Raw genomic sequence first — 57,671 nt, 5'->3', positions numbered from 1 at the left:
AAAATCCACGATGGTTGCGTTACGATCCAGATGAAGACAAGTCTCGACACGCAGCAGCAGATCCAGATTGTTGTGAAGAGATGGAACAAAAATATGGTTGGAAACTAATTGAGGTTGAGAAAATTGACGGCCAATTTTTCAAAGTTGATTGTGTTTTTAAAGGTCAAACGGAGTTTCCAGACTGGTACAAAGAACTAGAAAGCAAGGAGGATGAAGATGCGTAAATGGATTGTCTTTAGAGCAGACAAGCGCCAACCTGGTTGGGAAAAACGCAAGCTTGAACACACCCAATGCCTAACCAAGATTTTAGCCGAACACTTTGACTCTTCTAATGACGAAATTCCTGAAGTTGGCTATCGTCCCCCAGAGTTTGTTCGCGTAGAAGCAGAACACGATCCAGATAGACACGGTTATAGCACTCATTACCGCACCAGCGATTGGGAAGTGGCGCGGGTTGAGACTTATACTCCCGATATTCCGATCGGTGAATTTGATATAGTAGTAATCTGCTATTGCCAATATTCGCCCATTGATGCTCCCCTCAAACCCATGCCAGAACGTCAAGTTTCTCTTGATTCCTTTAGAGGCGACAAAGAAGCTTATCAACGTTGGTTAGACTCTCAAAAAAGCAAGGAATACACGGAAGTTTAGGAGTTCCAGCAGAGGAAACGGTAGTGCCGTTTCCTCTATATCATAAGGAGTGAAACCGGAATTGATATTACTATGGTAATTCTCCAAACTGATCTCGATAACGCTCTAACAAAGCTTCGAGTTCAGCAGCCCGTTGCCGTTCCGCTTGCAAAGCTGAAGCCAATTCATCGGGAATCAATAATTTCTCCCCATTATCTTCGCGATAAAACCCAATCAGTTTTCCTTCTATTTCTAACCGCAGTTGCAATACCTCGCTGCGATTGTCTCTGATTAATTCATACCCATCTTCCCCCAATCGATACCCGCGCAATTGTTCCCGAATCCATTCACCTCTAGGGTCAAACAACCAATATTCCTCAACTTCTATCCCCTCATACAAGTCTTTTTTATTGATTATATCTTCCGACTTTGTGCCCGGTGATGTCATTTCAAAAATTACCTTCGGCACTTGTCCTTCTTCCCAGATTTTGTAATTATCTCTGCCACCTGGTTCTACATCAAAAATCACCATCACATCAGGTGCTACCCGCAGTTTTGGGAATCCTTGAGCGTAGTATAAAAATTGGTTTGCTAAAACAGTAGCTCGACGGTCTGCGAGGTATTGTTTTAAGACTTCTAAAGTGGTTAAAATTGCGTAAAGATGGTCGTAAGTTTCTGCCTTTCTGCCACTGGTTCTCCATCAGCGCTAGGGTATATGATTTCAGAAGTTTTGAGGGTGGTAACGACTGCTGTCATGGTCGTGCTTCCTGTGAGTTGTATACATATTATAAACTTTTTTGCTGTAATTAAGTAGGTTAATTTAATTAATATCAAATCCGGTAGCATCGGAATGATTATTAGCCGAAATTAGGAGAAGGCAGTGCCGTGTCCCTACCCAAAATATTGTAGGGACACGGCACTGCCGTCTCCTCTATATCATAGGTCGTGTAACCGGAATTGATATAACCTAAAATGCGATCTTTCTTAGAAGAACCCTGACTTCTTTAAGAAGTCGGGGTTCTGGGAGTTCTGTTTTTTAGTTTGGTCTATTTAATACCTCTTATCCTATGACAATTCTCCTTATTCATTCACAATTCCTGCTTCAAACACCTGTTGAGCAGTCAAGTTTAACTCGGGGAAAGCACCGGATTCAATTCTATCGTCTCCCCGGAATTGCGCCAACTCGTATTCCCCGTCAACTAATTGATATACCGAAAGCGTCGGTTGTTTGGGATTGCCTATGTAGCGTCTTCCACCCAATCCCAAATAATCCACAATCCAGTATTCAAAAATGCCCATTTCTTCATAATCTCGCAGTTTGGTAAGATAATCAGTCTGCCAGTTGGTGCTGACTACTTCTACTGCCAAACGTACTGATGAACCCATTGTGATAATCGATTCTGCTGCCCAACGTGGCTCATTTATCACTTGCTGGCGATCGAGAACTATGACATCTGGCTCATATCCTGATTCGTCGCGATCGGGTTTAAGGACACATTCTTTGGGAAGGAAATAGGGCAATCGGGTATTGCGACATATAACGCCAACTTCTATATTGAGAAAGCCAGATATTTCTGAATGTTGGCCAGTTCCTTTGGGCATTTCAATAATTACTCCATTGTGCAGTTCGTAGTGATGTTCTGAATTTTCAGGATACCAGGCAATGAATTCGTCAAATGTTACTAATTTTGTTAAGGCTTGAATCATGTCGATTGCTCCTTTATTCTAATTATATTTAATTTTAGTTGACTCTAACTATTTTTGTAGGGGCGATGCCCCGCCCCTATACTATTTATTCTACGGCAAGGGAGCATCTCAGTTTTGCATTTAATAGTGCTGTCCCCGCTCGCGTATTATACGATACGCGAGCTCTTGAAGTGCTCGCACTATAAGAAAAAAATGCTTTTTACAAAAGTGAGATGCACCCTACGGCAATTTTCCAAACTGCTCTCGATAACGCGCTAGCAAAGATTCGAGTTCAGCAGCCCGCTGACTTTCCGATTGTGCACGTTGACTCTCCACTTCTGCGTGTTGCCGTTCCGCCTCAGCCCGTTGCCGTTCCGCTTTTAAAGCTGAAGCCAATTCATCAGGAGTTAATAATTTTTCTCCATTATCTTCCCGATAAAACCCAATCAGTTTTCCTTCTATTTCTAAACGCAGTTGCAATACTTCGCAACGACTATCTGTAATTATTTGATAACCCTCTACCCCCAGTCGATATCCGCGCAATTTTTCAGGAATCCATTCACCTTTTGGGTCAAATAACCAGTATTCCTGAACTTCTAATCTTTCATACAAATCTTTTTTAATCACTTTATCTTCCGACTGCGTGCTTGGTGATGTCATTTCAAAAATCACCTTCGGCACTTGTCCTTCTTCCCAGATTTTGTAATTATCTCTGCCACCTGGTTCTACATCAAAAATTACCATCACATCAGGTGTTAAGCGGACTTTTGGGAAACCTTGAGCGTAGTATAAAAATTGGTTTGCTAAAACAGTAGCTCGACGGTCTGCGAGGTTTTCTGCCACTGGTTCTCCATCAGCGCTAGGGTATATGATTTCAGAAGTTTTGAGGGTGGTAACGACTGCTGTCATGGTCGTGCTTCCTGTGAGTTGTAGCTCTATTATAAACTTTTCTGGTGTTAAGCTGGCGCGCATCTAATTTTAACAATCATGTTTCTGGAAACAACGAGTGGGGCGATGCTCCTACCTAGCCCCAAAAAATTAAATTTTAAGGCCGCAACAGCTTACCAATTCTTCAATGATGTCACATACGCTCAATATTTTTGACTAATAATTGAGTTCGATCGCCCTTTTGAATTCCTTAACTGCCTCAACATGACTCGGCATATTAACACACCTGACAAGTAAATCAATATCGAGTTCTGGGAGCAATTGAGAACTCGCAATCTGTTCGTATCCTTCCTTTCCCAGAGCATACAGAGACAGTCGGCTGTTTTCCCAAAACCAGACTTCAGAAATTTGCAGGCGTTTGTAAGCCTCTAGCTTATCAATTCCGCCGCTAGTTACGACTACTTCGATCGCTAAATCTGGACGTTCTCTATCAGCACCCAATTCGTAAGATTTGTCTGCTTCACACTTCACTCGTTCCGATTCATTTTCTAAAGTCAACGAACCCGTTGGAGTGAAATCGATTCCTGCTTTCAGCAAATATGTTTCCAGTAAAGCACCAATTCGTTCTTTCCCTATTTCGTGTTTTCTTCCAGGCATTCTCTGAATCTCCAGTATCCCATCTAAAAATGACAGCCGAACTCCGGGAATATCCAGCATCGGTTCTAAGGTTTTGAATTGTTCCCAGCTTAACCCTGGAAATAGTAACGGCCGATCTAATTTTTCTTCTAATGTTGTTGCAGTCATGGCGCTCCTTTATTCCTAATGTAAAATCTCAAATCGATCGACCTTCAAATGGCATCAGGATCTATACCCTGACTTATCAAGTATGCCATTAGGCGATCGGCACGCTGGCGTTCCTCATCGGCCCGCTGTTGTTCCTGTTCCACCCGTTCCGCACCCCACAGCAACAAATTGCCATTCTCATCCCACCAGCGCAACCAATAACCCGTTCTCTGAGATTTTTTTCCTGACCAAACCCCCAGAAATAAACCCATTGATTCTATCCAAAATCGACTATTAGCATCTGGTTCTTGCTTTGTGTACTGTCCTGAAACCAAAAGGTATACTTCTAATTCTCCCGATTTAGGATCGAAGATTGCATAAACTGGAACTTGCAAAATTTGCTCGTAAAACCGCCACTTGCCGTAAGGATATTTTGATATTGTCGAATATTCACTGCCCTTAGTATCCGATAAAAATTCCATCACTACTGCTGGAACTTATCCCTCAGCAGTGCGCGTATAACTGCGGCGGACTTCTCCTAGTTCTGCTGGTAATACCGAGGGAACGTAGACCCAATCTGGGGCTTTTACTATTGTTTTGTCGTTGACTTTGGCGCACAGTCCAAAGTTGGAAGCTATTAGCATTGAAGCTATGATAAATCCTGCAAGTTCCAAGGCTTCTCGCAGGGCGGCTGCTAAAAGTGGTTGGTCGATGTTTTCAACTGGATCGTCCGGTAATTTAAAATCGTCTGGCAATTTTTCCCAAGTTATATTGTACTTGGTTTGCGTTGCGGGCGGTTTTGATAATGTTTGCGTCATTGCTTTTCCTTGTTTCGATTGAAAGAGTTTTTTTAATAAGATTTGCACAACTTTAATCTCGGGGTGCGCGCTGCCAACCTTACTAACTGAAACCTCTATAATGCGTACCTTCCTAACTGTAGGGCGCGCCACGCACCTTACCGACGGTTATTCAATGATACCAGATTTCAAGGAGTATTTTCGGGAGCAACTGGTTCTGCTGATTTTGCAGTTTGAGAAGGAATAACAGGCAATTTTTCTTTTTTGTTAAAACTGGGCAATCCCGGCTTAACAGATTGATTTACTGCCGTTGTACTCGCATTTACTTTCTCTGAAATAGGAGCTAATGTTTGAGCAACTTTAACTTGCTGCCGCAGTTGTTCTGTCGAGCCCAACAAGCCTCCCAATCCGTTAAATAACCTGCGAATGTTGTTGCGGAAAGCCGGGTCTCCCGTCAGTTCATCTACGTCGGAAGTGATTTTCTGCACGTTCTGAAATGTAGCTCGTGCAGAATCTAGGGTTTGTTGCAATAATAGCAAAGTGGCGGGATTGTTTACCTGGTTGGATAAATCTCGCAAAGTAGCCGAAGCTTGGGCCGCATTCGCTGATAAAACTTCTAAATTAGTTAGCAATTGTCCTTGGTTGATGCGATTAATTGTTGGACTCAAACTGCTGACGGCTACCCGCAATTCTTGGCTGCTTTGATTGATGTTATTCAGGGTTGAGACTAAACTGGCGCGGTTGGTTGTTACTAATGAATTGACTTCGTTAGCTGTTAAGGTGATTCTATTGGCTGCTTGAGTTACTGAATTGGCAGAATTTATTGCAGCGGCTGATACGGCTTTTGTGGAAGTGTCCGCTGTGACTGCTACTTTAGAAACATCTGCGGCGACTCCTGATATTTCTCCTTTGAGCGATTGATTTAAGCTGCTGGCTTCTCCTTTTAAGGATTGATTTAAACTGGTTACTTCTCCTTTTAAAGATTGAGTCAAACTGTTGGCTTCTCCCTTTAATGATTGATTTAAAGTTGTTAATTCGGTTTTTACTGATTGACTTAAGTTGCCAATGTCTCCTGTTACGGATTTATTCAAGGTTTTGATTTCGGCTTTGGCTGTTTGAGTTAAACTTGATAAATCTTGAGTGAGTTTAGCTGCACCTTTTGCTGTACTGGCTGTATTCTCTGCAATTGATTTAATATTGTTGAACAGCGCGGGGTCGGTGTATAAATTAGATAGGCGGACTGTGGAGCGAATTAGTTCGTCGAGACTGACTCCAGCTTGACCTTTTAAGCGGGAATTTTTGCAGATTATTTCAGGGGGACAGTCGGCGCTAAAGGGATTGGCGGTAAGTAAGGAGTCTGGCAAAATTGAGTTGGGGGTAATGTCGATCGACGATTCGCCAATTAAACCCGATTTATTTGCTTCAATCGCCACATCCCGGGGCATGACTAAAGTACCGGGGGCTATCTCCATTGTCACCTCTACGCCGTTGGCGCTGGCTTTGATGGCGGTAATTTTACCGACGGCGACGCCGCGATACCTGACGGGCGTGCCTATTTGCATTCCCTGGGCGCTGGCAAATTCTACGGCGAATTTGTAGCTGCGGTTGCCTAGTTGTACGCCCTGCAACCAGAGCACTAAGCCGCCAAATAAACCGATTCCTACTAAAATCAAGAATCCGACAGAACCTTCTCTTACAGTTCGCGATCGCATATTGCCTCCTTTGGCAATTGGCAGTTGGCAGTTGGCAGTTGGCAGTTGATAGTTGATAGTTGATGGTTGGCAGTTGTTAATTTTTATCTGATGTGTTGCCTATAGATTTTAGATAGGCGTTTAGTCGGGGTGACAGTTCGTCAATAATTGGCTTGAGTGTTTCTACTTGTGTAGTTGTTAGTAGTTGCCTAGTATAAGCCCGTCTCAACCAGTGCTTTGTTTCATATAAAGAACCTCTGGCAATCTTGATAAATCTCCGATGATCCTGATAGCTGCCTCGACCATCTCCTTCAGCAATATTAGCACCAATACTATCAGCAGCTCGAATAATTTGCTTGCCGACCGTATCTTTAGCTAGTGCGTCCCATTTTATAACAATATTCCAAATTTCATCAGCTAATTTTTCTGATAATTTATAAACATCTAATTTTTGAAAATTTGTTTGTGACATATCCCATCTCCCAATAATACAAACAATTAACCACTGCCAACCGCTTTCCTAACAACCGCCCACTGTCAACTAACAACTGCCCACTGTCAACTAACAACTAACAACTGCCCACTGTCAACTAACAACTGCCAACTGTCAACTAACAACTGCCCACTGCCAACTGCCAACTGCCAACTGCCAACTGCCCACTGCCAACTGCCCACTGCCAACTGCCCACTGCCCACTGACAATTGACTATCCAATCACTTGAATTGGGCCGGTAACGCTGCCACTAAAAAATTGTTTAATTAACAAATTATCTGTCGATGCAATGTCGCTGACAGTTCCCTCCCACTGCACTTTGCCTTGATAGAGAAACACGATGCGATCGGCAGTCCGGCGAATGGTACTGTCTTGGTGAGTGACGATCGCATAAGTGCTACAAACTCCCTGAGCTCTCTGCAAATCCCGAATTAAATCTTCAATTACCGTCGAAGCGATCGGATCTAAACCCGCCGTCGGTTCGTCATACAGCAAAACCTCCGGATTGTCCCTCGCATTATCGGGATTTGCCATGATGGCGCGGGCAAAACTTACCCGCTTCCGCATTCCCCCAGACAACTGCGCTGGATAGCGTTCGCCAATTCCCCGCAAACCCACCATCTCTAACTTCTCCTCCACCAATTCCCGAATCCGGCGGCGCGGCAGCTTAGAATGCTGGTACAGTAAAAAACCGACATTCTCCTCTACCGTAAGCGAATCAAACAAAGCAGCTTGCTGAAACACCATCCCAATCCCGATCGGATCTGCCACGTCGTCCACCCATCCCATCCGTCGCTGTCCCTGAACGAAAACCTCGCCCGCATCCGGGGCCAACAAACCCGCAATTATCCGCAAAATCGTAGATTTCCCCGTCCCGGAAGGGCCAATAATTGCCAGGGCCTCTCCCCGATATATCCTCAGATCCACTCGATCGAGGATCGGGTTATCCCCGAAGGACTTACTTACCCCCTTGAGTTCGATTAGCGGCTCAGCCATAAGATGCGATCGATTATTATGTTGTCAGTCATCAGTCATCAGTCTAGCTAATGACTAATGACTAATGATTAATGACTAATGACTTAAATTGACTGCCAGAATCAAAACTCTCTTGTATTGTAAATTTGTCAGCTTGAGCTATTCCAATACCATTAAGACTAATTAACCATGTCAATTAGTTCATTTCCTAAAGCCCTGCGAGTCTTTGCCAAAGCTAAGCAGGTTTTTGTCCAATCCAGAAATCCTTACCCTTCTTCTTTGCGGAACGGGCGAGTTCACCAGTGGTTTAAGTGGTTGGCCCCCGGACTGTTGGTGAAACGGTGGCTGCTGATCAGTGCTAGCGGTGTGGTACTTGCCACTTTGGGTTTAGCGATTTGGACTGGGATGACTCCGATCTTTTTGCTGTTGCAATTGTTGAGAAATTTTTTGACTTGGATTGCGGAAGTTATTCCCAATTACGTGTCGGGCCCGATCGTGATTGCAGGCGGAATTTTGTTAATTCTGTGGGGTCAAACTCGCAGTTTGAACTCGATTACCCAAGTGCTGATGCCGGAAGGGAATGAGGAATTGGTCGATCGACTCCTCAACCACCGCCGCTTGCACCGCGGCCCGAAAATTGTCGCCATTGGAGGGGGTACAGGCCTTTCTCATTTGCTTAGGGGATTGAAAGATTACAGTGCCAAAATTACTGCGATCGTCACGGTCGCCGATGATGGCGGGTCTTCCGGGCGACTGCGACGGGAAATTGGAGTATTGCCGCCGGGAGATATTCGCAATTGTTTGGCCGCTTTGGCCGATGAGGAAAAGTTATTAACTGAGTTATTTCAATATCGCTTTCAAGCCGGTGACGGTTTGGTTGGTCACAGTTTTGGGAATTTGTTTTTGACTGCGATGAGCGATATTGCTGGAGATTTGGAACAGGCGATCGCCGCCAGTTCTAAAGTTTTAGCTGTGAGGGGGGAGGTGCTGCCGGCTACTCTGAGCGACGTTTCTTTGTGGGCAGAACTGTCTGATGGCCGAAGAATTGAGGGGGAGTCCAGCATCACCAAAGCTAACGGAAAAATCGTCAAAATTGGCTGCAATCCGGCTAATCCTCCGGCTTTGCCCAGGGCCGTCGAAGCGCTGCGGGAAGCGGATTTTATTATTATTGGGCCGGGGAGTCTTTATACGAGTGTGATTCCGAATTTGTTGGTGAAGGAAATTGCTGATGCGATCGCCAATAGTGAAGTTCCGCGCATTTATGTGTGCAATATTATGACTCAGCCGGGAGAAACAGACGGATACAGCGTTGCCGATCACATTCGGGCGATCGATCGGGCTTGCGGCCGCCCCCTATTCGATGCTGTAGTAGTTCAAGGAAAAGTCCCATCTGCAAAATCTTTGATCCGCTATTCTCAGGAGAATTCCTATCCGGTTGTGCTCGATAGAGAAGCCATAACGCAACTGGGGCGGCGAATTGTCATCGCCAATGTCATGGATGAAGATAAAAATACCGGTTTAATTCGCCACAATTCCCAAAGATTGGCGGGGATGTTGCTGCGTTGGTACGGGCGAGCCCAGAATATTTAAGCTGATTAAGGGGGAGATGGGGAGATGGGGAGATGGGGAGATGGGGAGATGGGGAGCATCTCATTTTTGCAAAAAGCATTTTTTTTACAGTGCTGTCCCCGCTCGCGTGCTTTGTATAGCACGCGAGCGGGGACAGCACTCTTAAAGCAAAACTGAGATACACCCCAACCGATAATGACTAATGACTGCTGTTCGCGAGCGGGGACGCTCGCACTTCTGACTAATGACAACTGACTAATGACTAATGACAACTGACAACTGACTACTGACTACTGACTGAAATGAAAACTTTGCTTGCAGATTTTGAGGCTACGCGCCAGTTTGGTATTGCGTTAGGTCGATCGCTCCCACCAGGCACTGTAATCTTGTTACAAGGAGACTTAGGCGCCGGCAAAACCACCTTGGTTCAAGGTATCGCCGAAGGTTTGGGAATCTCCGAATCTGTGGAAAGTCCTACTTTCACCCTGATTAACGAGTATTTTGCAGGGCGGATTCCGCTGTATCATCTAGACTTGTATCGACTCGAACCCGAAGAAGCGGAGGCTTTGCACTTAGAGAGTTATTGGGACGGATTAGAAAGGGATTTGGGGATTGTGGCGATCGAATGGGCCGAAAGATTGCAGTACAAACCCGAAAAATATTTGCAAATTTCTTTGAGTTATCTCGATAACGGGCGCCAAATTGAATTGATGGGGACTGGCGAGTTATTGGATTGGGAATGGGAAAATTGAGGAAGTGCGATTCACGCTCGGGATAGCCACAGCGCGTACTTACTGCGGCGGGCGGTTGACTCGAATCAATTTGCCCCTCAAAGTTTCTTCACCAGCAATAGCATCATTAATGCGTGTTGCCAATATTTCTACATTCCGATTTTTAGTGCAGACAATAATACCTGCATGGTCTGGCTTTCGGTTGTGCAGTCCGATAAAATCAAACCGATTTAATGTCAAAATAGCGCGATCGTTACTCACAGCAAATTCTAGCACTTCAGGATCGGGAATGCCCAGATTTGCTTTTCCTGCTTCCTGAACTGTAAGCACATTGTGACCAAAAGCCCGCAGCAATTCCACAACTGGCAAAGGAAATTGTTCGTCTGCATATAATAATGCCATAAGTTATGCTTCCTCATTTTTGCTGATTGCTTGTTCAATTTCCTCTATATGTGAATCAGCATAAGTCCAAACATTGACCAAATCAGCAGCACTTAGATGGGGATAAAATTGGAGAAGTTCGGAATCGCTTGAACCTTCATTGCGAAAACCAACAAGCAGCCACACTGGAATGCGAGTTTTGGCAATACAAGCATCGCCGCCGCACACTTCGGGAGTCTTGGTAATTCCCGGCCAGCTATTGCTTAAACTTTGGGTTAACAGCCGTATTGCTTCAGATTTCTCGGTCGGAGTTAAGGCAAGAAGTTGTGTTTCTAGTTCTTGGAGCATAGGTAATATCGCCTCGATCGTAAGGGAATATACTCTGATAATTTTAGCACAACTTTTGCTGTAATGTTTTAGGTATGTAGTTGCGCTTCAGCGCTGAAGCGCAACTACATACCTTTGTTTATATAAATTGACTACTCAACGTCAAATGTCAAGGCTTTACCCCTGACATTTGTATCTAATTTACCGTTCTCAAAAACAACTTTTCCTCCCACAACTGTCACCACGGGCCATCCAGTTAAATTCCAACCCTCAAAGGAACTCCAGCCGCACTTGCTCGCCATTTCTGCTCCGATCACCGGGCGGTAGTTGTCCAAATCAACTAAGACTAAATCGGCGTCAAAACCCGGAGCGATCGCCCCTTTGTTCGGAATCTTATAAGCCTTCGCAACAGCCGCAGACATCCAATTAGCAACTTGTGCAACTGTACACCTTCCCTCGACTGCTTGCGTCAACATCAAAGGCAAAGAAGTTTCAACTCCGGGCATTCCCGATGGGCTATTTGGATATTCTTGAGCTTTTTCTTCTAACGTGTGCGGCGCGTGATCGGTGGCGATAAAATCAATTACGCCATCGAGTAAAGCTTGCCAAAGTATTTCGTTATCGCGGGTGTCCCGCAACGGCGGATTCATCTGGGCTAAACTGCCAATCTTCTCATAGGCGCTGGTATTTAACAGTAAATGCTGCGGCGTTACTTCTGCTGTTACCCAACTCGGTTTTTCTTGTCGCAAAAACTCGGCTTCGTCGCCAGTTGAAAGATGCAGAATGTGCAGTCGGCGCTGATATTTTTTAGAAAGTTTTACGGCTAGCTGAGTTGCTAACAAGGCTGCTTGATTGTCTTGAATTTGCGAGTGTACAGCTAAATCGGTACTGCCGGCAAATTCCTGACGACGCTGATTAATTCTAGTTTGATCTTCGGCGTGTACTGCAATTAATCGATCGCCCTTTGCGAAAACTCGCTCTAAATTTTCCTCTCCATCCATCAACAACTGTCCGTGCATCGAACCCATAAACACCTTAATCCCCGGAGTCGGATTCGCATCCAACAAATCCGGTAAATTCTCCGGCGTCGCCCCAATAAAAAAGCCGTAATTGACCAAACACTTGTCAGCAGCGCGCCTTAGCTTGTCATCTAAGGCCGCTTGGGTTGTGGTTAGGGGGCGGGTATTCGGCATTTCCAAAAACGATGTCACGCCGCCCTTAGCGCACGCACAGCTAGCCGTAAACAAATCTTCCTTGTGTTCCAAACCCGGTTCGCGGAAGTGTACCTGCGGGTCAATTACTCCGGGTAAGAGAGTTAAGCCGATCGCATTTATTTCGCGATCGCCGGACATGGCAATCTCCGGAGCAACCCGAACAATTTTGCCATCGCTAATTTGCACGTCCCCTACCAAAAATTCGCCGTCAGGTAACAGAATGCGAGCGCGACGGATTAACAAACTTGATGTGGTCGGCATAAGCTATAATTAAATAGGTAATGTACGTAGAAGCCCAGACAAATTTTATCCTCAAAAGAGTTAGAAAAATACTAATAAATATAACTAGCTTTCAGGAAAATTGTAATTTTTACGATCGACCTCGGCGCACTTTACTCAACCAGATAGTACAAAAACTCACGTCTGGGGCGCAGATTTTGCAGATTTCCTCAAAAAACCCCGAAATAAGTTTATAATTTGTATCCAGCCCAGTGACTTAAATACTTATGACTCGTCTAGACAAGTCAGCCGACCCAAAACCCCCGCAAGATACCGAAAATCCTTGGATAGAAGGAATTAAGACGATCGGCTTAGCAGCATTCTTAGCCTTTGGTATCCGCACCCTGGTTGCTGAAGCTCGCTACATTCCCACCGGCTCGATGCTCCCAACCTTGCAAATTAACGATCGATTAATTATAGACAAGGTGAGCTATCGACTTCAAGACCCGCAGCGAGGAGATATTATCGTGTTTATGCCTCCCGATCCGGCGAGTTTGTGCACGGGACAGCCGCCGCCGATCAAAGATGCCTACATCAAGCGAGTGATCGGACTTCCGGGCGATACTGTGGAAGTCAAAGATGGAAAAGTTTATATCAACAAGCAGCCGCTACAGGAAAAATATATTGAAGAAATTCCGCAGTATCCCTACGGGCCTGTAGTTGTATCTCAAAATTCTTACTTGGTACTCGGGGACAACCGCAACGCAAGCTGTGACAGCCATTATTGGGGCTTTGTACCCAGACAAAATATCATCGGTAGGGCGATCGTCCGTTTTTGGCCTCTCAACCGCACAGGCTCGATCGACCCCACACCGATTTATCCCGCTAAAAAATAGCTACCATTCAAATCCTCGGCGGTTGGAAACCGCGTCTATACAAACGATTCAAATCCTCGGCGGTTGGAAACCGCGTCTATACAAACGATTCAAATCCTCGGCGGTTGGAAACCGCGTCTATACAAACAATGTCCGCCTCCGCGGACTAAGAAATATGGAATTTCAGAGCAATGTGCGATGGCTTATGCCCCGCTACGCTACGACTCTTCAACCCGCGGAGGCGGGTTTTGTTGGTATAGACGCGGTTTCAACCGCCGGGTTTGTGGGTTGATCGGTGATATCAATTCCCGTTGCATCAGTATTGTTCAAACCGTCAACTGTCAACTGTCAATTGTCAACTGTCAACTGTCAACTGAATGACGTTTCGCGATCGAGAACTTTCACAACCTTGTTATACATATCCTCAGCTTCTTGTGGCGAATTGCCAATACTCGTCAATCCCAATTTGCCAAACTCCGACAAACAACCCATTAAATGAAACACGCTCCCCGTCTCAGTACCAGTGTCAAAATGCAGTTGATTGTCAGCAATAATATCCATCAAATCATTCGGCAACAATCCCCGATACCGCTCCTTTTTCAAATTATCCGAAGCCACATAATATTTCGGACGCCCCTGCTGGCTGTAAAATAATCCCGTAGTTCGCTCGTACCGACCGTTTGTTAACAGCTTCAAAGCCATAAACGGATGAGTTGTACCTCCTTTACGCAAGTTAATTTCTATTGCTTGAATATCCCATTTCCCGTCCGATTGCTTGACAGCAACATAATCCACTCCAAATCGCTCCAAAGCACCTTTTGCTGCTAAATTTTTTCCCACTTTCCATCCCAATTCTTGCAACGCCAGCCGATAGGATTCATCCGCCGGAAATCGGCAACCCAAGAAAATTTGACCGTCTGGGCCGCCTAAAATCTGGTCGTGGGTTGACAGAATTTCAACTTCGCCACTGGGGACAATTCGACCTTGAACGCTGGGCGATCGCTTTTCTTCTCCTTCGATAAATGCTTCCGCAATTGCCCCTAATTCGGGAATGCGGCTGCTGAAATTTTTCCAGGTTTCGCCTGTTGATTGAAAGCGCAAATTGTGGAAGCAATCGCCAATTGCTTTAACTCTTTCTTGAGGTGCTTTACCTGCGATCGGCTTCAAATCTAAAATTGCATTTCCTTCCCCCGAAAAACCTTCATTTAACTTAATTACCATCCGCTGCAAATCCGGCTGTCTTTCCCACAACGCAGCCGCAGCTTGGGCCAAATCTTCTGCATTCCAAACCAACTCGGAACCGTCAGGATAAGGTACGCCAGCTTCTTGAAAAATTTGCCTGCTGCCGCTTTTTGTTCCCCAATAAAGCAAATCCGGATCGCTAGCCCACAAAGGAATTCCCAATTTAACAGATAACTCGCGCTCTAAGGGCGTCGAGTTGTAACAAACCATATAAGATTTTGTCGGGCGTACTGCTTGGCGAATTCGCTCCATCAAGCGAGGACGTTCTAAAATTTTCTGGGTGAGGGATTTCGCCGATGCATCGTAAGCCGAGAACAGCAAAAGGCGATCGCGCGCGTGAGAAAATGGAATACCTGGGAGCAATTGCAGGTAATAATCTATAATCATGGGGTGCAGCGGCTCCGAGGTGATGTAAATTAAGCGCGTGCGAGGATTTCGCAGGCGAATCAATGAAAATAAATGCCGCTCTTCGTAGTGGTAAGCACCCTCAACTTTCAGAATTTCTTGCTGATCTAAGCTGAGAGAAGGAATGACGATAATATCACAATCTCCGCTGTCAAATTCTTCTATCTCTCGCCAACGTTCGCGTAATTCTGTCTGAAGATTGCGAAATTTTTGCGAGTATTCGGAAGATGAATTGTTTGACTCTTGCATGGCGTTTTCTCCTAATTATTCAAATAATTATTGCTAATGATGTAGGGTGCGTCAGCCCAAATAGTTGAGACAACTCAACTGGCACTCTTATAGGGGTTAATTTTTAGCTACGTTGTTGCGCTTGGGCGCTTACATATATAAAGAGCGCTGAAGCGCAACTACGTACCTTTGAGCGCTGAAGCGCAACTACGTACCAAGATGGCGCTGAAGCGCAACTACGTACCAAGATGGCGCTGAAGCGCAACTACGTACCAAGATGGCGCTGAAGCGCAACTACGTACCTTTATTTAAATTGACAAAATTCTCAAATAGTGACTTAAGGTGCGTCAGTTCAAATATTTGAGGCAAATCAAACAGTTTTTTTCAGCGCACCCTACCGGGAACTAAGAAGTTCGCCGCACTCGAAAAAGTTTGGCGTATGCCAATATCGGCTCTAGGCGGCGTTGATTTTGCTTGAGTGCCGATCGCAATTTTTCCGAAGGGCGGAACACCAGAGGAGCCGAATATTTGTTCAGCATCTCGATATCGGGCGACTGACTCAACAGCATAAGTCGTACATCTTTGTCGAGCAAATAACTTAGGGAGAGCAAATCTCCCATGTTAGTAAAGTCATTACCGCGATCGCTAATTACAATTGTATCTTTAATCGAGCGATTAGCCATCGCCTCTTTGTTAATATTTCTCGCAACTTCAGCATTAAAATAGCTCAAGTCTTTGCTCCACCAAGTATCAGCAACACCGCTGACTGTACAGGATGCTATGCTTGCTGTAAATACCCCGGCTAAAACGACTTGCCAAAACCGCTGCTGAGTTTTCACATTATTGGCCAGCAAGCAAGCAACTGCTAGCTGCACCCCCGGAAAGCAGGAAATCAGATACCGACTGACGGCGGAGCGTTTGCCACCTAGAATTATATCCGGTAAAACTAGCATCAAAAACGGGACGAAAATTGATGTTATAATAAACATCAAAGTTGAAATATTTGTGCGGCGGCAGATGTTGTAAACGGCTGCTGCAATTAACAGCAAAAATGGCAATCTTAGCAGATAAGTCCAGATATTGTCAAAGCCGAAGTCGAAGTCAAAAAATAAGGCTGTAAAGCTGAGCGTCCACAATTTTGCCAGGTACAGCCAACCAGGAGATATTCGCGTCCAATCTGTCGTTGCTGAGGCTCGTTCCAGGTTGGTCGCCAGCACGTAAATCCACGGCAGATACAAGATTAAAGCTGCTGTTACTGCTAAGAAAAATTGCGAATTAGTTAAGTGACCTCGCAATTTTCTTTTTTTGACAAACAGCCAGCAAGCAATTATAAAAACTCCATGTCCGACAAGTGTTAACGTGAAGAAAGGGTGAGTGTAGCAACCGATCGCGATCGCGATCGAGTAATACGCCCAATTTTGCCACCCCCGCAACCGCAATGCTCTCAGCAGCAGCCAACTGCTGCCAATCACCGTTGCAGTCAGCAAACTGTACTGCCTTGCTGTCTGAGCAAACAAGATGTCAAAGGGAGATAAAGCCAACAGTGTTGTTGCTACTAAGGCTGCCAAATTTGAAGCGAAAAGTTCCTGGGCTAAAGCGTACATCAAAGGCAGCGACAGCAAACTCAATATTGCTGGCAAACTGCGGGATGCTGCAAGAGAACTGCCAAATTGCTGCATCCACAAACGAGCCATCAAAAAGTACAAAGGCGGATGCTGCGGGTCTTCTAGTGCTAAGGAACGTATTGTGTCTGCTGCTGTACTCCCCGGTTTGATCCGCTGATATTTCTGCAATTCTGGTGCGGGAATAATGCGGTTTTGAAATAGTTCGTCGTCGATTTCTTGCCTGGTGAAACCAGCGGCGCGGATTGATGTGTAAGCTTCGTCGTGCCAGTAAAGTTTGCGATCGATCTCGAAGAACCGAAATCCGATACCTAGTAAAATGCCGATCGCCAATAACCAGATCAGCAACCGCGAATTTTGAGGATTTTTGGGATTAACAGATGTGTCTTGATGTGTTGTAGATGCCATGCTTGTCCTAATTGTAGCGATCGTCCCAGATGCGTACCGATCGACTCCGGGGACGATCGCACCACTACGCTCAGAAACCGGGTTTTTTACCGGGTTCGCCTGCTGCAACCTGTGTATTGCTGTGGAAAAACCCGGTTTCTCTCCACCCCCGTTTGGGCCCTGTAAAAGATCGATCGATACCTGTACAGATCCCAACCGACCATTATTCTACCTTCTGCCGAAAGCCTTCTACCTTCCAAGCAAGAGCCACCTTCAACAGTTGACAGTTGATAGTTGACAGTTGACAGTTGACCGAAGGAGAGCGACCTCTACCCTTAAATCCGAGGATTGGAGTAATGAATAGTCTGATTTTAATTTCTCTCTCGAAGGCGGGCGGGCTTTCAACCAATTCTTTCTGGTGAGGGCGCGATCGGGCCCAACCACCGCAAAATCAAGAATTCTAAACCAAATCCCCCCAGAACCTCCAGACCCCAAAAATAACTGCTAACATACGTGTTGTACAGTTAATCAACAAGCTCCGCAAGGGGTCTACCCGCGTACCGAAAATGGCAAAAAAAGAAGCTTCTACAAAAACTACTGAAAACACAGAAAAGCAAAAAGCCCTAACTTCCGTACTGTCCCAAATCGAGCGCAGCTTTGGCAAAGGAGCGATCGTCCGATTGGGAGACTCCACTCGCATGAGGGTAGAAACCATCCCCACCGGAGCTCTGACACTGGACATTGCTTTGGGCGGCGGTTTGCCAAAAGGCCGAGTAATTGAAATTTACGGCCCGGAAAGTTCCGGTAAAACTACTCTAGCGCTCCACGCGATCGCCGAAGTCCAAAAAACCGGCGGCATCGCAGCCTTCGTAGATGCCGAGCACGCCCTCGATCCCACCTACGCCTCAGCATTAGGCGTCGATATTGAAAATCTCTTAGTTTCCCAGCCGGATACCGGCGAAATGGCCCTAGAAATTGTCGATCAACTCGTGCGATCCGTCGCCGTCGATATCGTAGTCATTGACTCCGTAGCCGCCCTCGTCCCCCGCGCCGAAATCGAAGGCGACATGGGCGACTCCCACATGGGTTTGCAAGCCCGCTTGATGAGTCAAGCACTGCGGAAAATCACCGGCAACATCGGTAAATCCGGCTGTACCGTGATTTTCCTCAACCAATTGCGGCAGAAAATCGGCATAACTTACGGCAACCCCGAAACCACAACCGGCGGTAACGCCCTCAAATTTTACGCCAGCGTGCGGCTCGACATTCGCCGCATTCAAAGCTTGAAAAAAGGTACCGAAGAATACGGCAACCGCACAAAAGTTAAAGTTGCTAAAAATAAAGTTGCTCCGCCTTTCCGCATTGCCGAATTTGACATTGTATTTGGTAAAGGCATTTCTACCTTAGGCTGTCTGACTGACTTGGCAGACGAGATGGGAGTAATCCTGAAAAAAGGTTCTTGGTATAGTTACAACGGCGAGAACATCGCTCAAGGACGAGACAAAGTGATTCAACACATGGAGAAAAATATCGATTTCAAAAATGAGATCGAGCGGCTAGTACGGGAAAAACTTGATACTGGGGCAGTGGTTTCTGCTAATTCTGTCGCTCCTGTGGATGTCGATGCTGATGATGTCGATGCTGATGATGATGAGGTTGTTGATAATGATGACATTCAAGATGTAGGAGACATGGAAGAAATTTAAATTTTGTCGCGATCGGTCATTAGTTCTGTCCGCGAAGAGCGTATTGTATAATACGCTCTTCGCGGACACCACTAAAATCAAAAATGCTTGTTACAAAAATGAGATGCTCTCAAATTAAATGGGTGCATCTCATTTTTGCATCAATACTAGCTCGCTTCGAGTGCGTAGGCGCAAGCCGGGACGTAGCCATCGCCCGGGGAAATTTCTGTCACCGAGAGCTATTGAGGTGGGTCGCTACTCGAAAAGTCGATTTTAATTCAGTTTAATGGCGACACACCCTACGAATAATATTGCTACAGGGCAAGCTGTCAAATGTTTACTTCACCCTGCTTCTGGTCTCTTCACCTTGATTCACTTGGTAGCACTCGCATCACTGCGTTTACACGCTTCAGCTTCTGACTCATTGCAGGTGCAAATACTTAGGAGCAGAATAGATTCATATACGTAAGTAAAGGAGTTCCAATCACCGCTAAATACTGTGGAGTTTACGGTTACTTCCCTCTGGGTCAAGCTGCGGTAACTAACACTAGCCAGATTTTGACAACTGACAGATTTCACCTCTGAGGCTGTTTGTAAAGAAATGTAAAAGCTCCTGAAAGTTAATTGCTGTTACAGAATGTAGGATTTCTGAGCTGAACTGTAAAAAAAAGTTGTCTTGATTCATCGCAAAAATGAACTGGACAAACATGAATTTCATTTTTCAGGAACTTAAATTCTTATCCCAGGAGAATCAATCATGACTGACGGTCAATTAGGAGTTATATTAAAGATGGCTCAAACAATTAATCCTCAAATTGAGAGCGATCGACATTTTGAAATAGACTTGGAAAAATTGCGTCAACTGCCAGCAGGAACATTAGGGTGCGAAGTGGCGCGATTTCTAGACGAACAAGGGTTTGAGCCGATCGCATCTGGAGACTGGATTCAACGAAACCACGACGTTTAACCGGTTCTCACTGGTCTTTCACCTTCTGCCGAAGATGAATTTGTACTTCAAGCGTTTACTCGCGCTCAAGTATTTCGCCCTTCCTGTGCGATTTTAGTGTTAGTTGGATTGCTAAGTGGCAAATGCCCGATCGGACAAATTATCAAAGGTTTAAAACATGGAAAATTAGCCGAGCGGCTAATTGACTGGGACGTTGCATCTGATTGGGAAACTCCCTTATCTGAAGTCCGAGAGAAACTGGGGATTCTACCATTAATTGATTAATTTTTTAACTCGTCACTGCACTGCAAAACTATGCAAAGCACAATTTACAAACCGGTAATCAGCCTGAGCCCGCGAGAAAGAGCGATCGCCCAATTAGTAGCGCAAGGTCTGCCCAACAAATGTATTGCCAAAAATTTAAATATCAGTCACTGGACGGTTGCTACTTACGTGAGGCGGATTTTTATCAAACTCGGTGTTTGTTCTAGAACTGCGATGATTGCACTGTTGATGCAAGAAAATATGCTCTGGGACTCATGAGTCGATTTAAGATTTTAGATTTTACGTTGACTCACCTTGATGAATCAGGGAACTTGAACTATGGTCTAAAATTTGGGAATCGATTTTGACCCTCGTGTCGGGCATTTATACCTGTTTTTGAGGCGGAATAAGTTAGATATAGCGGTTCTTAGAAAGATGCGGTACGTAGTTGGGCTTCAGCCCTCTTAGTTTAATGGTTATAGAAGCTGTCAACAGTTGACAGTTGACAGTTGACAGTTGACAGTTGACAGTTTGAGAGCGACCTTTACCCTTAAGTCCGAGGATTGGAGTAATGAATAGTCTGATTTTAATTTCTCCCTCAAAGACTTGGGGCTTTCAACCAATTCTTTCTGGTCAATCATACCTCATCTCTTTGAGAAAGGCTATAGTAGGGTGCGTCAGCCTGATTTAATTCTCTGGTAACTCAGAAATTCTCTACTGACAAGCGAATTTCTTGATGGTACCCGCCACATGATTCCCAAATCGAAAATCGAAAATCCTCTCTTCCCCCGAATTTATCCGTGGGGTCGCCTCTAAAATCTAAAATCTAAAATCTAAAATCTAAAATCGATTGACGCACCCTACAGACATACTCGGAGAAAAATAAAAACCCAGTTTCCGTGTGAAACCGGGTTTTTATTTGCAATATTTAAAACCTTTTATGCCAAAGCCAAAGAACGAGAAGAATTTCTCAAAAAATTCAGCAATTCTCGATTCACCGTTTGCGGCGCTTCCTGCTGAATCCAGTGACCACAATTAGGGATTAATTTTAACTTAAACGGAGCGCTAATTAACCGATCCAAACCTTCTACAAGTGTGTGGCTCAAAAACGCATCTTCTTCTCCCCAAAGCACCAAAGTAGGCACTGTCACAGGATCTAACTTCTGCCCCCAATGCCAAAGACGCTGCGGGTGAAACATCTGCTGGTAATAATTCATCGCCGCCGCTAACACTCCTGGCTTTTCTAAAGCGGTTTGATAAATCTGAGTTTCCTCAGCGCTAAAAGCTCCTTTGCGAACAGCTTGTCCTTGCAAGATATTTTGCACAAAATCTTTCAAATTTTGCCGGATCAACCATTCGGGGATACCGGGAACTTGAAATGCCAAAATGTGCCAACTGCGGCGGAGTTGGTCTAAATTGCTTGCCATTTCCTGCACGAATCGCTGCGGGTGCGGAGCGTTTAAAATTGCCAAGCGGTTGAGTTTTTCGGGGAATTTTTGAGCTAAATGCCACGCGATCGCACCACCGCAATCGTGACCGACAATGTGCGCTTTTGTATAGCCCAGCCGATCGATCAAACCGCGAATATCAGCACTCAGCGTATCCAAATCATAACCGCTTTCCGGCTTGTCCGAATCGTTGTAGCCCCGCAAATCCGGCACCACAACCTTAAAATGACGCGCTAAGGCAGGAATTTGATGGCGCCAAGAGTACCAAAACTCAGGAAACCCGTGCAGGAGGATCACGAGCTCGCCTTCTCCTTGGGAAACGCAGTGCAAGCGGATGTTGTTGGTTTCGACAAAGATGTGTTGCTGTTCGGAATCTAAAGACTTCATAGTTGGAAAGTTAGACTTATTTTCGGGCTGTACAGAACTCGCCGACTGATAGCAGGTTCAAACAGCCCAATGGTTTTAATTCTTCTGTTTTTATTCTAGCTGCTTTTCGATCCCCGCCGCTGCAATCTCATTAAACTTAAAACTTGTAGAGTTTTTCGCCGAATAGCAAGGGTTTGAAGCCCTTACTCAGGTCGGCAGATTGTGATAAGAACGGAGTTTAAATCTATGTTCTTATCACTTCGCACTCAACTGTCAACTGTCAACTGTCAACTGTTTAACGTCTTGTTTTTTAGGTGTAACTACTTAGATAAACTTTCTCACCTTAAATCTGTGGTTTTAACAGCGGCGCAGGCGGTTTAATAATAGCACAATTTCGTCCGTTGCCGATCGCATTTTTGAAGCAGACAGATCGGATTGATTGATGATAATACTAAACACCAGCGGCTCGTAATTGGGAACTTCGATATATCCCGACAGCGCCGAAACTCCGCTCAAAGTTCCAGTTTTTGCTTGCAAAATTACGCGGTTTGGTGTAGAGTTTATGCGATTTTTCAAAGTACCGCTATCGCCAGCCACGGGCAGTGATGCGCGGTAGATAGATCCAGTAGGTGAATTCGCCATCAATCTCAAAGTTTGCACCAAGGCTTCTGGACTAATTAAATTGTGGCGGGAAAGTCCGGAACCGTCGGCTAATATGTAGCTGTTTGGATTTACACCTAATTGAGTTAAAGCTATTTTTAACTCCTTCAAACCAATTTCACCTGTATCCTCTTGTGGCACAGGCATCTTGCCTGTGACTGCTTGTGAAACAGGCATGGAGCCTGTGACTTTTCCCAACAATCTCAATAAAACTTCTGCATAAAGATTGTTGCTTTCCCGATTAGTTTCTTTCACCAATTCGGCCAGCGGTGGCGATTCAACAAACGCTAATTCCTGATTTAAATTGCGAGGAACAGGGGCAACCAAAGCTTGTTTGACAGGGATTCCCTCAGCCACTAAAACTTGCTGAAAATGCTGTAAAAAATTATTAGCGGGATTGACAACTGCGACATAAGCTGATTCAGATTCCGCACCAACTTTCAACTGCCCGCCAACTCGAATGACAGGCCGATCGAACTCCCTGCCAACTTCAATAAACTCCGATTCGTTTTGAGAGACTGTGACTGAATTGTTCAGAATTTGCCACTGATTGGCTAACTTTGGTTCGGCAAAAGTGACTTTCAGAGGTTGCCCGATCGCCTGTGGGGACAAAACAAGCTCGATCGCGTTTTGATTGAAAATTAAACTGTTAACCGGCGCGCCATAGCCAGCTTGGGCGTCTTCCCATTCCCAATTCGGATTGACTGCACTGCCTTGAAAATAGCTGTCATCGCCAATCAACTCATTTATGCGATCGACTCCACGACGTTTCAACTGCTGTGCCAAGTCCTTCAACTGAGCCTCTGCAAGGCTCGGATCGCCCCTACCGGCAACATACAAACTCCCATTTGCGCCGCTGTAAACCGATGTCTTAATCCGAAAATCGGCACCGAGTTTCTGCAAAGCAGCCGCTGTGGTTAGCAGCTTGACATTGGATGCTGGAATAAAATATTTGGTGGCGTCACGGCTGTAGAGAGTCGCCGCAGATGATAGCGGTTGAATCAAAATGCCCCAGCGCGATCGGCTAAATTCAGCACGATTGGCGATCGCATCTACCTTCGCCCCCAATTCCCCAGGACAAATATCCCCAGCCACCGCAGACGTTTGAGCGACTACCGCCGACGTGCGCCCCAAAATTAGGACTAACAAACTAACCGCAATTCCTTTAATTCTCAAAGCATCACTTCCATCACAATAGACTTCTTAGAAAAGTCCTTTAAATCAAATTTTCGGACGGGCAAGAAGCCCGTCCCACCAAAAAAATCTTTTCTTGTGGAACGGGCATCTTGCCCGTTCCAGGTATTTTTGCAAGAGGTGCGATCGCCATTCAAAATACTTTTTATCAAAATCGTATTTCTCTCTAAAAAATGGCGAAGCATGACCGCATATAAGTTATTAGTTATCATCTCATATTGACTGCGGTCATGCTTCGCCCCTACGGATATATTCGCTTGCATTGAGATGCACCCGAAAAATATCTGCGTTCATCTGCGCTTATCTGCTTTAAATCTGCGGTTAACCACCAATCAAAGACTTAAGAGAAAAGTCCAAATTAGATGCAAACATATCTTATAAAAATCACCGAGTCAAGACTAATAATAATAACGCATATGAATTCTCGGATTGAACAGCGCCTCTACAGGTTTTCCGCCTTTGAGGTGCTGTTCCACGATCGACTCTACATCACTCGGTTTAACTCGACAATACCAAATTTGGTCTGGGGTGACTCGCACAGTCGGGCCCGTGTTGCACTGTCCCTGACAGCTAGAAGCTTCAACTTTTACTCCTGCGACTGGTTGGGCTTCAAAGGCAGCTAGCACTGCTGCTGAACCATGTCTCAGGCAAGATTGATACTGGCAAACTAATACACAGCGCGTTTCTGGTTGGGTATCTGCTTCTGCGGCGGTAGATTCTGGCATCGCTAAGAATTTATAGAAGAAGGAAGAGGGAAGAAGGAAGAGGGAAGAAGGAAGGGGGAAGAAGGAAGAGGGAATCTTCGGTAGGGATTTTGGAAATTAAGAACTTCCTCATCGTCGGGCACGGTTGGGATATCTGCTGTTTAACATATTTTAACAATGTTGTCAGGTCGATCGCCCGCGCGCTTGACTGACAAACGGCAGAATTCGTGAGTGCGATCGCAAAAACCTTGATAAATTCTGGCATTCAAACTATTTGAGTCCTTCTAGCTTGTCACGAATCCCTTCTCCCCGGCTGCTTTTCTTCAGTCTGTGTCACGCTTTCCCTATATGATCGGATGTAGAGCAACAACTAAATCAACCGCCAATCATGCCCAAAACAGTAGCCGATGTGATGAGTCGCGATCCGATTTTGGCGCGCCCCGAAACGCCCTTAAACGAAGCGATTAAAATTTTAGCCGATCGCCGTATTAGCGGCCTTCCCGTTGTAGATGAGAATGGTTTATTGGTAGGAGTCATCTCCGAAACCGACTTGATGTGGCGGGAAACCGGCGTTACTCCGCCCGCTTACATCATGGTACTCGACAGCGTGATTTATCTAGAAAATCCCTCGCGTTACGAGCGAGAACTCCACAAGGCTTTAGGGCAAACAGTAGGAGAAGCGATGAGTCAAGAACCCGTTACCATCGAACCAGACAAATCTGTCCAAGCAGCAGCCAAACTAATGCACGATCGCAGCATCCACCGATTGCCGGTAGTCGATAGTGCTGGCAAAGTAATCGGCATCCTCACTAGGGGAGATATTATCCGATGGATGGCGGCCCAGTCTTAATTAACTGTTTCAGTTGAAGGATTGTATCAGACAATGAGCCGATCGCTCCTTCAATCTCTAAGCTTTTGGCAATCACCAATTACCAATTACCAATTACCAATTACCAATTACCAATTTTAAAATCGCATGAGTATTACCCCTGAATCTGTCGAACAATTGCTAAATTCCGAGGATTTTGGCGAAAGGTTGCGGGCTGTCAACCAACTGCGGCAGCTAGAACCAGCGATCGCCTATAATTTGATTCAAATTGCGATCGGCGACAAAAACGTCCGCGTTAGATACGCAGCCGTCAGCCAAATGTCAACCCTCGGCGAGCAAAATCTGCCGAACGCTTTAGAGGTACTGCTTCACAGCTTGCGAAACGATCCCGAACCCGACGTGCAAGCAGCCGCAGCCGATGCTTTGGGCGCCTTGAAATTAACCGCTGCTTTAGAAGATTTGCAGCAAGTTTACAGCAGTACATCTGAATGGTTGGTGCAACTCAGCATCGTCGCAGCTTTGGGAGAAATGGGCGATCCAAAAGCATTTCCGATGTTAGAAAATGCCCTGGGTTCTGAAAACGAATTGATCCAAACTATTGCCATCAGTGCATTAGGAGAATTAGGGGATAAACGGGCCCTGCCGCTGCTGCTTCCCTACGCTTCCAATGCAGATTGGCAGATTCGTTATAGAGTCGCCCAAGCTTTGGGGCGGTTGGGCGGTGTCGAAGCAGATGCAGCTTTGGAAATTCTTGCCAAAGATGAGGTTGAGCAAGTGTCTCAGGAGGCTAAAGTCGGACAAGATAATATTTTGAAATTGTGAGTTTTGAGCGGTGAATTTTGAATTAATTGAGAATTTTTTGTGAGGATTCTACTAAAAAATTAGTTGGCGCGCGATCGCTAACAAGAGTGAAACCCGGTTTCTTCGTAGATTTTTCGTAACTAAACGCAAAACTCGAAGAAACCGGGTTTCTAGCCCCCAGCCCGCGAACTGGGCGCGCAATATGAACCTTAGTGACGCTCCTACATCAACCGCAAGCGGTATATTGTAGGCATCTGAGTCCTGTTAAGGATATCGAGATCTTCCTTCCCGCGGACTCCAATGGTTTCCCTTTACGGCGTTTTATAGTGAGGAACACGTCCCGCCCCACTTGTCACCTGAATTTTTTGGACTTAGACCCAGATTGTTATTCTTTGATCCAAGATCTAAGTATTTTACCACGACTATTGAACTTTTGTTCATCTCGTCATCCACCCGCCCACTGCTCAAAGCTGCGCTTTGAGATTATGGACAGGTGGAATCGGAGTCTCACACGCCTCTCATCCCACACTAACCTTCGATCGGTATAGTGTGGGGATTCCCGTCTGTTAAGCTAATCAGGAAAAATCTCAAATCTCAAGCTCTATCTCAGATTCCGCACAGGGCGGTTTTATTGTCGTCAGACAAGTTAGGTACGTAGTTGCGCTTAAGCGCTCTTTCCTAATATTATAAAGAGCGCTTAAGCGCAACTACGTACCTCGATCCAGATGCGAGCCGATCTTTGAGCGATACTTAGGGCATGGGGCATACCTCACTTTTTTTGAGAACCGCTATAAATTGTATTGTTGTACGTATATTAACGGTTAAACCTTAAAAAGCAAGTATAATAAATGACTTTAAAAATAATGTTGTGGGTAATTGTTCTGCGTGACGCGCTCGTGGCTGCGGAATCTCGGTTGTATTGATTCCACGGGCGATCGCACTCTTGGCTTTTTTCAACCAGAGTCCGGATATTGACATCCGCAGTTGAAGAATAGGTATAATAACAATAGATACAACAGTGGCAGGGATTAAGACAATTGTTGAAGCCTGCCCAGCCTGCGATCGGGGAAATTATCGTTAAGACGGTAAGCCATCTACCAGCTCAGCCCAGTCTTAAACATTTTTATCATCCCCATGCTTGAACAACTACAAAATTCCGATTCTCAGTCTGCGGACATTTTAACAGGAGAGCGATCGGCTTCTCAACTGTCACAACCCGCACCAGCCACAACCAATCTAAACTTTATTTATAAAGTTTTAGAACTTACGAACATAGAGCGCAGCAAATTGAGTTTGTCCCCCCTAACCTTAAATACTCAGTTGTTGAATGCGGCGCAAAATCACACCCAAAACATGGCAGTGCAAGACTTTTTCGATCACACCGGAAAAGATGGTTCGTCAATGGGAAATCGGATTACTGCAACGGGCTATAAATTCAGCTCGGCAGCAGAAAATATCGCTGCGGGATCGTCTACACCCGACCAAGTTGTATCATCATGGATGAACAGCAGCGGCCACCGAGCTAACATTCTTAATCCGAATCTGAAAGAGATTGGCATTGGTTACTATTTCCTAGCCAACGATACTGGCAGCGTCAATTACAATCACTATTGGACGCAAGTTTTTGCTACTTCCCTTGATGGTAGTGTCAATCCCGCACCACCTCCCACACCAACTCCAACTCCAACTCCCACACCAACTCCCGTACCAACTCCAACTCCAACTCCTACACCCAGCACATTAGTCTCCATTACTTCCCCAATACCCAATGCTACAGGGGACGGCACCCCGACGACAGCACCCAAGAATATAGCCAGCGGTGGCAATTATTTCCTATCAGATGCTGCTGATACTCAAATACCTGCCAGCGCTGTGGGATTGCAAATTTTTGCCCTTTCCGGGAAAGACAATCTCACTGGAGGAGCAGGCGCTGATACGATTAATGGAATGCAAGGCGCGGATACAATTAACGGCGCAGGTGGTAATGACATCTTATCCGGCGGTAAAGATTCGGATTTAATTGATGGCGGTGCTGGTAATGATTTTATCAGCGGCAACAATGATAACGATCGACTGATCGGAGGAGATGGCAACGATACTCTCCGGGGCGGCAAGGAAAATGATATCTTGATTGGCGGTAACGGCGATGATTTGCTGGGGGGCGATCGCGGGCAAGACATTCTGACCGGCGGTGCTGGTAATGATACGTTTATTCTGGCGGGTGGTTTGTCTGTTTCGGCTACCTTAGTTGGTGCCGATGTGATTACCGATTTTGTCGCCGGGGATAAGATTGGTTTAACCGACGGGATCGGATTTGCCAACTTGACTTTTGAAGCTGTGAGTTTGAAGTTGGATGGAGGTGCAATCAGCGCTTCTACGGCGATTAAGTCGGGGGCTAATTATTTGGGTATCGTGCAGGGTGTAAGTCAAAGTCAGCTTACATCTTCTGTTTTTGTGAGTGCAATTTAGGAAGTAGATCGGGCAGTTGAAACCGCGTCTATACAAACTAAACCCGCCTTCGCGGGTTGAAGATTACTCGTTACCAGGTACAGCGACAAGAACGAGTTAATCTTCTTTCTTCAGTCCGCGGAGGCGGACTTCGTGTGTGTAGACGCGGTTTCAACCGCCGAGTCTTCTCGTATTCTTCTTTCTTCAGTCCGCGGAGGCGGACTTCGTGTCTGTAGACGCGGTTTCAACCGCCGAGTATTCTTCTCGTATTCACGTAAAATCTACAATTGTATTGATGCTACAGCCGATCGCAAATTGCCTTGAAATTCGCCTAACAACAGGTGCGTCGCTTTGAGATTTTCGGTATGCAAGGTGAGGAATTTTCTGGGGCGACGCACCCTACGATCGCAAAAATCTACAATTGTATTGATGCTACTGCCGATCGCAAATTCCCTTGAAACTCGCCCAAAATTCGATCGCACTCTTGCTTCTCCAAACCAGTCCAGTGCATCATCAAAGCTAATTTTACAGACTTGCCGCTTTTTTCCAACAAAAAACCCGCTTCATCCCGGCCCAAATCAGTTAAATCTTGTAACATCCGTACCGCCCGATCGCGCAATTTCTTATTAGTCACCGCCACATCAACCATCCGATTGCCGTAAACCTTCCCCAGCTTGACCATTACGCCAGTCGAAAGAATATTCAAAGCCATTTTTGTCACAGTACCAGCTTTCAAGCGCGTCGAACCCGCGACTATCTCCGGGCCAACCAACAACCGAATATCCACATCAGCCTCAAAATTCACCTGTTCGACGGGTACGCAGGCGATAAACACTGTTTTCGCCCCCCGCTGGCGCGCCGCGTGTAAAGCACCCGCTACAAAGGGCGTTGTACCCCCAGCCGTAATCCCGACAACCACATCGAGATTGTTAATGTGACGGTGGGCGATCGACTCAGCGCCATCTTCAGCCCGATCCTCCAAATCCTCCGAACTCCGCACCAAAGCCCCCGCACCCCCGGCAATTATGCCCTGTACGAGTTCTGGCGGCGTGCAGAAGGTGGGGGGACACTCGGCGGCATCGAGTACCCCCAAACGCCCGGAAGTGCCCGCACCGACGTAAAATAGGCGGCCTCCTTGACGTAGAGATTCGGCAGCAATGTCGATCGCCCGGGCTAACTGTTCGCGGGCACGGGCGATCGCATTTAAGGTTTGGGCGTCTTCTGCGTTGAACAAGTCCACCAATTCGATCGAGCTAAGTTGGTCTAAATTCGCGCTGTTGGCATTCACCTGTTCCGTCAGCAGATGCCCCCGTTCTTCCAAATTCTTCATTTTTTGTCAGTTATTAATGGTCATTGGTCATTGGTCATTGATTTAGAGGAAAACCACAGATAAACGCAGATAAACGCAGATACCTTTCAAATCTTGAGGCGAATGAATGCAATTCAAGTCTACTAATGACTACCGATTACTGACTACTGACTGCTGCCAACTGCCAACTGCCAACTGTCAACTGCCAACTGCCAACTGCCAACTGTCAACTGTCAACTGCCAACTGTCAACTGCCAACTGCCAACTGTCAACTGTCAACTGTCAACTGTCAACTGTCAACTGCCAACTGCCAACTGCCAACTGCCAACTGACTTTCACAAAAGTCCTTCGAGTCGGCGGCGCATAGAATCCAGTTCGTCTTGAGAAACCTCAGAATCCGACTCCGGCTGTGACTCCGGTTCCGACTGCCCCTCTGCCTGCCACTGAGTCTGTGTTACATTGTCTTCTGGCGGAATCGCTAGTGCGCCCGCCGGCACAAGTTCCCAATCATAATCAACACTGTCGCAGAACTCCTTAATTTCCTCATCGTCGATCGCCTCGACAGCGGGTTCGGGAAAATCCTGAGCTTCCAACATCACGCCAAAGCGTGTGGCGTCGTCTTCTGACTCAAACATCAGAACTTTGTTGCGATCGCCGAGTTGAATGGTGTGAATTCCCTCATTCTCGGTGCGGGCATTGAAGAGTAAGACGAACACTCGCATAAGTTTTAAAGACCTTCTTAACCACCGTTTTTTTATCTTAGAAGCGATCGGGCAATTTTAGATTTTAGATTTTAGATTTTAGATTGACTGTCTGTTGTACGAGGTGTGGCGATTGTAGATTTTAGATTTTAGATTGACTGTCGGTTGTACGAGGTGTGACGATTTTAGATTAAGTTTGGTAAAGATTTCTGGAGTCTGTGCGACATAGGAGGGGGTGAATATTGAAGTTTCATTGTGCGATCGGCACTTCCAAGCTCAGTTATGAGTCTAGCAAAGACAGAAAGCCTTCGTCAGAATCCCAGAATTTTTCCGCTCTACTACTAAATTGTATATTTCAATTCTCGACCAAAACTCGTCAAATCCCCCCTCTCCCCCTCCCCCTCTCCCCCTCCCCCCCTCCCCCTCTCCCTTTCTCCCCCTCTTTCCTCTTCCTCTCTCAAACCGGCTGATTTCCTCAATTCCTGAATTCTCACAACCTTGAGAAATAAGCATGACTAACTCGGACGATGACAAAAAACAACTCGCACCCCGTTCTGGGCGCCACTGGTGGCGTATCTTGCTGCTTAGCGGTACGGGAGTGGGCATTCTCGGCCTGGTTGGGGCGGTAGCCGCACGGGAGTGGGTGCAGAAAAAGTTAGCTCCTTTGGTGGCCTCTGAGGTCAGTCAGACATTGAAGCGGCCAGTGCAAATCGGACGTTTGGAGCGATTTTCTCCGATCGGGTTGCGGTTTGGTCGATCGACTGTACCTGCAACTGCGATCGATCCAGATTACGCTTCCACAGAAGCAGTGGAAGTGAAATTTTCAATTTGGCCGCTGCTGTTTAGCCGCACTCTCAAATTAGATATTACCTTAGTTAAACCTAGCGCTTATATCGAACAGGATGCAGAAGGCCGCTGGGTTGATATTCCCACCCAGGACAAAAAACCTGCGGGTTTATTTAAAACGGAAATTGAAGCAATTCGAGTTGAAAATGCCGGTGCAGTTTTAGTGCCTAGTCCCGAAGTCGGACAGAAAACTTCGGCGCCGATTTCGGTAACTCTCAAAAATGGCAGCGCTTTGTTTCGCGAGCAAAATCAGCGCGTTCTCTACGAACTTAACGGTCAGTTTACCAATAATGACAATTTTGCAGTTAAAGCAGACTCTCTATTGCCTGCGGCTCAAACTAACGTGCTACTGCAATCGCAAAACTTACCTTTGTCCGACATCACTCGCTTGCTGAAAGTTTCCGGAATTTCTCTACAAAAAGGTCTGGCAAATAGCAATTTAACCGTGCAAGTGCGAGATAATAAATTATCTGGAATTACAGGAACGGCGAGTTTTGCTGGAGTGCAAGCAAGTATCAAACCGCTGAAACAGATTATCCAAAATGGTAGCGGTCAATTGCGGTTTCAGGGAACTAATTTAATTGTCGATACTCTCACAGGTAATTACGGTTTAATTCCCGTTCAAATAGCCGGAACCGTTGCGACTGGAACTAATTTTAATACCGAACAAGCGAGTTTCAATCTGATAACTAACGTGCAACCGGTAGCTGTGGCAAGTATTGTCAGTGCGGTGGAGGCAGAGTTAGGGCAGAAAGTTCTATTGCCGATCGCAGTTGCCGGAGAAGTTAAGGCGGATGCTAAGCTGACTGGAACCGTTGCAAATCCAGTGCTCTCAGGTACGATCGCCTCGACAAAACCCGCTACAGTCGATCGCCTGCAATTAAACAATATTAGCACTAACTTTAAATTGGAACGCGGGAGAACAGCTCAAACTCCAACGCCGAATTCTCCACCGTCAACTGTGCCGTTGTCCTCTTTAGCTTTGACATTGAGCGATATATTAGTTGTGCCGGCGGCGGGCGGTAAAATTGGTGGCAAAGGTGAAGTCGATATAACGTTGGGAAGTGAGAATTCGCGATCGGGTTTGGTGTTCGATTTGCAAGCGGAAAATCTGCCCGCAGATGCGATCGCCCAAATTTACGCTCTCCCGATTCCCGCTGCTGTTAAAATTGGCAGTGTGTCCGCCAAAGCTCAAGTTTTCGGGCCGTTAAATAATATCCAAGCTAGAGCTAAATGGCAAGCACCACAAGGGACTTTTCCGGCTAGCGGCGAAATTCGCGCCGGAGGTAATACGGCGGATTTGCAAAATACCGTTGTCAAAATTGGCGATGCTACGGTGAATGTGGATGCGGCGATCCAAGACCGTCAGTGGGAAGCTATAATCAAGGGCGATCGCGTGGCAGTCAAAAGTTTGCAGCCACTGATTCCCCGACTTAATTTACCTCCAGAATTAGCAGGTTTGTTCAGCGGCACCGCCGAAGTTGCAGGAACTCTGGACGATTTGAGTTTAAATGGTATTTATGCTAGCGGCAAAGGAACGCTGAATGTTGTTGATAGTATTGTTGATGTTAATGCCAAACTAGAATCAGGCCGCTGGCAAGCTTCTGGCAAAACCGAAAAAGTTGCCATCAATCCCTTACTTGATATTGGCTTGCCATTTTTGGCGATCGCAAATTCTGCCAATCTCGACAATCTAAAATCCAAAATCCAAAATCTAAAATCTCTTGACGGACAGCTAGCCGGAGAATTTCAGGCGGCGGGAAATCTTGACAATTTAACCGCTAGTGGCATCAATCTTAGCACCAACGGTAAACTCAATATTGCCGACAGCAGTGTCAATCTCAAAGGAGAATTGACAGACGGAAACTGGCAAGCAACCGCAGAAACAGATCGCACTTCCATCAGCCGTCTAGTAGATTTGACACTCCCGATTTTAGATGTGGCTTCCGCATTCAATCCCGAAAATCAACCAGATAGCAATCTAAGATCTAAAATCCAAAATCTAAAATCGATCGACGGCCAGTTATCGAGTCAATTTACAGCTTCTGGAAGTCTGGAAAATTTGACGGCTAGCGCAATTAATCTCAACGGTAGCGGCAAACTCAATCTGGGCGGCAACAATGTCAATTTCAAAGGAGAATTGGCAGCGGGAAATTGGCAAGGAACCGCAGAAACAGATCGCACTTCTATCAGCAGCCTGGTAAATTTAGGATTGCCGCTGTTAGATGTGGCTTCGGCATTCAATCCCGAAAAGCAAGAACAATATAGCAATCTAAAATCCAAAATTCAAAATCTAAAATCGCTTGACGGACAAATATCGAATCAAATTCAAGCGGCGGGAAGTCTTGACAAATCAAGCGTCGCCGATGTTTCTGTTAACAGCAGTGGCAAATTAAATATTGCCGACGGTACGGTTGATTTTAAGGGAAAATTAGATGCTGGACAATGGCAAGCTGTTGCGGATCTCGATCGAGTTATTCTCAGTCGCTTAGAAAAAACAGTCCGCAATCTCCAACTGTTTACTCTCACGGCGACTTTGCCTAAAGGATTTGACGGCAGAGTTAACGGCCAATACCAAGCAGCGGGAAGTTTGGATAATTTGACAGCTAAAGGAATTCGTGCTAGTGGAGAAGGACGGATTTTGGTCGATCGACTCGGGGCGATCGATACTACGGCAAAATTGGAAAACGGCAACTTGGAAGCATCGCTAGCAACCAACGGAGTTACAGTCAGCAATTTAGAACAAACCCTCAAACAAACAGGTTTGCTGACAACCAATTTACCGCGAGAAATTGCCGGAACCCTCGACGGCAAAATCAGAATAGTGGGAAATACAGATAATTTAACCGCCAACGGCATCACAGCCAACGGCGACGGACAAATTCGACTCGCCAACGGTGGCGGAGTTGTCAACGCCAAAGGTAGCGCACAATCGGGGAATTGGCGCGCGTCAATTGAAGGCGACCAAATTGCCCTAAGTCGCTTCCAGAAAGCCTTTGAAGCCCAGCGGCAAAGCTTGCAAGGCAGCGGTTTAGTCTCCCAAGCCCAAAATCTCCCCCTACTGCGGGGACTATTTAACGGGAATGTTGATTTATCCGGCCCGATTGCTGCTGCTTCCCCGCAAAATGTTCGCGCCGGCGGCAGTTTCCGCATCTCGGAATTGCCCTTTCTCAAACAACCTTTTGATGCAATATTTAACTGGGATGGCAAACGGATAGAAGTAGAAAAAGCTGCAACTCGCGGTTTGACAGCCAGCGGATTTGTCGGCGTTGAGTTAGCTGGGAAAGGATTACCGTCAATTTCCAATCTAGATTTGGATGTAAAACTCTCCAACTTTAACCTGGAAGCCTTGCCAGCAGAACAGTTGGCATTTTTGACACCCATGGGTGCCAAAAAGTCTTCAGAGAAAAATCAGCCTGTGCGCGGCAATGTCGATTTCACGGGGCGCCTCACCGGAACATTGGCCGCCCTGAGTTTAGTTGGCGACGTGGAAGTGCGGAATTTAGCAGTAAATCAAGTCGCTTTTGACTCGGTACTGGCGGGAAAAGTGACGGCGAGTTCCGATAAAAGTGTAGATTTGCGTTTGGCTGGCCCCCAAGACAAAATCGAAGTCGCTTTAAATCAGTCGTTTCTGCCGACATCATTCTTAGTTAAACGCGGGGAATCGGTAGCCCGCGGCCAAGCTGAGGGCGAAACTTTGCGAGTAAATTTAAGCGATTTCCCGCTGGCTGCATTGAATCTCTCACCGGGAGAAGAGGCAGGTTTGGGGCCGATAACCGGTACTGTTTCAGGACAAGTCAACGTGCCCGGTTGGAAGATGCCGTTAAATCCAGCGACTTTGCAAGCCAACGGACAAATTGCGATCGCCCAACCGGCGATCGGCTACATTAAAGGTGACAGTTTCCAAGCCGAATTCAGCTATGCTAACGGCAGCGCCACTCTCACAAACGGCATCTTCCGGCAAGGTACCGGTCAATACTCCATTTCCGGTAACGTCAAAGCAGGCGCAAACCCCGAATTTGCCGGGAAAGTTAACATCCAGCAGGGGAATTTGCAGCAAGTTTTAGCAGCTTTGCGGTATTTCAATTTAGGAGATTTCGCGAGAGGCTTGAAACCTCCCGTTTACGGTAACAGCGGTGACGTGAAAACAGTCGCAGTCGGAGAACCGGAAGCGCCGTTAATCGAACAGTTGCGCCGCTTGGCAGAAATCGAAGTAATCTTGCAGCAGCAGCAAGCTGTGAAATCATCGGAAAAATTGCCTGCCTTATCTCAATTGCAGGGAACTTTTGGTGGCGAAATTGCAGTCGCAGGTTCTCTGCGAACAGGCGTGCAAGCTCAATTTAACGTCAAAGGCGATAATTGGCAGTGGGGAAAATATGTCGCCGAACAGTTTAGCATTGAAGGCAGTTTTCAGGACGGAATTTTAACCGTGTTGCCGCTGGAAATTCGATCGGGCAAAAGTGCGATCGGATTTTCGGGACAACTCGGACAGAAAGCTCAATCCGGGCAGTTGCGGGTAGAAAATGTACCCGTAGAAGAGTTAGCAAAACTAATCGAATTACCCTTTGTAGACGTAACCGGAAACTTAAATTTGCGGGCAAACTTAGCCGGAAGTTTAGAAAATCCGCAAGCCACCGGCGAATTAAGTTTGCTGGACGGGACGCTAAACGGAGAACCGATTAAAAAAGCCGACAGCAGTTTCAGTTATAGCAACGCCCGCCTGAATTTTGGAGGCAGCGCTTTGGTAACTCAAACCGAACCAATTGAAGTACAGGGAAGTTTGCCTTTCGAGTTACCCTTTGCTGCGGTAAAACCCGACAACAATCAAATAGATTTCAGGGCGAATTTGCAGAATGAAGGATTAGCAATTATTAATGTCTTAACTCCCCAACTTGCCTGGGTTAATGGCAAGGGACAGGTGCAAATTCGCGTTGGAGGAACGCTGCAACAGCCTGTAGCGCAAGGAATTGCGAATTTTGAAAATGCAACCGTCCGGGCGAGAGCTTTCCCAGAACCGCTGACAGGGGTGACTGGGACGGTGCGCTTTGAGGGCGATCGTATTCGGGTAGAAGGAATTCGGGGACAATTGAGTAAAGGGGAAGTTGTAGCCCAGGGCGTGATTCCGCTGTCTGTCCCTTTTGCGGAGGGCGATGTCGATGCAGCGAATCCTTTGGCTGTCAATCTAGATAAATTGGGATTGAATCTCAGAGGATTGTACCGCGGCGGCGCAGTCGGTCAAGTCCAAGCAAGGGGCACAGCTTTGCGGCCGCAGTTGAGCGGTAAAATTGAACTGTACGACGGCGAAGTATTTCTCCCCAGCGCCGGCGGGGGCGGAACTCGGTTAGCTTCTTCCGATTCCCCTTCCACTACGACATCTTCCCCTACGACTCCGACTGAGGTTTCTACTTCTCCTGCGACTCCGACTTCGCCGACATCTTCCCCTTCCTTTGAAGTTGGATTAAACGATTTGGCGCTGAAATTAGGCCGAGGAGTGCGGGTAACGAGTGCGCCGATATTGAATTTTCAGGCGACAGGGGCTTTGACGGTGAATGGAACTTTAGACGATATTCGCCCTGCGGGTACGATTCGGTTGACTTCGGGTGCCGTGAATTTGTTTACCACGCAGTTTAAGCTTGACAAAGGATATCCACAAACAGCTACCTTTGTACCAACACAAGGACTCGATCCGACATTGGACGTGAGATTAGCAACATCGGTACAAGAAGTCTCGCGGTTTCGCACTCCAGGAACATCTGTCGCGTCTGAAATAGCCGACGAACCGACAAGTTTCGGCAGCGTGCGGAGTGTCCGAATTCAAGCATTAGTCAAGGGTAAAGCCTCCCAGTTGGCCGAAAATATCGAGTTGAGGAGTTCTCCAGGGCGATCGCAAACAGAGATTGTAGCGCTATTAGGCGGCAGTTTCGTGCAAACATTAGGACAGGGAGACAGTACACTGGCGATCGCCAATTTAGCCGGTGCCGGATTATTCAACAACCTGCAATCCGTAATTACCAACGCCACCGGATTGAGCGAATTTAGGTTATTTCCCACACGAATTAGAGGAAACGAAGGACAAACAGCCAGTTCCAGTTCAGGGGCCGCATCCGGTGCAGGTTCCCTCGGTATAGGCTTAGAAGTCGGGGCCGATATCACCCGCAATCTTTCAGCATCAATCATTCGAGTATTGTCAGCAAATCAGCCAACAGAATTCAACGTGCGGTATCGTTTAAACGACAAAATATTGCTCAGAGGTTCAACCAATTTCCAAGGAGACAATCGCGTCACCGCCGAATACGAATTAAGATTTTAGTCATTAGTCAGTTGTCATCAGTCATGAGTCATTAGTTTGTAGATGTGCGCTGCACTTAGTCTTGAGTTTTACACCCAATGCCCAGTGCAGCGATGCCCAATTCCCAATGCCCAATGCCCAATGCCCAATTCCCCATTCCGCATTAATTTGCTATAATATAAATAGCAAAACCAAAACGGTACTGCAAACCCCGCACACAAGGTTATAGGAGTTAAGTCAAATGGCAAACAAACTCCAAGTGAACACACAGGCGATCGGCTACAGCGACTTATACTGGAACCGATTTAGTCCGAGAGTAGCGACTATCAGCAGCATCCGCAACGCCAACCACTGGGACGGCGGATTTATCACCTACATTGCATATCCCACAAAAGTAGAAGCCACAGCAGCAATGAAACATTTGCTACTGAATCAAAAAGCTGCGGATGTTGATATGCGGAAAGCCAAGCGGATGAAAGCAAAAGGCATTCGGTGGGAACTCAAAATTCGGGGTTTAGCTTTTAATGAAGTGTTGAAACTGGCAACAATGGATATAACTGGAAAGCTAGTTATGTCATCTGTAACAACTACTGAAGCCACAGGCTGATAGCTGAATTTAGATAATTTGTAAGGGCGGTGCCCATGCCCGCCCTAACTCCAGATTTTTCTCTTACCTCTACATCTTCCTCAGTGTCCTCTGCTGTTCACGAAAAACTATAACTATATGCGTTTCATCAGCCCCAAAACAGACTTTGCATTCAAAAAAATCTTCGCATCTTCAGAACATCCAGAAATTTTAATCAGCTTCCTAAATGCAATGCTGTATAACGGAGAATCCACAATCGAAGAAATAGAAATAATTGACCCTTATTCAGCCGGAAGCGTCACAGGATTAAAAGACACCTACCTGGATGTCAAAGCCAAGATTACCGGAAACAAAACCGTAATTGTGGAAATGCAGGTACTCAACGTCGCCGCCTTTGAAAAACGAGTCGTGTACAACGCAGCCAAAACCTATTCTACTCAACTCAAAGCTGGAGACGGTTACTTAAGATTAAAACCAGTCATTGCCTTAACCATCACCGACTTCATCTTATTTGAAAACACCGAAAAACTAATTTCGCACTTTGAATTCACAGAAGCCGAAGAGAAATTCGTCTATCCCAACTGCGAAATCAAATTAGTGTTTGTCGAGTTACCGAAATTCAAAAAAGAATTGAATGAACTCGAAACCCTGCCAGAAAAATGGATTTACTTCATGAAAAACGCACCCTCATTGGAAGTAGTACCAGAGACATTGGGGTCAGTTGCAGAGATTAATGCCGCGATGGGAATTGCCAACCGAGCAAATTTGACCCTCGACGAATTAAATGATGTAGACAAGCGAGAAATGTTTATCCAAGACCAACTAGGTTCTGTGACAAAAGGGATAGAGATTGGTATTCAAAGGGGAATACAACAAGGAATACAACAAGGACTTCAACAAGGGATTGAACAAGGGATTGAACAAGGGATTGAACAAGGGATTGAACAGGGAATCGAAAGGGGTAAAATTGAGGGGGAAATAGGATTAATTATGCGTCAGATTGTGCGGCGGGTGGGTGATGTTACAATGGAAATTCAAACTCGCATCCAGGGGTTATCTGCGGCACAGTTAGATGATTTGGGAGAGGCTTTGTTGGATTTTACAAGTGAAGAGGATTTAATTGCGTGGTTAGATTCTGCGGTTGGATGAATAGCAGTTTGTAGATACCGTAGTTCAGCGGTAGGGTGCGTCAATCGATTTTAGATTTTAGATTTTAGATTTTAGAGGCGATCCCACGGATAAATTCGGGGGAAGAGAGGATTTTCGATTTTCGATTTGGGATTGATTCCACGGATAAATCCGGGGGCTTGTAGCACCTTTGAAATTCTCGATGAGTTTGGTAGTTCTCAATTATCACTAAAAATCTCATTCTGACGCACCATTTATTCCTGTAGTTTAGACTAAAAAATGATTGCAGCCAAAAGTAGCCGCCTTTGAATATCCGGCAAGCTGTTACTCAAAAACTCAAGAGGGAGAAGATTAAATAACTAATCTTGAAGACTTTTTACGTCGAGAAACCCGTTTTTTCACAGTGGGATAGCACGGTGCCTTGGTCCGTACCCTTCCTTTTTCCCAACCAGGGGATTTTCCCCTCTGTTTAGGCATTTTTGCGGGAGTACCAATGTCAACTAAAAGCGACAACATTGATTGAGCAACACGTCCAGGGGTTAAATTAATCGTAGCAGATTGCCAAGGTAATACATTCTCAACCACTAAATCCCTAGCTAGCCAGAGTTGCCAACTCATCAACGGCATTAAATCACTCCAACGCTCGGATTGTTCGGGAGTTCTCAGGTTAGGCAATGTCCAGTGTAGTCGTTGCTTGGCAAACCTATACCAATGATCTACTCCAAAACGTCGTAAATATTTGAACCAGACTGTTTCTAGAGGGAGAGTTCGTTCTCCCACCCAAGCCAACCATAAGGGTGGAAATGGCTGACCATTTGACATGAGCTTCATTCTTGCGACGAGGATTAAATTGACTCTCTGTCCAGGCGCACGATAAAAATGTAAGTCTAGCCATTGAGTGACTCGGACTTGTCCCAAATCTGGATGTTCGTCAATTTCAATCACAGTATCCGCTTGGAGCCATGTGGTTGGGTCGTTGAGTCTCATTTTCTGCCCGTGCTTGCGTGGTCTGCCGCGACCACTATATGCTGGTGGTTCTGACCACTCTTCAGGCATTCTTTCGGACTCTCATTAAACAATCAGCTTGAATATCTGCTTGCGCCAGTACCCAATTTGCATTGCCATATTCTCGATCTAAAACTGCTAAGACTGGATTGATGCTCTGTTCACAAACAAGTTTGAGTTGGGAAGCTGCTTTTTCTATTGGTGAAGACCAACTACTAATTCGTTCATGTAGTAGGGGTAATGCCCAACTTCCTTCTGCTTCGGGTATCCACGCAATTGTACTGTACCCCTGTCCAATAATTACGCCTTTGTGATATTCATGGGTTCTGTCTTGTAATGTTTTGGCATCTGGTCTGCCCCATGCAGTATGATCGATTGCCACTAAAACGTGTTCCGTTGAGGGTGCTTCCTTCTGTAATTGCTCCAGATACAGCAGCATCAGTTTTTTCCGGTCTGGTCTACAGTCTTGCAATGCCTCGTAGACGCTTGGCCATTGACGATGGAATAATGGATTGAGCGAAAATTCCGCCAAACAGGCTGCATTCGGGCGTGGTCATCACTGCATCCATCAGCTCGAATGTTGCATCCTTGCCTCGTACTAATAACTCGTATGCTTCTTGACGAAAGTCCTTTAATCGTTCACTGTTCATTTAAGGAGTGGATAGGTTTTTATTTTTCACCCTCATTCTCTCCTTAACGGTGGCTCTAGTTCTTCTTGGGCCACCGTTCTCATCTTTAGTTAGTCTAAACTACAGTTATTCCGGGCGTGCGTCATTTTTGAGATTGTGATGAAAGTAGCGAAAATCTCATTATTCTGACGCATTCTAATTCTAAATGAATCGTATTGAGATATAATAGAGTTTTAACAGAACACAAATTATTGTCCTATGAAAACCGTTGACAAAAGTCAATTAACCGCTCAATTACTCGAATTATTGCAACTTGTCGAGATTGAAGGCGAAGAGATTTTAGTGATGGATGGGAATAAACCAGTTGTGAGAATTTCTCAGTATGAAAAGTCTCTTTCAACTGAAGAATTATTTAAGGATATGCGCGGGAAAGTAAAATATTTTGAAGATTTAACTACGCCAACATTTATTTGATCGAGTATTTGGTAAGGTGCGTCGCTATGAGATTGTCGATTTTTGTTTAGGAATTTTCGAGGCGACGCACCCTACGACTCAAACCATAAATTCGATCCTATAATTTACCCAACTCGAAAAGATTGCCCCATCGCTTGGAATTCTTGAGTCTCCTCTCGCTGCAATTGCTGTCTAATTTTGGCAAATTTCCTAACTGTTTCGACAGAGTACAACCGTTCTCCACAGCTTAGGCAAACTTCAGCCGATACTTTTAAGATAGCAGTATGCTTGCCGCCCCGTAAAAGTTTATCGACTTCTTTGATAACTATTTCACCGCTGCAAATAGGGCATTTTTCTACAGATATCATTGTTAATTTATCCTATGCAAATACTGCTTCTACGGCTTTCGGCAATTCAATCGGCACGAAATACGCAACTGGATACAAATAATCTTCACCTGATTCATCAATAACTCGGATAAATAGATGTTCCGCAGCGCGATTATCCGGTATGATTCGATAGATTTTTCGGACTTCCAAGGATGCTGGATAATCTTGATTGTTAATGCAAACTACAAATCTGGTTTCTAAGTTAAACTTCAACATATTTGCACAAAGTCCTCGGTTCAGGAATAGACGAACCAGCTTGTCGCAACTCTTCCAAGTGTAAGACTATTGCTTCTTTAATTTGCTGTTCTACCTCTTCGAGAGTTGTACCTGTTGCCGCACATCCCGGTAAATCTAGAACGTAAGCAGAATAATTGCTGTTGGCTTTTTCAATCGCAATTGCATAACGTATACTTTCGCGCTGCCGATTTGCGGTGGCGTCAGTCAGCAAAATCGACCCTTCCCTCGTCAATTCCCATCTGTCGCGCGGCGAACCTGTTTCGATATATCGTTTAACCAAGCCATCAGCAGCAAGTTTTTTTAAGACAACCATCATGTCAGGTTCTCGCGGTACATCTCGACGGGAAAGTGCATTCGCAAGTTCGTACCAACTCCACTTTCCTTGACCTTTAGCTACTAATTCAAGGAGCACTAATTCAAGCTGAGTTAATTGAGTTAAGTTTTGCATTAAAAGTCCTCCACGCTAGGATGAAATAAAACGCCAAATCCTTCTTTTAACTTATAATCCTCAAGAGTCGCTGTGTGAGCGTTGTTCCAGAGTTCATAAGCTTCATCGGGATTTTCTGGTTGTCCTGTGGGATAGCCAAGTTTTTTATACCTCAGATACTCGCGCAATTCATGAGTGTAGAAGCGCAAATCAACAGGCTCAGCTACAAGGGTTTGTGCGACTATACTTCTTAACCTTTCTACCATTTTTAGTTCTGCTTCACCCACAGGATTAAATCTGCGAACATGAGCTTCAACTAAGCCAATCCCTTTATCAGTAATTTTAACATTTTGATAAGATAAGTTGAGAATCTTTCCGCCAGCTTTCGAGGGATTGAAGGGTCTGCCACTTTTTGCACCTTTTTCTATCATTTTATTCGAGTGGCTTTAATCTATCTGTAGTTAACAAAGTTCTGAAACCTTTAGATGTTACACCTTACAAGTCTCGACGCGAGAGAAGAGACTTAACAAGCCACAAGCTAACCCCCCCTTACGTCCTCGGCCTGGGAGGTGACCTTCTGGTGCTTTGGTGTTAAATTTGAGATCTCTATAATCCAACTCGTTACTATTCACACGCCAACCCACCCGATCCCCAAAAGCTTCCGAAATTTTTTTATCATATTCCCTGGTTCCCCCTAGACTTTCATAGATGCGTTTCTGCACCGAAAAGCCGAAACGTCCGTTACTGTATTTTACCCAAAGTTTGTCAATAGTTCGTAAGTCTTCACAGGGGAATTGATCAATCTCTTCAATGCTGAGCCACCTCTCCTCTGTTCTGCCTGCTGCTTCCAGCATCTTATTCGTCGTTTCCTTATCTGCCTTTTGCCATTCTCCGCCAGCCAACAGCCGATCGAGGTTGCGATAATCGACTCCTTTTGCTGAAATCAAATTTACACGTTGTGGCGCGGGCTGTGGGCTAGGAATCGTTGGCAAAACACCCCCTATTTGCCCCCAATTACCAAGGGTAGGTTGTGGAAGCATAGCCAACCATTTTTGAACCGACTGAGGGCGCTTTGTTGCATCCATTTCCATCCCTTTCATAATTGCCCGATGCACCGCATCGCTAATATTAGGATTAATCTGAAACGGCGGCTTTAAAGGATGATTTAAAACCCTCAAATATGCAGGAGTTGGCGGTGTCCTCGTTAGTAAATAGTATAGCGTTGCCGCCAGAGCATAAACATCTGTATACTCAGCAAATCTGCCAATCTCCCCGTACTGTTCGGGAGGTGCAAAACCGTGTGTTAGCCCCAAAGTCATTTGCTGAGTGCGATCGGGAATAAAACCCCGCGCCAAACCAAAGTCAATCAAAACTGCATCTTGATTGTCGCGAACCATAATATTTTGTGGCTTGATATCCCGATGTAGCAAACCTTTTTCGTGAACTACCATTACGGCTTCTCCCACTTTGCGGATGTAGTTTAAAGCTTCGGTTTCCGATAGGATGCCGCGCTTTTCTACTAATTTCCACAAATCTTCCCCTGCCACATATTCCATCGCAATACAGGGCAAATTACCATCAATGAAATAGTTGTCTATTTGCACAATATTGGGATGTTTGCACAAAGATAGCAGTAGCGCCTCATCCCGGAATCTGTCCCGATACCGGGCAAAATTTCGATCGCTCAATAATTCATCTTTCAGCGTTTTGATGACAACCCGCCCCCCGTTTTGCGCCTTCTGCGCTAGGTAGGTGATGCCAAAGCCGCCCTCACCTAACTTGGCTTCAATAATATACCGATCGCCATTTAACCCCTGCCCCGGTGTCCAAACCATTCCCCTCACCGCCAACCAATATCAAGGTTTATCTCAGCCTAGCCTGTATCTTAACTGTATTTTGTAGGTTGGGTTTAGTTCCACCGGCTCAACTTCAGTTCGCCTTCCCGGTGATGGTTGGCTTTTAGTTCGAGAAACCTCTTTGTCCAAACAGGTCATTTCTATGGCAACCTAAAAAACAGGAAACAGAATTTTATAGACCTTGGTAACAGAAAACTAGCAATCAATTATGCAAACTCTGCCCAATCCAACTAAAACCGTATCTAGCCAACCAGTATTCGACACCAGCATCAAACGCCGCAAAACCCGTCCCGTCAAAGTCGGCAGTATCACGATCGGCGGAGGCAACCCAGTCGTCGTACAATCGATGATTAACGAAGACACCCTCGACATCGACGGATCGGTCGCAGGAATTCGGCGACTGCACGAGATTGGCTGCGAAATCGTCCGCGTTACGGTGCCCAGTATGGCCCACGCCAAAGCTTTAGCCGAAATTAAGCAAAAATTGCACGAAACCTACCAAGCCGTGCCCCTGGTTGCTGATGTCCACCACAACGGGATGAAAATTGCGCTGGAAGTCGCCAAACACGTAGACAAAGTGAGAATCAATCCCGGACTTTACGTGTTCGAGAAGCCGAAAGCCGACAGAAGCGAATACACTGAGGCGGAATTCGCGGAAATTGGGGATAAAATCCGCGAAACCCTGGAACCTCTGGTGATTTCCCTGCGAGATCAAGGTAAAGCTTTGCGAATCGGCGTCAATCACGGTTCCCTCGCGGAACGGATGCTGTTTACCTACGGCGACACCCCGGAAGGTATGGTGGAATCGGCCCTGGAATTTATTAGAATTTGCGAATCCCTGGACTTCCGCAACATCGTGATTTCCCTGAAAGCCTCCCGCGCGCCGGTGATGGTGGCTGCTTACCGCTTGATGGCGCACCGGATGGACGAATTGGGGATGGATTACCCGCTGCATTTGGGCGTTACGGAAGCTGGCGATGGCGAATACGGGCGCATCAAATCCACGGCTGGTATCGCACCGCTGTTGGCTGACGGTATCGGCGATACTATCCGCGTCTCGCTGACTGAGGCGCCGGAAAAGGAGATTCCTGTCTGCTACAGCATTCTGCAAGCTTTGGGATTGCGGAAAACTATGGTTGAGTATGTGGCTTGTCCTTCCTGTGGCCGCACTTTGTTTAATTTGGAGGAAGTGTTACATCAAGTGAGAGAGGCGACGAAGCATCTCACGGGTTTGGATATTGCAGTGATGGGCTGTATTGTCAATGGGCCGGGCGAAATGGCTGATGCTGATTATGGCTATGTGGGGAAGCAACCGGGTTATATTTCTCTGTACCGCGGCCGGGATGAAATTAAGAAGGTTCCTGAGTCTGAAGGTGTGGCAGAATTGATTAATTTGATTAAGTCGGACGATCGCTGGTTTGAACCAGAGTAGGCTTGACTGGATATAGTTTTGAGGTTTGGGGCGGGCAAGATGCCCACCCCACAACTCTTGTGGTGGCACAGGCATCTTGCCTGTTGCTTTTGGGGCGGGCAAGATGCCCACCCCACAACTCTTGTGGTGGCACAGGCATCTTGCCTGTGGCTTTTGGGGGCGGGCAAGATGCCCACCCCACAACTCTTGTGGTGGCACAGGCATCTTGCCTGTGGCTTTTGGGAATACAACTCGGCAAAGTTGAATAAATATGTATCCAAAATCCGACCAAGCCTTGCCTGTGTTAGATTGGGCGTGATTATTCTGAACTCTTTTCCTCCCGCGCGTCAGACAAATGGTTATAACAAAACGAGGGCTTGTTCTAAGTGCAGCAGCGGTGTTACTCACTGCTGCAACTCTTGCCAACACTGGTTGCAGTTCTAAATCCCTGGCTTCTTTTAGGGGAAGTCCTAAAGAATTGGTTGATGAAGTTTGGCAGATTATTGACAAAAGTTATGTTGATGGCACTTTTAACCAGGTTGACTGGAAAGCGGTGCGGAATGATTATTTGAACCGGACTTATACTAGCGATGAGGAAGCTTATAAAGCAATTCGAGAAATGCTGAAGAAGCTGGACGATCCTTATACGCGGTTTATGAACCCGGAAGAGTTCAAAAATATGCAGGTTGAAACTTCTGGTGAACTCACAGGAGTTGGGATTCAGTTGACTCAAGATGAGAAAACTAAGAAGTTGGTGGTGATTTCTCCCATTGAGGATACTCCTGCTTTTACTGCTGGTATTCTAGCAAAAGATATCATTACTAAGATTGATGGCAAAACTACTGAAGGGATGGATACGAATCAAGCGGTAAGTTTGATTCGCGGCCAGGCTAATACTGAGGTGACTCTGACTATTTTGCGGGACAAAAAGGAAATAGATTTTAAGCTGAAACGCGCTAAAATTGAAATTCATCCCGTGCGGAAGTCGGTGCAGAAAAGCCCGATCGGCGAAATCGGCTATATTCGCTTAAATCAGTTTAGCGCGAACGCTGCATCGGAAATGCGATCGGCAATTAAGGATTTGGAACAGAAAAAGGTGACGGGTTATATTCTAGACTTGCGTTCCAATCCGGGTGGGTTGCTCTACGGCAGTATTGAAATTGCTCGGATGTGGCTCAAAGAAGGTACGATCGTCTCTACGGTCGATCGCGTCGGTGAAGCCGATCGACAAACCGCAAACAAAGGAGAGATTACCGACAAACCTTTAGTTGTCCTCGTAGACGGCGGTTCAGCAAGTGCTAGCGAGATTCTATCCGGCGCTTTGCAAGACAACAAGCGCGCGGTTTTGGTGGGAACCAAGACGTTTGGTAAGGGTTTGGTTCAGTCAGTACGCGGTGTGGGAAATGGTGCCGGTTTGGCGGTGACAATTGCCAAGTATTTTACTCCCAACGGCACTGATATCAACCACATGGGAATTAAACCTGATTTTCAGGTTGAACTCACTGACGCTCAAAAACAGGAGTTGCGGCGCGATCGCGATAAAATTGCTACGACGGCAGATCCGCAGTACGCGAAAGCTTTGGAAATTTTGACCAATAAAGTTACTGGTAAAACAGGAGATAGTAAGGCTGAGTCGAAACCGCAGGCGACGCCTTCTAAGCCCGCTGCGGCGCAGTCTAAACCGAGTGCGGCACCTGCTAAATCTAAGTAGTTTTTAGTCACAAAAACTTCAGTAAAGAAGGACTAAAGTCCTCACTACGAACCTGCAAAGAAGGACTAAAGTCCTCACTACGAACCTGGTTTGTAGTGAGGACTTTAGTCCTTCCAAGTTCGTTTATTTCGGTTGACATTTACCAGCGCGAATTAAACCGATGCGTCGGGCGATCGCATCTTCAGCAGAATCGTAAGGGCCCCACTGTTCTATAATAGTGGGGCTTTGCTGTGCGATTTGGGCCGGCAAAATCTCGCAATTACCAGCAGGACGTTTGACAATATAAAATTTATCTGATTCTGTCATAGCTAAATTTCTCACCTAAAAGTTCAATACTAACTAATCGTACCGTTGAAACCGCGTCTGTACAAACGATGTCCGTGCCAATCGGACTAAAGACAATTACCGTCTAATCTTCAACCCCCTCTTAGAGTGCGTGAGTGTCTGTATAGATACAGTTTCAACCGTACATCCAATCTTCAGAATTAAGATAAGAATTAAAAAAAACTAACACTTTCGGAAGATGCCAGAAATTTTATCTATGATAAAAATATAGACATTTGTCTAAACTGTGCATTATATCAATTCTGGTTGTATCGGAATTATTTAACCGCAGAGAACGCAGAGGACACAGAGGGAGAGAAGAGAGAGATGAATAATTACTCGGCTAGACGGAATTGATATAATGCACTTTCTGTTCTCACCAAAATATTCTAATCAATACCGAAGAAACCCATGCAATTTATTCCCAAAACAGTCCCCGAAAATCAATCACAAATCATCCCAGTTAAAGAATCTCCCCCGCCAGAAGTTGTTACTTTCGATGTCGGTGGGATGAAATGTGCGGGTTGCGCTGCATCAGTTGAACGCCAACTCATGCAGCATTCAGGCGTAATTTCGGCTTGCGTTAACTTGGCCGTAGAAGTCGCAACAATTGAGTGTCAACCGGGGACTGTCGATGCAGAGGCTTTAGCGAAAAAGTTGACTAATAACGGATTTCCCTCTCAGTCTCGCTTAGGTGAAAATCAGCGGGAAGCAGAAGCGGCGGCAATTGAACGGCGGCGGCAAGAAATTCGACAGCAAATCAATCAATTGTCGATCGCCCTTATTCTAATTATTCTATCCGGTTTAGGACACATACTCGGCACCAAAGCCCCAATTCTCAGCAACATTTGGTTTCACTGGGGACTCGCCACCCTCGCATTGCTGCTACCTGGCCGCCCGATTATCGTTGACGGCTGTCGCAGTTTGTGGCGAAACGCACCAAACATGAACACTTTGGTAGCTTTAGGCGCAGTCACGGCTTACACGGCTAGCAATGCGGCGCTGCTGTTTCCACGCATGGGATGGGAGTGCTTTTTTGACGAACCGGTGATGCTTTTGGGCTTTATCTTGTTGGGCAAAACTCTCGAACAGCAAGCCAGACGGCGCGCTGCATCAGCTTTGCAAGCTTTAATCGCACTACAACCAGCGACAGCCCGCTTAGTTGATTTTAAACTGCCGATTTTAGATTTGGACTCTCAAGAATTGCCTGCAAACTCGACATCTGCGGTCTACAATCCACAATACATTGAAATTCCAGCCGATCGCGTCCGAGTCGGAGAATGGCTGCAAGTTTTACCCGGTGAAAAATTTCCGGTAGACGGCGAAGTCTGCGAAGGTAAAACAACCGTAGATGAATCGATGCTGACTGGCGAATCGATGCCAGTTTTGAAGCAACCAGGAGATACAGTCGCGGCGGGAACTATTAATAAATCCGGGGCAGTTGTGATGCGGGCAACTCGCACCGGTCAGGAAACAACTGTAGCTCAAATGGTGGCTTTGGTACAAGCCGCCCAAACTCGCAAAGCGCCGATTCAACACTTAGCTGATACTGTCGCCGGATATTTTGTCTATGGCGTAATGGCGATATCGGCTTTAACTTTCCTATTTTGGTATTTTGCCGGAACTCATATTTGGCCTTCTGTGCTTTTAGGACACAATATGGGGCATGGGGCATCGGGCATGGGGCATGGGGCATTGGGCATGGGAAATCAATTATCAATTACCGATTACCAATCGCCTTTGCTGTTAAGTTTGAAATTGGCGATCGCAGTTTTAGTCATTGCTTGTCCTTGTGCTTTGGGACTGGCTACCCCAACTGCAATTTTAGTCGGTTCTGGCATCGGGGCGGAGCGCGGACTTTTAATTCGCGGTGGCGATGTTTTAGAACGAGTGCATCAATTAGATACTGTGGTTTTTGACAAAACTGGGACTCTGACAACTGGAAATCTCACACTCACTGATTATTTGCCGATTTTCCAGAATTCAGAGTTGGATTTGAACTCGGATATTAATGTGGGAAACAAACAAGATATCTGTTCCACAATTTCCACAATTTCCACAATTGACTCAAAACTGCTGCAAATTGCCGCAGCAGTCGAAAGAGGCGCTTGTCATCCCATCGCCGCGGCGATTTTGCGGGAATCTCAACAGCAAGGTTTGCCGCTGCTACCTGCTGATGATTTCTACACGGAACCGGGCTTCGGGGTTTCTGCTTTAGTGGAGGGCCAGCGGGTGTTCGCGGGGAATGCTGAGTGGATGAACCAGCAGGGCGTCGCTGTGGCTGCGGAACTTTTGGAGTCTTGCCAAGGCAAAACGGCGGTTTACGTGGCTTCTGGGGGTGTTTTGCTGGGGGTAATCGGGCTAAAAGATACTCTGAGGCCAGATGCTAAGGCGGCAGTCGATCGCCTGCGGGGCATGGGATTGCGGGTAATCATGCTGACGGGCGATACGGCGTCGGCGGCGTTGGTGGTGGCGCAGCAGCTAGGTTTGGCGGCTGCTGATGTTTTGGCCGAAGTGCGACCGGAGGGGAAGGCTCGGGCGATCGCCAGTTTGCAAGCCCAAGGCTGTAAAGTGGCTGTAGTGGGAGATGGAATCAATGATGCCCCGGCTTTGGCTCAAGCTGATGTCGGTATCGGTTTGCACTGCGGGACTGATGTCGCGGTTGAGACTGCTCAAATTGTGCTAATGCGAAATGCTTTGATGGATGTTGTTGAGTCGATCGACCTTGGTCGCGCTACTTTTAATAAGATTCGCCAAAATTTATTCTGGGCTTTTGCTTATAATACTCTGGGAATTCCAATTGCGGCCGGTCTCTTGCTGCCTGCAACTGGAATTTTACTCAGTCCTGCGGCAGCAGGCGCATTTATGGCGTTTAGTTCTGTTAGCGTTGTTACCAATTCTTTGCTGCTGCGCCGGAAGTTTCGAGGTTAAATTTAGACCTTCCAAATAAAAGTCATCAGTAATTAGTCATTAGCCAGGAACTAATGACTGATGACTGATGACTGATGACTAATGATTTATGGCTACAGTGCCATACTCTCCAAAAGCCGCCAGTTATTGTTTTTCATAACTGAACGACTGACTAGCTCGAACATTTGACGGCAGTGGTTATTGGTTTGCAGGGGCAATTCCTCGTTTTTGATTACGAAGTTCATGCGAACTTCTGAGTCACTAGCCGTGTTTTTCTCAATTAGGACTTCGGCGGTGACCAGTTTCGGAATCGAAACTTGACCCGGAAGTTCGCGAGCCATCAGGGAATCTCCTGTATTGTAGATAATATCAAGATTGCATGACTCTAAAATTTCAATCAGGGATTGACGGAGACGGTCGATCGGAACTGCAACGATAAAAAAACCAGTATAGCGAGCCATAGAAAACTCCAACCATGAGGCACTGAGACTTTATTATCATACCGAACCTAGAACAGATATACGGGAGGATTCATATTTATTTTATTGAGGTGCAAAGTTAGGCAATGAAGGGCAAACTTATCGTATTTGAGGGGGTAGAAGGTGCTGGAAAAACTACACAAATGCAGCGATTGATACATTGGCTGCAAGTAAGTTATTTTCAGAAAGTCCGGTTGGTGGCTACTCGCGAACCGGGGGGTACGGAGTTGGGAAAAGGACTGCGGCATTTGTTACTCAAACAAGATCCGGGTGAATCTGTATCTGATGTAGCAGAATTACTCATGTACGCTGCCGATCGCGCTCAGCACGTCGAAACTTTTCTTAAACCCGAGTTATCGAAAGGAACGATTGTTTTATGCGATCGCTTTACAGACTCCACGATTGCTTATCAGGGTTACGGCCGCAATCTTAATTTAAATTTAATTAAGCAGTTGAATGCAATTGCCACCGGCGGCTTGGAAAGCGATCTGACTTTGTGGCTGGATATTAATGTGGAGGCGGGTTTGACAAGGGTAAGGGCCAGAGGAGAGCGCGATCGGATCGAGCAAGCTGATTTGCAGTTTCACAAGCGCGTACAGCAAGGTTTTACGGAGTTGGCACAGGAACATAAATCTCGAATTTTCCGGATCGATGCCGATCGCCCTGAAGATGCGATCGCCCAGCAAATTCAAGGTATCGTAAGTCACAAGTTAGAAGTTTGGGGATACTAAATAATCCCAATTCGGAAAATTAGAATGACATAGGCGGCCAGAAACCGGGTTTTTTAGGAAATATTTCCTAAAAATTCTCAATATCGATGAAAAACCCGGTTTCTTCCTTTTGTCCCAGCGCCGTGAATATAATTAACCGAAATTAACCGACAAAAAATCCCAGCACTTTACTGGTTAAAACCTGAATACATTCCCATACGCTTGGGTTAAGCTTTTTTGATGATAGGGCTGCCCAGAGATCGATCGCAGTGTCTCTTTTTCACATCCTTGTTATCCGCAAGACAGTCTTATCGCAAGCGTGTTGTCTTGTATACAAGATTCGCCCGTGGGGACAGCACTACCGATTTTTTTTGCTAACCAGATATCTAAACAGAGAGGAAATCTCCAGGGGCGATCGCCTGATTGCCTGCTGAGTCTACAGAAACGCGAGTAATTGCCATAAATCCCCAAGCTAAAAATACCAGTTTAATTGACAGGTATTTGGTCGATCGGGCTCCCAAAGCCTCCCAGAAGACAGATTCGTGGGGTTGTAGGGCGATCGGCTAATAGACTTCTTGCAAAAATATTTAGGACGGGCTAGAAGCCCATCCCACAAAAATCTTTTTTCTTGTGGGATGGGCTTCTAGCCCGTCCCAAAATTTGATTAATAAGGACTTTTGCAATCTTGTCTAATGTTTCGGAATAGTTGCTGCTGTGGTTTCTAGACTGTTATCCCATTTGGGTTGGCTGTTGTTGTCAAAATGTACTCAACTTGCTAACAACCTGCTATACTCATACTATAACCTACATATGTACATTAAATATTGACTATCAGGTGGGAATAAACAGCTAGTTTGATAGAAGCCTGATAGAAATTTAAGCCCTTACAGAACGTTGAAAACTGAATATGCAAGCAAAAAGCAACCACGTCCCTGAGACCATAGGAATTCAATAAAGAATGGTATTAAGTACGTCTACCCTGGTATTGTTTCGGGATTGGCTGATTCTGGCGCGATAAGTTCTCGCTTATCTATCTACCATACCCGCCATACGTTCATCACCCTACAAGCCCACGCTGGCACTGACTTACTTCTGTTAGCTACCGCCTGCGGTAACAGCGTAGAGGTCATCCAACGCCATTACCTAGGGATTGACACAACGGTTCAACTAACTGACATCTAACCCCCCCCAATCCAGCCCGCCCTAATAAGGCGGGTTTTTTATTGTCTATATTCCCATTCGATAGTCCATATGTAATCTGCATATGGGGTTTTCACCCTGAATAAACAGCCAAAACAAACCTACCTACCGCTTCCTGTAGTACACATTCCCCGCAGTAATACAAAATCATTCATTTCCGATAGCATCTCGCGTTTATTAGCCCCGGAAAAGGGTAAAAACAGCCCCTTAAAGCCCGATTACATCGCCAACATACTTGGGGGGGATTTGCTCACTACCTCTCACCCTACCTACCCACCATCTACCCACACCTTTTTGCCTACATTTACCTAATACTTATTGACTTGAAGTTAATTAACATTATTACACAGGCGAGATGATACGTCACTTCATAAATTCATTGTTTGAATTCATAAAAGTCATAACCCTAATGTCATAAAAGTCATATTTTGAATCATTGGGGAGTTATATCTATCATGCCCGATCGAAAGATGAGGTATGTAGTTGGGCTTTAGCCCTCTTAGTTTCGTCGTTATATAAGCTTTCAGTCATACCTCATATTTTTGAGAAAGGCTGTCTATCATGTCCGCTCGAATTACCTTAGTAAGATTGGTTCGATAGTTGGAAATTCTGTCCTGGGATGGATGCGGACTGAAGTCCTCACTACAAACCTTAGTAAGATTGGTTCGATAGTTGGAAATTCTGTCCTGGGATGGATGCGGACTGAAGTCCTCACTACAAACCTTAGTAAGATTGGTTCAATAGTTGGAAATTCTGTCCTGGGATGGATGCGGACTGAAGTCCTCACTACAAACCTTTTTTATTGCTGGTAATTGACGGGACAGGATTTTATGCAGTTTCAAGGTGAAGCTGTTGTTTTTTCGTCAAAAGCATCGCTATGTGCTTTTCATAATAAGCAGCTTCGTTAATGAATACAGGGAAAACTGTAGATTCTCCTTGATAGGGGAGCGATTCTCCCGTAAATGTGAGAAACATCGGTTCACCGGGATGTAAGGGTTCGTAATCTTTAAACTGAAGTTGGGGATGGATAGTGGCTTGCATTTCACCTACAGCATTTCTCGGGTAGTCTACGGAAACGATCGCCTGATATGCAGTTAAATATGATGGTATAACTAGCGGATTGCCCCGATTTGTGGCATCGAGATAATCTACAATGGTGCGAACCAGCCTTTCGGTTTGCTGAAACAGATGGGCATTAACGACTCCCTGGGCGATGGGCCCAACTTCTATCGTGCAACCAAAAGCAGATAGCGATCGCAACATTGGCGAATCCTGACCATCCTCATCTCGGAAACAAACTCGAACTGAGCGATCGAGTTCGCTTAAATAGGCTAATAATTGTAAATTGAATGGATGTTTGCTAGACGGTAAAATTGTCAGCCCCATGTTCGCCGTTGTGCTGTGGAGGTCGATAATGAAATCAGCCCCGTTTTGGTCTTTAGGACATAGTTGGGCGGAGATTTCCTTAGCGCGTGTGTCCTCGTAACCCGTCAAGTCTGGGTTAGCCAAATCTGCGCGGCTAAAGCAACGGTTCAAATCGCGATCGACATAACGCCGATTCAGCGCCACCGCTTTCGGGTTGGCTAATAAGGCAACTGTCTCAAAGGTCGATCGTTTCAGCAAGTCTGGGAATTGTTGAAACTTCTTAATCAGGTAAACTCCTGTTAACTCATTTCCGTGGGTTCCTCCGACAACTGCAACTCGTCGAATTACGTGCGACAACATAAATAATCCTCGTTTTGTGATAATTAAAATCGTAATTATTCGCCAAACCTTCTAACTATTAATTCCAGAATAAACAAGTTATTATTAGATGTCAAATACTTTTTTTAATATAAGAATATACTCAAGAAGTATGGCAGTATCTACTCAATAACCGCTATAGTAATTATTCATTTCCAAGTTTAAAGTTTAACATCTAAAATCTATGGAACTTCGCCATCTCCGTTACTTCATTGCAGTGGCAGACGAACTGAGCTTTACCAATGCGGCAAAGCGATTGCACATTTCGCAACCGCCCCTAAGCAACCAAATTAAAGATTTGGAGACTGAATTGGGCGTGCAACTATTCGATCGCAAAAGTCACCCAATTGGGCTAACTCCAGCAGGACAGGCGTTTTTAGAAGAATCTCGTGCAACTCTGGCACTGTTAGAACAAGGGGTACATAAAACCCAGCGCATTCATCAAGGTGAATTGGGTCACTTGACGGTGAGTTTTACGAGTTCGATCGCGAATGGTGTCTTTCCAGAGATGCTGCGAACGTTTCGACAGCGATATCCAGAGGTAAAACTGATTTTACAGGAAGAAAATAGTGCTTTTCTAATTCAGAGATTGCGCGATCGCCAAACTGATATCATTTTTCTGTATCTCTACCACGAAATCTCGGAAGACAATGATTTAGAAACGATGTCTATCACGGAAGAACCACTTGTCGCCGTTTTACCTAAAAACCATCCGCTGGCAGCCAAATCCCAAATTTCGCTTGCTGACGTAAAAAATGAAGAATTTGTCATGCCCCTGCATCAAGTTGTGGCGGGTTTGTCTGAACAAATTTACCATCTATGTTCGCAAGCAGGATTTGTGCCGAAAGTTGTTCAAACAGCCGTCTTTATGGTCACGATTTTGGGGTTGGTTGCAGGCGAAACTGGTATTAGTATTCTGCCATCTCACGTCCAGAATCTTCAACGCAAAGGAGTGGTGTATCGTCCGATTCTGGAACAAACGACAACCACTAACTTAACTGCGGTTTGGCGGCAGAATGATTCATCGACTATTTTGCAGCAATTTCTGGAGATTATTAAAAGCCTCTCAATTTATCAGCCGGAAACATCGATTATTTCAGCGTCAGAATTAGAAGTAGAGTGTGTCAGCTAGAGAGATTTTTGCGACAAACTGATATCGTTTCCGGTTGCATAGGAATTATTATTAATCTCTCTATTCTCTCTCTGTGTCCTCTGCGCCCTCTGCGGTTAAATCATTCCCATACAACCGGAAACGATATGACAATCTAAAAACTGACGCACCACAGAATAAATGGTGCGTCAGAATGGGATTTTTTGTATGTGAGAATGCTCTTTCCTGACGCACCCTACGGCTAATTTTATCGCCCAAACAGGATAAAATCACTGCGCTCGATCGCACTACCAGCCACTGTATTCGTAGAAGTAGGGTGTGTCAGAAGCGTGAGATTTTCGCGACCAATTCATCATCTCGGAACTGACACACCATTTATTCCATGGTGCGTCAGTTCCGAGATTGTCCGTGATGATTGAGATTAAACTGACGCACCCTACGGCTAGTTCGATCGCCCAAACAGGATAAAATCACTGCGATCGATCGCACTACCAGCCACTTTATTGACCGTAGCCAACAGTTGACCGTTCTGAGAAATCGCGATCGCACCTGCATTAGGGCTTTGGGTAATAGTGAGTTGAGCAAAAGTTAAACCGCCCGCTAACACTAGCAAATCTTCACCTTTAGTGAAATCAGCAATGACATCGCTGCCTTCACCTGCGGTTAAAATAAAGCGATCGCGCCCAATGCCACCACTGAGAATATCGTTACCTAAACCCCCAGTCAAAGTATCATCACCCTTACCGCCGTACAGAGTATCATTGCCCTCATCACCGCAGAGGTTGTCATTACCGCCGTTACCAAACAGCAAATCGTTACCCGCACCGCCACAGAGGGAATCTGGAGATCCGTTTAAGTCGTGAAGCGTAGCTATCCCGTAGGGAATCGCGCGATCGCCGAAAATAGTATCGTCCCCATCGGCGCCGCAAATGCTGTCGCTGCCGCGATCGCCCAACAGCAGATCGTTGCCCGTACCCCCCACCAGAACGTCATCGCCCTTGCCGCCGTACAGCGTATCGTTGCCCTCTCCACCACTGAGAGTATCCGCAGCATCTCCCCCATTCAAGAAGTCGTTGCCAGCACCGCCAAACAGCAAATCGCGTCCGTTCGAGTCAGGACTAGACGGGTCAAAACTGCCTCCAAACAAGCAGTCGTTACCCTCAGCCCCCACCAGAGTGTCGTTTCCCTTGTCACCCCAAATCAAGTCATCGTCTTTGCCACCGATCGCCACATCATCGCCTTTACCACCGAAAATGAGATCGTCGCCGGCATCCCCGTTGAGGTAATCATTACCTCTGCCGCCAAATAACAAGTCTTTGTCTGCATTCGGGCCAAGAGGGATATTGCTGGGCCGCCCGCCATAAATATTGTCGTTACCGCTTCCGCCCAGCAGAATGTCGTTCCCGTTGAAACCGTTGATAGCGTCGTTGAGATTGCTACCGATGAGGAAATCGTTGCCCTCAGTGCCGTTGAAAGTGCGATCGACTGAATTCGGCCCTGGAATTGAATCGATCGCAGGTAAGGTAATTTCGTCGCAAGTGCGATCGTCGGCATTACCGCCACCAATGCTGTCAGAGTCAACAGGATTTGGAGTCGGAGTCGGAGTTGTCGCCGGAGTTGGACTTTCCGCCGGAGTTGTTACCGGAGTCGGAGTTGTTACCGGAGTCGGAGTTGTTACCGGAGTCGGAGTTGTTACCGGAGTCGGAGTTGTTACCGGAGTCGGAGTTGT

Annotated in this window: 55 protein-coding genes and 2 pseudogenes (1 of these 57 only partly in view); 24 read left to right on the top strand and 33 right to left on the bottom strand. The window is 46.0% G+C overall.

Translation table 11 applies throughout. From position 1 onward, the window contains the following. On the top strand, positions 1 to 224 hold the 3' portion of the coding sequence (locus tag JGK16_RS20240) for a hypothetical protein (RefSeq protein ID WP_293148421.1). It extends 7 nt beyond the left edge of the window; only the last 224 of its 231 coding nucleotides appear in the window; its start codon lies off the left edge, out of view; its stop codon occupies positions 222 to 224. Next, on the top strand, positions 217 to 651 hold the full coding sequence (locus JGK16_RS20235; protein ID WP_293148419.1) for a hypothetical protein: 435 nt from the start codon (positions 217 to 219) through the stop codon (positions 649 to 651). Before JGK16_RS20240 ends, JGK16_RS20235 begins: the two co-directional genes overlap by 8 nt. A 70-nt stretch (positions 652 to 721) precedes the next feature. Here JGK16_RS20235 and JGK16_RS20230 read toward each other — a convergent pair. The 9 genes and pseudogenes from JGK16_RS20230 to JGK16_RS20190 form a co-directional block, all read right to left on the bottom strand. Then, a pseudogene (locus JGK16_RS20230) lies at positions 722 to 1,386 on the bottom strand (Uma2 family endonuclease). 324 nt (positions 1,387 to 1,710) lie between these two features. Next, complete coding sequence (locus JGK16_RS20225) at positions 1,711 to 2,337, bottom strand: Uma2 family endonuclease (RefSeq protein ID WP_293192058.1); 627 nt, start codon at positions 2,335 to 2,337, stop codon at positions 1,711 to 1,713. Between the two features lie 219 nt (positions 2,338 to 2,556). Further along, entirely contained in the window at positions 2,557 to 3,225 is a 669-nt protein-coding gene (locus JGK16_RS20220; protein WP_293203370.1) for a Uma2 family endonuclease, read from the bottom strand. A 195-nt stretch (positions 3,226 to 3,420) separates the two neighbouring features. Then, positions 3,421 to 4,008 (bottom strand): Uma2 family endonuclease, encoded by a 588-nt coding sequence (locus tag JGK16_RS20215; RefSeq protein WP_293192054.1) that lies wholly within the window; start codon positions 4,006 to 4,008, stop codon positions 3,421 to 3,423. Positions 4,009 to 4,052: 44 nt separating this feature from the next. After that, positions 4,053 to 4,805, bottom strand: a pseudogene (locus JGK16_RS20210) (Uma2 family endonuclease). A gap of 167 nt (positions 4,806 to 4,972) precedes the next feature. Further along, on the bottom strand, positions 4,973 to 6,496 hold the full coding sequence (locus JGK16_RS20205) for an MlaD family protein (protein WP_293192051.1): 1,524 nt from the start codon (positions 6,494 to 6,496) through the stop codon (positions 4,973 to 4,975). Between the two features lie 76 nt (positions 6,497 to 6,572). After that, on the bottom strand, positions 6,573 to 6,947 hold the full coding sequence (locus tag JGK16_RS20200; RefSeq protein WP_293182666.1) for a four helix bundle protein: 375 nt from the start codon (positions 6,945 to 6,947) through the stop codon (positions 6,573 to 6,575). Between the two features lie 86 nt (positions 6,948 to 7,033). Continuing rightward, the gene (locus JGK16_RS20195; RefSeq protein ID WP_293203369.1) at positions 7,034 to 7,177 is read right to left on the bottom strand and encodes a hypothetical protein; all 144 of its coding nucleotides are present in this window, start codon (positions 7,175 to 7,177) and stop codon (positions 7,034 to 7,036) included. A gap of 4 nt (positions 7,178 to 7,181) precedes the next feature. Continuing rightward, entirely contained in the window at positions 7,182 to 7,964 is a 783-nt protein-coding gene (locus tag JGK16_RS20190; RefSeq protein ID WP_293192047.1) for an ABC transporter ATP-binding protein, read from the bottom strand. 168 nt (positions 7,965 to 8,132) lie between these two features. On the opposite strand from JGK16_RS20190, the gene JGK16_RS20185 reads away from it, so the two are divergent. Together JGK16_RS20185 and tsaE are read left to right on the top strand one after the other, a co-directional pair. Next, positions 8,133 to 9,533, top strand: coding sequence for a gluconeogenesis factor YvcK family protein (locus JGK16_RS20185; protein ID WP_293192044.1), 1,401 nt, complete (start codon positions 8,133 to 8,135; stop codon positions 9,531 to 9,533). A 281-nt stretch (positions 9,534 to 9,814) separates the two neighbouring features. Then, positions 9,815 to 10,264 carry a tRNA (adenosine(37)-N6)-threonylcarbamoyltransferase complex ATPase subunit type 1 TsaE gene (gene tsaE, locus JGK16_RS20180; protein WP_293192042.1) on the top strand — a complete coding sequence of 150 codons (450 nt, stop codon included), beginning with the start codon at positions 9,815 to 9,817 and terminating at the stop codon, positions 10,262 to 10,264. Between the two features lie 39 nt (positions 10,265 to 10,303). On the opposite strand, the gene JGK16_RS20175 is transcribed toward tsaE, so the two are convergent. The 3 genes from JGK16_RS20175 to JGK16_RS20165 all read right to left on the bottom strand — a co-directional run bounded on the left by JGK16_RS20175 (position 10,304) and on the right by JGK16_RS20165 (position 12,426). After that, positions 10,304 to 10,645 (bottom strand): DUF5615 family PIN-like protein, encoded by a 342-nt coding sequence (locus tag JGK16_RS20175; RefSeq protein ID WP_293192040.1) that lies wholly within the window; start codon positions 10,643 to 10,645, stop codon positions 10,304 to 10,306. A 3-nt stretch (positions 10,646 to 10,648) separates the two neighbouring features. Beyond that, complete coding sequence (locus JGK16_RS20170) at positions 10,649 to 10,972, bottom strand: DUF433 domain-containing protein (RefSeq protein ID WP_293182674.1); 324 nt, start codon at positions 10,970 to 10,972, stop codon at positions 10,649 to 10,651. 131 nt (positions 10,973 to 11,103) lie between these two features. Continuing rightward, on the bottom strand, positions 11,104 to 12,426 hold the full coding sequence (locus tag JGK16_RS20165) for a dihydroorotase (protein WP_293182676.1): 1,323 nt from the start codon (positions 12,424 to 12,426) through the stop codon (positions 11,104 to 11,106). A 245-nt stretch (positions 12,427 to 12,671) separates the two neighbouring features. Here JGK16_RS20165 and lepB point away from each other — a divergent pair, with 245 nt between their 5' ends. Beyond that, positions 12,672 to 13,280 (top strand): signal peptidase I, encoded by a 609-nt coding sequence (lepB, locus tag JGK16_RS20160; protein WP_293182678.1) that lies wholly within the window; start codon positions 12,672 to 12,674, stop codon positions 13,278 to 13,280. 348 nt (positions 13,281 to 13,628) lie between these two features. On the opposite strand, the gene JGK16_RS20155 is transcribed toward lepB, so the two are convergent. Then, a complete protein-coding gene (locus tag JGK16_RS20155) occupies positions 13,629 to 15,155 on the bottom strand; it encodes a peptide ligase PGM1-related protein (RefSeq protein ID WP_293182680.1) in 1,527 nt (508 codons plus the stop codon). A gap of 383 nt (positions 15,156 to 15,538) precedes the next feature. Then, positions 15,539 to 17,359, bottom strand: coding sequence for a glycosyltransferase family 39 protein (locus JGK16_RS20150; protein WP_293182682.1), 1,821 nt, complete (start codon positions 17,357 to 17,359; stop codon positions 15,539 to 15,541). Positions 17,360 to 17,709: 350 nt separating this feature from the next. Between JGK16_RS20150 and recA the strand changes: the two genes are divergently transcribed. The 4 genes from recA to JGK16_RS20130 all read left to right on the top strand — a co-directional run bounded on the left by recA (position 17,710) and on the right by JGK16_RS20130 (position 20,317). Continuing rightward, complete coding sequence (gene recA, locus JGK16_RS20145; protein WP_293182686.1) at positions 17,710 to 18,849, top strand: recombinase RecA; 1,140 nt, start codon at positions 17,710 to 17,712, stop codon at positions 18,847 to 18,849. Between the two features lie 736 nt (positions 18,850 to 19,585). Beyond that, complete coding sequence (locus JGK16_RS20140) at positions 19,586 to 19,795, top strand: hypothetical protein (protein WP_293182688.1); 210 nt, start codon at positions 19,586 to 19,588, stop codon at positions 19,793 to 19,795. 96 nt (positions 19,796 to 19,891) lie between these two features. Beyond that, the gene (locus JGK16_RS20135; protein WP_293182690.1) at positions 19,892 to 20,059 is read left to right on the top strand and encodes a hypothetical protein; all 168 of its coding nucleotides are present in this window, start codon (positions 19,892 to 19,894) and stop codon (positions 20,057 to 20,059) included. 30 nt (positions 20,060 to 20,089) lie between these two features. Beyond that, positions 20,090 to 20,317, top strand: coding sequence for a helix-turn-helix transcriptional regulator (locus JGK16_RS20130; protein WP_293148388.1), 228 nt, complete (start codon positions 20,090 to 20,092; stop codon positions 20,315 to 20,317). A 659-nt stretch (positions 20,318 to 20,976) separates the two neighbouring features. Here JGK16_RS20130 and JGK16_RS20125 read toward each other — a convergent pair. From JGK16_RS20125 to JGK16_RS20110, 4 genes are all read right to left on the bottom strand, one after another. Beyond that, positions 20,977 to 21,873 (bottom strand): alpha/beta hydrolase, encoded by an 897-nt coding sequence (locus JGK16_RS20125; protein ID WP_293182692.1) that lies wholly within the window; start codon positions 21,871 to 21,873, stop codon positions 20,977 to 20,979. Between the two features lie 336 nt (positions 21,874 to 22,209). Continuing rightward, positions 22,210 to 23,688 carry a D-alanyl-D-alanine carboxypeptidase/D-alanyl-D-alanine-endopeptidase gene (gene dacB, locus JGK16_RS20120; protein ID WP_293182694.1) on the bottom strand — a complete coding sequence of 493 codons (1,479 nt, stop codon included), beginning with the start codon at positions 23,686 to 23,688 and terminating at the stop codon, positions 22,210 to 22,212. Beyond that, complete coding sequence (locus JGK16_RS20115; protein WP_293203367.1) at positions 23,685 to 23,969, bottom strand: hypothetical protein; 285 nt, start codon at positions 23,967 to 23,969, stop codon at positions 23,685 to 23,687. The genes dacB and JGK16_RS20115 overlap by 4 nt, the downstream gene beginning before the upstream one ends. Positions 23,970 to 24,104: 135 nt before the next feature. Then, a complete protein-coding gene (locus JGK16_RS20110) occupies positions 24,105 to 24,431 on the bottom strand; it encodes a (2Fe-2S) ferredoxin domain-containing protein (protein WP_293182696.1) in 327 nt (108 codons plus the stop codon). A gap of 367 nt (positions 24,432 to 24,798) precedes the next feature. Between JGK16_RS20110 and JGK16_RS20105 the strand changes: the two genes are divergently transcribed. Further along, positions 24,799 to 25,260 (top strand): CBS domain-containing protein, encoded by a 462-nt coding sequence (locus JGK16_RS20105; protein WP_293192036.1) that lies wholly within the window; start codon positions 24,799 to 24,801, stop codon positions 25,258 to 25,260. 126 nt (positions 25,261 to 25,386) lie between these two features. Beyond that, complete coding sequence (nblB, locus tag JGK16_RS20100; RefSeq protein WP_293182700.1) at positions 25,387 to 26,061, top strand: phycobilisome degradation protein NblB; 675 nt, start codon at positions 25,387 to 25,389, stop codon at positions 26,059 to 26,061. Positions 26,062 to 26,868: 807 nt separating this feature from the next. Here nblB and JGK16_RS20095 read toward each other — a convergent pair. Then, a complete protein-coding gene (locus JGK16_RS20095) occupies positions 26,869 to 27,018 on the bottom strand; it encodes a hypothetical protein (RefSeq protein WP_293182702.1) in 150 nt (49 codons plus the stop codon). Positions 27,019 to 27,174: 156 nt separating this feature from the next. Here JGK16_RS20095 and JGK16_RS20090 point away from each other — a divergent pair, with 156 nt between their 5' ends. Continuing rightward, a complete protein-coding gene (locus JGK16_RS20090; RefSeq protein ID WP_293182704.1) occupies positions 27,175 to 28,509 on the top strand; it encodes a CAP domain-containing protein in 1,335 nt (444 codons plus the stop codon). Between the two features lie 394 nt (positions 28,510 to 28,903). Here JGK16_RS20090 and murQ read toward each other — a convergent pair whose 3' ends face one another. Beyond that, entirely contained in the window at positions 28,904 to 29,818 is a 915-nt protein-coding gene (gene murQ / locus JGK16_RS20085) for an N-acetylmuramic acid 6-phosphate etherase (protein WP_293182706.1), read from the bottom strand. Positions 29,819 to 29,924: 106 nt separating this feature from the next. Here murQ and JGK16_RS20080 point away from each other — a divergent pair, with 106 nt between their 5' ends. Continuing rightward, positions 29,925 to 30,164, top strand: coding sequence for a hypothetical protein (locus JGK16_RS20080; protein ID WP_293182708.1), 240 nt, complete (start codon positions 29,925 to 29,927; stop codon positions 30,162 to 30,164). Here the strand turns inward: JGK16_RS20080 and JGK16_RS20075 are convergent. Then, positions 30,133 to 30,519 (bottom strand): DUF3110 domain-containing protein, encoded by a 387-nt coding sequence (locus tag JGK16_RS20075; protein ID WP_293182710.1) that lies wholly within the window; start codon positions 30,517 to 30,519, stop codon positions 30,133 to 30,135. The genes JGK16_RS20080 and JGK16_RS20075 overlap by 32 nt on opposite strands. 490 nt (positions 30,520 to 31,009) lie before the next feature. On the opposite strand from JGK16_RS20075, the gene JGK16_RS20070 reads away from it, so the two are divergent. From JGK16_RS20070 to JGK16_RS20060, 3 genes are all read left to right on the top strand, one after another. Next, positions 31,010 to 37,654, top strand: coding sequence for a translocation/assembly module TamB (locus JGK16_RS20070; protein WP_293192034.1), 6,645 nt, complete (start codon positions 31,010 to 31,012; stop codon positions 37,652 to 37,654). 220 nt (positions 37,655 to 37,874) lie between these two features. Then, positions 37,875 to 38,240, top strand: a complete 366-nt coding sequence (locus tag JGK16_RS20065) for a hypothetical protein (protein WP_293192031.1) — start codon at positions 37,875 to 37,877, stop codon at positions 38,238 to 38,240. Positions 38,241 to 38,357: 117 nt separating this feature from the next. Further along, complete coding sequence (locus tag JGK16_RS20060; RefSeq protein WP_293192028.1) at positions 38,358 to 39,368, top strand: Rpn family recombination-promoting nuclease/putative transposase; 1,011 nt, start codon at positions 38,358 to 38,360, stop codon at positions 39,366 to 39,368. A gap of 330 nt (positions 39,369 to 39,698) precedes the next feature. Here the strand turns inward: JGK16_RS20060 and JGK16_RS20055 are convergent, their stop codons facing one another. Genes JGK16_RS20055 through JGK16_RS20045 form a run of 3 tightly spaced genes read right to left on the bottom strand, consistent with a single transcriptional unit; the run spans position 39,699 to position 41,002 of the window. Beyond that, positions 39,699 to 40,403 carry a hypothetical protein gene (locus tag JGK16_RS20055; protein WP_293177074.1) on the bottom strand — a complete coding sequence of 235 codons (705 nt, stop codon included), beginning with the start codon at positions 40,401 to 40,403 and terminating at the stop codon, positions 39,699 to 39,701. Further along, on the bottom strand, positions 40,396 to 40,791 hold the full coding sequence (locus tag JGK16_RS20050; protein ID WP_293177072.1) for a hypothetical protein: 396 nt from the start codon (positions 40,789 to 40,791) through the stop codon (positions 40,396 to 40,398). The genes JGK16_RS20055 and JGK16_RS20050 overlap by 8 nt, the downstream gene beginning before the upstream one ends. A 19-nt stretch (positions 40,792 to 40,810) precedes the next feature. Beyond that, positions 40,811 to 41,002 (bottom strand): hypothetical protein, encoded by a 192-nt coding sequence (locus tag JGK16_RS20045; RefSeq protein ID WP_293203365.1) that lies wholly within the window; start codon positions 41,000 to 41,002, stop codon positions 40,811 to 40,813. A gap of 237 nt (positions 41,003 to 41,239) precedes the next feature. Between JGK16_RS20045 and JGK16_RS20040 the strand changes: the two genes are divergently transcribed. After that, positions 41,240 to 41,455, top strand: a complete 216-nt coding sequence (locus JGK16_RS20040) for a prevent-host-death protein (protein ID WP_293192026.1) — start codon at positions 41,240 to 41,242, stop codon at positions 41,453 to 41,455. 104 nt (positions 41,456 to 41,559) lie between these two features. Here the strand turns inward: JGK16_RS20040 and JGK16_RS20035 are convergent, their stop codons facing one another. From JGK16_RS20035 to JGK16_RS20015, 5 genes are read right to left on the bottom strand one after another with little or no spacing between them, the layout of a single operon-like run. Continuing rightward, a complete protein-coding gene (locus JGK16_RS20035) occupies positions 41,560 to 41,802 on the bottom strand; it encodes a YgiT-type zinc finger protein (protein ID WP_293182724.1) in 243 nt (80 codons plus the stop codon). Between the two features lie 12 nt (positions 41,803 to 41,814). After that, positions 41,815 to 42,039 (bottom strand): hypothetical protein, encoded by a 225-nt coding sequence (locus tag JGK16_RS20030; protein ID WP_293192023.1) that lies wholly within the window; start codon positions 42,037 to 42,039, stop codon positions 41,815 to 41,817. Further along, positions 42,026 to 42,508, bottom strand: coding sequence for a type II toxin-antitoxin system HicB family antitoxin (locus JGK16_RS32785; RefSeq protein WP_366025930.1), 483 nt, complete (start codon positions 42,506 to 42,508; stop codon positions 42,026 to 42,028). The genes JGK16_RS20030 and JGK16_RS32785 overlap by 14 nt, the downstream gene beginning before the upstream one ends. After that, positions 42,508 to 42,918: a hypothetical protein gene (locus JGK16_RS20020; protein ID WP_293192021.1), complete on the bottom strand. Its 411-nt coding sequence runs from the start codon at positions 42,916 to 42,918 to the stop codon at positions 42,508 to 42,510. Before JGK16_RS20020 ends, JGK16_RS32785 begins: the two co-directional genes overlap by 1 nt. A gap of 57 nt (positions 42,919 to 42,975) precedes the next feature. Then, positions 42,976 to 44,322 carry a serine/threonine-protein kinase gene (locus tag JGK16_RS20015; protein ID WP_293192019.1) on the bottom strand — a complete coding sequence of 449 codons (1,347 nt, stop codon included), beginning with the start codon at positions 44,320 to 44,322 and terminating at the stop codon, positions 42,976 to 42,978. Positions 44,323 to 44,551: 229 nt separating this feature from the next. Here JGK16_RS20015 and ispG point away from each other — a divergent pair, with 229 nt between their 5' ends. From ispG to ctpC, 3 genes are all read left to right on the top strand, one after another. Beyond that, entirely contained in the window at positions 44,552 to 45,775 is a 1,224-nt protein-coding gene (ispG, locus tag JGK16_RS20010) for a (E)-4-hydroxy-3-methylbut-2-enyl-diphosphate synthase (protein ID WP_293192017.1), read from the top strand. A 2-nt stretch (positions 45,776 to 45,777) separates the two neighbouring features. Continuing rightward, on the top strand, positions 45,778 to 46,023 hold the full coding sequence (locus tag JGK16_RS20005; protein ID WP_293192015.1) for a hypothetical protein: 246 nt from the start codon (positions 45,778 to 45,780) through the stop codon (positions 46,021 to 46,023). Positions 46,024 to 46,109: 86 nt separating this feature from the next. Continuing rightward, entirely contained in the window at positions 46,110 to 47,465 is a 1,356-nt protein-coding gene (gene ctpC, locus JGK16_RS20000; RefSeq protein WP_293182738.1) for a carboxyl-terminal processing protease CtpC, read from the top strand. Positions 47,466 to 47,588: 123 nt separating this feature from the next. Here ctpC and JGK16_RS19995 read toward each other — a convergent pair whose 3' ends face one another. Beyond that, positions 47,589 to 47,771, bottom strand: coding sequence for a DDE transposase family protein (locus JGK16_RS19995; RefSeq protein WP_293157588.1), 183 nt, complete (start codon positions 47,769 to 47,771; stop codon positions 47,589 to 47,591). A 429-nt stretch (positions 47,772 to 48,200) separates the two neighbouring features. Here JGK16_RS19995 and JGK16_RS19990 point away from each other — a divergent pair, with 429 nt between their 5' ends. Further along, on the top strand, positions 48,201 to 50,720 hold the full coding sequence (locus JGK16_RS19990; protein WP_293192013.1) for a heavy metal translocating P-type ATPase: 2,520 nt from the start codon (positions 48,201 to 48,203) through the stop codon (positions 50,718 to 50,720). A 92-nt stretch (positions 50,721 to 50,812) separates the two neighbouring features. On the opposite strand, the gene JGK16_RS19985 is transcribed toward JGK16_RS19990, so the two are convergent. Next, complete coding sequence (locus tag JGK16_RS19985) at positions 50,813 to 51,160, bottom strand: hypothetical protein (RefSeq protein WP_293158409.1); 348 nt, start codon at positions 51,158 to 51,160, stop codon at positions 50,813 to 50,815. A gap of 104 nt (positions 51,161 to 51,264) precedes the next feature. Between JGK16_RS19985 and tmk the strand changes: the two genes are divergently transcribed. Both tmk and JGK16_RS19975 read left to right on the top strand, forming a co-directional pair. Next, positions 51,265 to 51,909, top strand: coding sequence for a dTMP kinase (tmk, locus tag JGK16_RS19980; RefSeq protein ID WP_293182744.1), 645 nt, complete (start codon positions 51,265 to 51,267; stop codon positions 51,907 to 51,909). A gap of 402 nt (positions 51,910 to 52,311) precedes the next feature. Further along, entirely contained in the window at positions 52,312 to 52,455 is a 144-nt protein-coding gene (locus tag JGK16_RS19975) for a hypothetical protein (protein WP_293182746.1), read from the top strand. 1,461 nt (positions 52,456 to 53,916) lie between these two features. On the opposite strand, the gene JGK16_RS19970 is transcribed toward JGK16_RS19975, so the two are convergent. Then, positions 53,917 to 54,813 (bottom strand): aspartoacylase, encoded by an 897-nt coding sequence (locus JGK16_RS19970; protein WP_293192011.1) that lies wholly within the window; start codon positions 54,811 to 54,813, stop codon positions 53,917 to 53,919. 202 nt (positions 54,814 to 55,015) lie between these two features. Here JGK16_RS19970 and JGK16_RS19965 point away from each other — a divergent pair, with 202 nt between their 5' ends. Then, positions 55,016 to 55,963: a LysR family transcriptional regulator gene (locus JGK16_RS19965; protein WP_293192009.1), complete on the top strand. Its 948-nt coding sequence runs from the start codon at positions 55,016 to 55,018 to the stop codon at positions 55,961 to 55,963. A gap of 421 nt (positions 55,964 to 56,384) precedes the next feature. Here the strand turns inward: JGK16_RS19965 and JGK16_RS19960 are convergent. Next, the coding region (locus JGK16_RS19960) for a calcium-binding protein (protein ID WP_293192007.1) at positions 56,385 to 57,671 on the bottom strand (1,287 nt) is incomplete at its 5' end.

This window comes from Microcoleus sp. PH2017_09_SFU_O_A (assembly GCF_020738625.1).
In the GTDB taxonomy this organism is placed as follows: Bacteria; Cyanobacteriota; Cyanobacteriia; order Cyanobacteriales; family Microcoleaceae; genus Microcoleus.
Note: the sequence above shows the minus strand (reverse complement) of the source record. Positions and strands in the feature narration are given on the sequence as shown.

Excerpts from the sequence above, each read along its gene's own strand:
- JGK16_RS20235 (WP_293148419.1), top strand. The coding sequence starts at position 217 with ATGCGTAAATGGATTGTCTTTAGAGCAGACAAGCGCCAACCTGGTTGG.
- JGK16_RS20225 (WP_293192058.1), bottom strand. The coding sequence starts at position 2,337 with ATGATTCAAGCCTTAACAAAATTAGTAACATTTGACGAATTCATTGCC.
- JGK16_RS20220 (WP_293203370.1), bottom strand. The coding sequence starts at position 3,225 with ATGACAGCAGTCGTTACCACCCTCAAAACTTCTGAAATCATATACCCT.
- JGK16_RS20215 (WP_293192054.1), bottom strand. The coding sequence starts at position 4,008 with ATGACTGCAACAACATTAGAAGAAAAATTAGATCGGCCGTTACTATTT.
- JGK16_RS20205 (WP_293192051.1), bottom strand. The coding sequence starts at position 6,496 with ATGCGATCGCGAACTGTAAGAGAAGGTTCTGTCGGATTCTTGATTTTA.
- JGK16_RS20200 (WP_293182666.1), bottom strand. The coding sequence starts at position 6,947 with ATGTCACAAACAAATTTTCAAAAATTAGATGTTTATAAATTATCAGAA.
- JGK16_RS20190 (WP_293192047.1), bottom strand. The coding sequence starts at position 7,964 with ATGGCTGAGCCGCTAATCGAACTCAAGGGGGTAAGTAAGTCCTTCGGG.
- JGK16_RS20185 (WP_293192044.1), top strand. The coding sequence starts at position 8,133 with ATGTCAATTAGTTCATTTCCTAAAGCCCTGCGAGTCTTTGCCAAAGCT.
- tsaE (WP_293192042.1), top strand. The coding sequence starts at position 9,815 with ATGAAAACTTTGCTTGCAGATTTTGAGGCTACGCGCCAGTTTGGTATT.
- JGK16_RS20175 (WP_293192040.1), bottom strand. The coding sequence starts at position 10,645 with ATGGCATTATTATATGCAGACGAACAATTTCCTTTGCCAGTTGTGGAA.
- JGK16_RS20170 (WP_293182674.1), bottom strand. The coding sequence starts at position 10,972 with ATGCTCCAAGAACTAGAAACACAACTTCTTGCCTTAACTCCGACCGAG.
- JGK16_RS20165 (WP_293182676.1), bottom strand. The coding sequence starts at position 12,426 with ATGCCGACCACATCAAGTTTGTTAATCCGTCGCGCTCGCATTCTGTTA.
- lepB (WP_293182678.1), top strand. The coding sequence starts at position 12,672 with ATGACTCGTCTAGACAAGTCAGCCGACCCAAAACCCCCGCAAGATACC.
- JGK16_RS20155 (WP_293182680.1), bottom strand. The coding sequence starts at position 15,155 with ATGCAAGAGTCAAACAATTCATCTTCCGAATACTCGCAAAAATTTCGC.
- recA (WP_293182686.1), top strand. The coding sequence starts at position 17,710 with ATGGCAAAAAAAGAAGCTTCTACAAAAACTACTGAAAACACAGAAAAG.
- JGK16_RS20140 (WP_293182688.1), top strand. The coding sequence starts at position 19,586 with ATGACTGACGGTCAATTAGGAGTTATATTAAAGATGGCTCAAACAATT.
- JGK16_RS20130 (WP_293148388.1), top strand. The coding sequence starts at position 20,090 with ATGCAAAGCACAATTTACAAACCGGTAATCAGCCTGAGCCCGCGAGAA.
- JGK16_RS20125 (WP_293182692.1), bottom strand. The coding sequence starts at position 21,873 with ATGAAGTCTTTAGATTCCGAACAGCAACACATCTTTGTCGAAACCAAC.
- JGK16_RS20115 (WP_293203367.1), bottom strand. The coding sequence starts at position 23,969 with ATGCAAGCGAATATATCCGTAGGGGCGAAGCATGACCGCAGTCAATAT.
- JGK16_RS20110 (WP_293182696.1), bottom strand. The coding sequence starts at position 24,431 with ATGCCAGAATCTACCGCCGCAGAAGCAGATACCCAACCAGAAACGCGC.
- JGK16_RS20105 (WP_293192036.1), top strand. The coding sequence starts at position 24,799 with ATGCCCAAAACAGTAGCCGATGTGATGAGTCGCGATCCGATTTTGGCG.
- nblB (WP_293182700.1), top strand. The coding sequence starts at position 25,387 with ATGAGTATTACCCCTGAATCTGTCGAACAATTGCTAAATTCCGAGGAT.
- JGK16_RS20095 (WP_293182702.1), bottom strand. The coding sequence starts at position 27,018 with ATGTCAATATCCGGACTCTGGTTGAAAAAAGCCAAGAGTGCGATCGCC.
- JGK16_RS20090 (WP_293182704.1), top strand. The coding sequence starts at position 27,175 with ATGCTTGAACAACTACAAAATTCCGATTCTCAGTCTGCGGACATTTTA.
- murQ (WP_293182706.1), bottom strand. The coding sequence starts at position 29,818 with ATGAAGAATTTGGAAGAACGGGGGCATCTGCTGACGGAACAGGTGAAT.
- JGK16_RS20080 (WP_293182708.1), top strand. The coding sequence starts at position 29,925 with ATGCAATTCAAGTCTACTAATGACTACCGATTACTGACTACTGACTGC.
- JGK16_RS20075 (WP_293182710.1), bottom strand. The coding sequence starts at position 30,519 with ATGCGAGTGTTCGTCTTACTCTTCAATGCCCGCACCGAGAATGAGGGA.
- JGK16_RS20070 (WP_293192034.1), top strand. The coding sequence starts at position 31,010 with ATGACTAACTCGGACGATGACAAAAAACAACTCGCACCCCGTTCTGGG.
- JGK16_RS20065 (WP_293192031.1), top strand. The coding sequence starts at position 37,875 with ATGGCAAACAAACTCCAAGTGAACACACAGGCGATCGGCTACAGCGAC.
- JGK16_RS20060 (WP_293192028.1), top strand. The coding sequence starts at position 38,358 with ATGCGTTTCATCAGCCCCAAAACAGACTTTGCATTCAAAAAAATCTTC.
- JGK16_RS20055 (WP_293177074.1), bottom strand. The coding sequence starts at position 40,403 with ATGCCTGAAGAGTGGTCAGAACCACCAGCATATAGTGGTCGCGGCAGA.
- JGK16_RS20050 (WP_293177072.1), bottom strand. The coding sequence starts at position 40,791 with ATGCTGCTGTATCTGGAGCAATTACAGAAGGAAGCACCCTCAACGGAA.
- JGK16_RS20045 (WP_293203365.1), bottom strand. The coding sequence starts at position 41,002 with ATGAACAGTGAACGATTAAAGGACTTTCGTCAAGAAGCATACGAGTTA.
- JGK16_RS20040 (WP_293192026.1), top strand. The coding sequence starts at position 41,240 with ATGAAAACCGTTGACAAAAGTCAATTAACCGCTCAATTACTCGAATTA.
- JGK16_RS20035 (WP_293182724.1), bottom strand. The coding sequence starts at position 41,802 with ATGATATCTGTAGAAAAATGCCCTATTTGCAGCGGTGAAATAGTTATC.
- JGK16_RS20030 (WP_293192023.1), bottom strand. The coding sequence starts at position 42,039 with ATGTTGAAGTTTAACTTAGAAACCAGATTTGTAGTTTGCATTAACAAT.
- JGK16_RS32785 (WP_366025930.1), bottom strand. The coding sequence starts at position 42,508 with ATGCAAAACTTAACTCAATTAACTCAGCTTGAATTAGTGCTCCTTGAA.
- JGK16_RS20020 (WP_293192021.1), bottom strand. The coding sequence starts at position 42,918 with ATGATAGAAAAAGGTGCAAAAAGTGGCAGACCCTTCAATCCCTCGAAA.
- JGK16_RS20015 (WP_293192019.1), bottom strand. The coding sequence starts at position 44,322 with ATGGTTTGGACACCGGGGCAGGGGTTAAATGGCGATCGGTATATTATT.
- ispG (WP_293192017.1), top strand. The coding sequence starts at position 44,552 with ATGCAAACTCTGCCCAATCCAACTAAAACCGTATCTAGCCAACCAGTA.
- ctpC (WP_293182738.1), top strand. The coding sequence starts at position 46,110 with ATGGTTATAACAAAACGAGGGCTTGTTCTAAGTGCAGCAGCGGTGTTA.
- JGK16_RS19995 (WP_293157588.1), bottom strand. The coding sequence starts at position 47,771 with ATGACAGAATCAGATAAATTTTATATTGTCAAACGTCCTGCTGGTAAT.
- JGK16_RS19990 (WP_293192013.1), top strand. The coding sequence starts at position 48,201 with ATGCAATTTATTCCCAAAACAGTCCCCGAAAATCAATCACAAATCATC.
- JGK16_RS19985 (WP_293158409.1), bottom strand. The coding sequence starts at position 51,160 with ATGGCTCGCTATACTGGTTTTTTTATCGTTGCAGTTCCGATCGACCGT.
- tmk (WP_293182744.1), top strand. The coding sequence starts at position 51,265 with ATGAAGGGCAAACTTATCGTATTTGAGGGGGTAGAAGGTGCTGGAAAA.
- JGK16_RS19970 (WP_293192011.1), bottom strand. The coding sequence starts at position 54,813 with ATGTTGTCGCACGTAATTCGACGAGTTGCAGTTGTCGGAGGAACCCAC.
- JGK16_RS19965 (WP_293192009.1), top strand. The coding sequence starts at position 55,016 with ATGGAACTTCGCCATCTCCGTTACTTCATTGCAGTGGCAGACGAACTG.